Below are 57,671 nucleotides of genomic sequence, written 5' to 3'. Positions count from 1 at the left end.
TGGCCCTCATCAGTTTGGAAGAATTCAAGTGAAACCTTGAGCGGGTACGAAGGTTTTGGCTCGAACAGCACAGGGTTGAGCTGAAGCAGCATAGCAGGCAGGTTGGTCTTGTGCTTCATTTCAAACTGGTCCTTCAGGTATTTCACCTGCTTGATCTTCTCAATCGTGCGGCTGTGGTATTTTACCTGGTTCAGGTACTCAATAACCTGCTTTTGCGTCTCGATCAGGTTGTGTCGTCCTTCCGTTAGCTGGCGACGAAGCTGGGAAACCAGCTGTTTCAACTCATCATCAAGGGCTGTGGTAAAAAATGTTTTTTCCTCATCCGTTACCAGGTAATCCGTTTGTTCTATCAACCCATAGATCAGGCGGCGCTTTTCGTCAAACGACTCCAACTTGGCTATTTTAATAGCATAATTAGGCTCCGTCTTGAAGGCATTCTCAATGTTCCGGTTCAGGTCAATGATATTGCGAAGCGTGATCCGGCCGATCTTTCGCAGGGCAGACTTCACCATCTTCATGTAGGCATACTTGCGGTTCTCGTTGTTCTCCTGCAGGTAAAAGTTGATGTGCTGCTTTATGTGCTGGATATTCTCGTTGATGTACGATGTATTGATATCCTCGTTTACCTCCAGCACCTGTTCAAAAAACTGCTGGAACTGGTCGTCCATCTCCAGGTAGGCGCCGTTCTGCCGTACAATTCCTTTGTTGATAAGTGTTTCTATTCTGTCTTCTTCCAGCAACTCCAGCGCATGGTCGTATTTGTATATGAACGACTTGCGCTTTTCAAACATCTCTACCAGCAGCTCTTTGCTCCATGATAGCGTGTTGATGAGTTCTTTTATGTTGTTGAAACCAGACATGAGGGCCGCAAAGATGCAAAATTGGAGGAAATGGAGAGATGAAAGTATTTCACAGGAAAGGTGGAGAAAAAACCAGTTTTGAAAGAGGTTGAAAACCAACAGCAGAGGGACATGGAAAAGATTTTCTAATGCTTTATACATTAGGTATTGAAGCATTGATAGGGATTGGGCTACACCCAATGAGCTTTCTCTAGTAGGCTTCTTTACAACCAGGATTGGGCTTCGCCCAATGAACATTACATCATAAACAGCCAAACTTCTCTCATCAACCATTCACTACTGACTATTCACCACTCACTACTGACAATGCCTTCCCTACACCTCCCTCTCCAACCTGCTGATGGTTTCAATAGCTGTCAGCCTGTGCTGCATCGCTTCATCTATGGTATAAACAGGTGTATACATACCTAGCGTACAGTTATTTCTCAGCTCTGCCAGTTTTTGTACTGCGTCCCTGTTTCCGTTGTAGTTGTACAAGTGTGCCTGCACCTCATTAGGATTGATCTTGAGTGCTTTCTCAAAAAACTCATTGATGCAACCATAAAGCTGCTTATAAAACAGCGCTGTATCCTGTTCAGGGCACAATTCCCTTATTCGCATCAAGATAGCTGACGCGGATGCTGGTGCAGCCTCGGGAACAGGTAAATCAACAGGCGCCGGTGGCGCAACAGCTGGTTGAGTTGTTTTCCTGTTCCTGTCTTTGAACCAGATCAAACCTATGATAATAGCAAGGAGTGCAGCACCTGAAAGTATGATAAGCCGGTTCTGAAAATCTTCATCGGCAGTAGCATGTGTGGAGGTAATTTTATTTCCCCCGGCACCTTTACTTACCAGTAATGTTACAGGATTGGTTTGCTTGGTAATATAGCGGTTGGCAGACGCATCAAAATAGGTGAACGAAATAGCAGGCAACACATACTGCCCCGGGTTATTTACAACAAAGGGATATGCATACGTGCGGCGGGATCGGATAGGAAAATAAGCCTTGTCCTCCTGTGTTTTTACAGCTGGTTCAAAAGCTTCTATGCCGTTGGGCCAGTTGATCGTTGGTGGGCGCATTTGCTGGATATTTCCTTCACCCTGCACTATCACCACCAGTTCGTTGGTGGAATTTGTTTCCAGTGTGGTGCGTGCAAGCGATATGGAAATATCATATGAACCTACAGCTCCACTAAACACAGCCGGACCTACAGCCGACATTGGCGGCATGGGTTGAATTTGCAGCTCCAGCGGTTTGCTTTTAGTTGTCACCGTAACTTCTTCGGCGGGAAGTGTAGGCATGTTATAGTACAGGTCGCGGTAGCTGATACCACCCGTGCTGTAAAAAGGAACCGTATTTTCTACAGCGGCTTCAGGTATTCGCAAAGGCCCTTCCTGTAGCGGAATAAGCTGTACCCTACGCACCACGTATACATTGTACATTCTACCATTAATGTTCTCACGTGTAGGCAGAGGATTTTCAGTGGTCATCTCTATTACTGTGGCACCTGTAAAAGAAGGCTGGCTTACCACTTTAGATTGGGACCTGAGGCGGGTAGCTAGTTTGTAAGTAACAAGAATAGGTTCTCCAACCACAGCAGTCCGTTTATTCACATCCACTTTCACCATTATGTTCTGGTTGATCTTGTCGCGTGCACTTTCGCCGGGACGTAGAAACTGGTCGTTTCCAAATTCAGCCCGCTGCTGTGGCGATGGCTGCGGGTCGTATAAAGAACCTGAAGGTTGCTGTGAACGGGCTGAGCCGGTAACATGCGGAACATTCTTAACCTCAACATACATAGGAGTAGTGCGTACGGGTTTTCCATTGAGTATGGCAAACGCAGATGGCACTGCAAGTTTTCCTGGCGTTCTAGGAACCAGCGTTACCCCGTAGATCATTTCTTGAGTAACCTCTCCATTCACAACGGTTTTGCTGCTGGTGATGTTGGGTCCGGCTATCACCATCCACCCCGGGAAGTCGGGCATCCGGAACTGCGTAAGATCACCGTCAGAGCCTACATACTGTACCTGCAAACGGTCGTTTTTACCAATCACTTTTGCAGATACACGAGCTGTAAATGATTGTGCTGACAATACCTGCCCAACAATTAGGAAAATGAATAAAAAATATGCGTAGAATGCCTTCATATTATCTGTACAAAAGTAGTGTATCGGTTAACAACACCTGTTGAAGCCCCTGCAACCGGGTGTTAAAAACTTCACTGGTGTGGATTAACAATGTCCATTGCATACATTATTCCCACAGCTGCAGGCAGTTTGTTAAATAGTGTATGTTTGTTTCAAAAGGCTTACTGATGGCGCATTTGCACACTCTTGAAGATTTTCTTTCCCCGATAAACCTGCACGAATTATCTGACGATGAGGGGTATAGAGATACGCAGTTGGGGAAACATGTGGCGGTAAATGAAGGGGAGATACCAGACATTGAATTTGCTGACATTGTACTGGTAGGCTGCGGCGATCATCGTGGAGCAGCGTTACCTGCTGATATTAATGCAGGACCTAATGCCATTCGTAAACAGTTTTACAGTCTGTACCACTGGCACAGCGAAGTATCAGTAGCAGATATCGGAAATATAATTGGCGGTGCTTCCATCAATGATACTTATGCTGCACTGCGTACCGTAGTCAACGAGCTGATCCTTCACAACAAGAGGGTGGTGATATTAGGTGGCAGCCACGATCTTACGCTGGCGCAATACGGCGCATATGTGGCGAATGAACAGATAATAGAAGCTACTTGTGTAGATGCTAAGCTGGACCTGAACATGGACAGCCATCTGGTAGCAGATAACTTCTTAATGGAAATGCTGGTGGGCGAACCGAACTTCATCAGGCATTACAACCATATTGGCTTCCAGAGCTATTTTGTTCACCCGAGCATGCTGGAAACCATAGACAAGCTACGGTTTGATTGTTATCGTGTTGGTCGGGTAAAGCAGAAAATGGAAGAGATGGAGCCGGTGATCCGCAATTCGCATCTTTTTTCTTTCGATATCTCAGCTATTCAAAATTGTCATGCGCCGGCAAACCGCATCACTCCCAATGGTTTTTCGGGCGAAGAAGCATGCATGCTGATGCAGTACGCCGGCATGAGCACCAATGTAAACACGATTGGCCTGTACGGCTACCTGCCAAACTACGACGTACACGATCTTACTGCTAAACAGCTTTCGCATATGCTTTGGTACCTGATGGACGGAATTTATAAAGGCAAACTAGAAGCGCCACTGGAAGAACGCGATGACTTCTATGAATTCAGGATGGCATTTGCGGAGATTGAAACTACCTTTTTACAAAGCAAAAAAACCGGCCGCTGGTGGATGGAAGTACCAGATGGAAAGATGATCGCCTGCAGCCACGAAGATTATCTTGTAGCCTCAAGCAACGATATACCTGAAAGGTGGATGAGAGCAGCGGAGAGGCTTTGAGAGAGAAATTGAGTTTAAGGTTTGATGTTTAAGGTTTAAGGTTCGTTGATTTCTTTCTTACTCCATCTATAGGTGTGTTCTGCAGGTAACGGATGAACTTTTGAAGTAGAGCTGACACCTGTATACAAAGGTCCAATAACTCATTGAAGTCTTCTTGATTTATATAGTTCCTGTCGAGTGACCGGTAAAGCTGGGATCTCAGTTCACCACACGAACCTTTAGCATAGCCGAGAAATGTTATAAATTCTCTTCTTGTCCCTCTTTCAAAACCTTCAGCGATGTTATCCATTATTGAGCCTGATGATTTCTCCATCTGGTTTACCAGCGCATAATTGTTTTTGAATTTTCCTGCATCTATCAATGCGCCTATTCGCATACATAATTTCCTGGAAAGCTTCCAAGACTCTATCTCTTCAAAGGATTGAATAGTAGACATATTCAGAACGTTATGTCTCCTCAAGAAAAACATTTTTGGGTTAGATAGCAAGCGAGGGAGGAATAATAAATCTTAATCTACTCGGTGATCTAAACTTCACCAACAGCTATGGCGATAGAACCTTAAACATCAAACCTTAAACCTTAAACATTCACCCCTACTTCCCAAACATCCTCTCCAGATAGTCCTGTTTGAATTCCATATAGGTAGGGTTGCCGCCGGGGGTAATATTTGGTGTGTTGCAGGCAAAGAGTTCTTCTACCAGCGTTAGCATTTCCCGCTGTGATAGGCTTCTGCCTGTTTTGATGGCTTGCTGGCGGGCAATGCAGCGTACCAGTCTTTCGCGGCGGCTAAACTTTACATCGCTGCTGAAATGCTTGTACTGCTCCAGAAGCAGTTCAATGGCCATTTTCTCATTACCATCTAATATATCAGCCGGCGTTCCTTGAACAACAAAGGTGTTGTTACCAAATGGTTCAATGGCATAACCCAGCACCTTCAGGTCGGGCAGCAGCTCGTGCATCAGTTCCGTATCGCCAGCGCCCAGTTGTATGGTAGAAGGAAACAAGCTCTGCTGCGTAGGCATTTGCTTGCCATGCACGGCCTGGCTATACTTTTCGTACAGCACCCTCTCGTGCGCCTGCTGCTGGTGTACCAGCAAAAAACCAACGGCTGTAGGTGTTACTATATATGTATTATGCAGCTGCGAAAGCACTACATCAGGCAATAGCTTGAACTTTGGCTCTGGCTTCAACAGCGAGTAACCTGAATAATCCAAACCTTCTGAAGCAGGCTGCTGCGAAGTAGTATGAAGATCTGTTGGCAGCGGTTGAGTGGCAGGTTCGTAAAAATCCTTCCAGTGCGACAGCTCGCTTTTGTTGCTGCCCTCTATCTTGTGCGCCTGGTTCTTCTGAGTAAATGTTTTAAAAAGATTGGACGAAGTGATAGCATCCATAGCGTCGCCCGAAGTCGGCTTCGACACTGCGTCCAGCTGCTGGATATCTGCATTCAGCGTGAAATCGAGTGAAGGAGCAATGCTGAACTGGGCCAATGCATGCTTTACTGCTGCCTGCACAAAAGCATACACGATCTTCTCGTCCTCAAACTTTATCTCCTGCTTTGTCGGGTGAACGTTAATATCCACCACCGATGGATCAAGATCTATGAACAGCACATACATCGGGAAGCTGTCCTTGGCTATCATCTCGTCGTAGGCGCTCATGACAGCGTGGTTCAGGTATGCACTCTTTATAAAACGGTTGTTTACAAAGAAGTACTGGTCGCCGCGGGTTTTCTTGGTGGTCTCTGGTTTACCCACAAAGCCCGTGATGTTCATATAATCCGTTTCCTCCGATACGTGCACCAGTTTGGTACTGTATGATGTGCCAAGCACCTGGATGATACGCTGCTTCAGGCTGCCTGCCTCCAGGTGAAACACCTGCTGCCCGTTGCTGGTAAGCGAAAAGAAAATATTTGGAAAAGCCATCGCCACACGAATGAATTCATCCACTATATGGCGCATCTCGGCTGCATTACTCTTTAGGAAGTTTCGGCGTGCCGGCACATTGAAGAAGAGATTCTTCATGCAAATATTGGTGCCTACTGGTGTTGCGCAAGGCTCCTGCCGCTTTACCACACTATTCTCCACTTCTATACAAGTACCTATTTCTACATCGGCTTTGCGTGTCTTCAGTTCTACCTGCGAAACTGCAGCAATAGATGCCAGTGCCTCGCCCCTGAAGCCCATGGTGCGGATCTTAAAAAGATCTTCTATGTTGGAAATTTTGGAAGTGGCATGCCTTTCAAAAGACATACGGGCATCTGTTTCACTCATGCCCTTACCATTATCTATTACCTGCAGCAGTGCTTTACCGGCATCATTCACCAATAGTTTTATTTCGGTAGCACCTGCATCTACAGCATTTTCCAACAGCTCCTTTACGGCACTTGCCGGCCGCTGGATCACTTCTCCCGCCGCTATCTGGTTGGCTAAATTATCTGGTAGTAATTGAATAATATCCGGCACTTTTCTTCGTTTTGACTATAGAATTTAATGCTTCTTAACCGGCATTTAATCTGGTGAAACCTGCACTGGCACTTACTTTGACAAGCAGGGTGCGAAAGTCAACAAGTTTAACCCCAAATCCAAATATTACTATGAAAAAAATAGTGGCCCTATGTACTGTGGCAGTTGTTCTTTTTTCTTCGTGCGCAAAACAAATAGAATCTATTGGCGCAAAAGCTACAAGCAATCTTAATGAATTTGTAAAGTATACCATTGCTTCGGGGCAGCATAATTCTGATAAAAATGGTTATGCCCAGGTGCACTACGATGAGCAAAAGTTCGTGGTGAAATTTGATAGCTCCGCCATTTACACCACCGTATCTTCTCTTAATCAAAAAGATGTAAATAAGCTTTTTGGCTTTAGTGACAACAATGGCTCGCACCACCAGTTTAGTGCACGCTTTGGCTGGCGCTGGAGCAACAATGCGCTTCGTTTGTTTGCTTATGTATATAATAATGGAGCACTGAGCATACACGAAATGGGAACGGTAGCCATTGGTGCAGAGGTGAATTGCAGTATCAGGGTTACGAGCAAAGAATACATTTTTACCATGGGCGATAAAGTGCAGACAATGCCTCGAAACAGTACAACGCCAAAAGGTTCGGGCTACAAGTTGTACCCTTATTTTGGCGGCGATGAAACAGCACCGCACACCATCTCCATCTGGATAAAAGAAATAGCGTAATGCATTTCTAAAATGAATATTTTTAAAAGGCTGGAGCTCAACTTCCAGCCTTTAATGATTCCGTACAAAACCATCTGCATTTTTATTTTATGTACAGGCTTGTTTGCCTGCCAGAAAAGTATTGAACCCTTGGAAGAAATAAAGGCATTGCCGGAATTTGTAGAATATCTAATACCTGCAGGTCAGCAGTACGCCACCACCAATCCTTTTACCCAAGTAGAATACACAGAAATGAAGTTCATTGTAAGGTTTGATAGCAGTGCCATCTATCAAACAGCAGATACATCCAACCAATGGGATGTGAACAAGCTGTATGGTTTTGCCGACAACAACGGGCATCACTCCAACTTCAGTGCGCGGTTTGGCTGGCGCTGGAAAGACAATGAGCTACATCTTTTTTCTTATATATATAACAATGGCGTTAGAAGCGATAACGATATTGGCCGAATCGAAATAGGCAAAGAACACCACTGCTCTATCAGGGTGGCAAGTGGTCAATATATCTTCACGCTGAATGGTAATTCTTCCTCCTGGCCTCGTGCCAGCACCACACCTACTGCCCAGGGTTACAAGCTATACCCTTTTTTTGGTGGCGATGAAGTAGCCCCGCACGATATCCGCATCTGGATCAAAGAGCTTTAGCACCGCAAAACATTAGCACTCTTTTCTGCTGGCACACCAATGGTACAAAATGGATTTACTTTACCTTGTACCGCATTATCTATGACTATGAAGAAAGTTTTGACCGGGTTTGTGTTTACTTTATTAGCCTTTGTTTCCTCCGCACAATACAAAAGTTCTTTAGCTGCCAACGAATGGGTTGACAGTGTTTTTCGATCACTTACCAAAGAGCAAAAGATCGCGCAGCTGATGATCATCAGGGCGCATAGCAACCTTGGTCCTAAACACATAGCAGAAGTTACTGATCTCATCAACAAGTATAATATTGGTGGTCTTTGCTTCTTCCAGGGCGGACCCATCCGGCAAGCTAATCTTACCAACTTCTACCAGTCTATTGCTAAAACGCCTCTTATGATAACCATTGATGGCGAATGGGGCGTAGGCATGCGCCTGGACAGTGTCATCAATCTGCCAAGGCAGCTAATGCTGGGTGCAGTAAACGATCCGCAGCTGGTGTATCAATATGGTCGTGTGGTAGGCGAACAGTGCAAGCGGCTGGGTATTCATGTAAATTTTGCACCTGTAGTAGATGTAAACAACAACCCAAAGAACCCGGTAATCAATGACCGCAGCTTCGGCGAAGACAAATACAAAGTAGCCAATTATGGCATTCAATATATGAAGGGAATGCAGGATGTGGGCGTAATGGCTTGCGCCAAACATTTCCCTGGTCATGGTGATGTAGAGGTGGATTCGCACTACGATCTGCCGGTAATAAATAAGACACGCGAACAACTGGATTCACTTGAGCTTTATCCTTTTCGCCAGATACTAAATGCTGGTGTAGGCAGCGTGATGGTGGCCCATTTGTACATTCCATCTATTGACAAAACAGCCAACCAGGCTACATCACTTAGCTACAAGAACATCACCGGTATTTTACGAAATGAGTTAGGCTATAAAGGAATTGTTTTTACCGATGCACTGGATATGAAAGGCATTACCAAGTTCTTTCCTGAAGGAGAGGCATCTGTGCGTTCGCTCCTGGCAGGAAATGATATGCTTTGTCTGCCCGGCGATGTACCAGGAAGCATTGAGAAGACATTGAAAGCCATCAAGAAAGGAAAACTTACTTGGACGGACCTGGATGCGCGTGTAAAAAAGGTACTGCTGGCAAAATATAATCTCGGCCTCAACCAACATAAGCATGTAGATACTACTAATATAGTGGCAGATCTCAATAAAGGGACCCTGGCACTTAACAGGAAGATTGCTTCAGCCGCTATCACTTCACTTAAGCAAGACAGCACCAACTCTCTTTTCCCGCTTAAGAATAAAAAAGTGGCTTACCTGGCTGTAGGTGTTGATCAAACCAATCATCTTGGACGCCAGCTAAAGGCTGAGCTGAAGGCGGATGTTTTCAATTTTACCTATAAGCGCGATGCGGGTAGCATCAACATGCTGACTACTTTACTTAAAGAGAAATACGATGTTGTGATCATTGGTATGCACAACTATAGCAGGCGTCCTGCTAATAATTATGGTCTTAGTGCACCTTGTGTAAACCTGGTGAAAACCGTGCAGGCGCAAATGCCTACTGTCACACTGGTGTTTGGAAATCCTTACGCTATGAAGGAAATTGCACCTGGCGCTGACAACCTTCTGGCTTGTTACGAAGATGACGAGATAACACAGCAAGCCGCATTTGATGTGCTCACCGGGAAGGTGATACCAAAGGGCACACTTCCCGTCACAGTGAGTGACCAACTTCAATACGGAACTGGAATGACCAGTCATTTTTTTTTTCCAGTAACCGCCCCTGAAGCAGTTGGGCTACAAAGTGCGTCGCTTTCTTATATTGATTCAATAGCCAATGACGCTATTGTTAAAAAAGCTACACCTGGCTGTGTAGTACTGGTGGCAAAAAATGGAAGTGTTGCTTTTCAAAAAGCTTATGGCTATACCACCTACGACAGCACAAGACCTGTTACCGTTAACATGGTGTATGATCTTGCTTCCATCACTAAAACGGCAGCTACTACGCTAGCTGTGATGAAGCTGTACGAACAAGGTTTACTGCAATTGCACGAAACAGTAGGTGAACATCTTACCTGGATGGCTGGTTCTGGTAAAGAAGGAATAAGCCTGCGCAATATGCTGCTGCACCAGGGTGGCCTTGCATCGTGGATACCTTTTTTCCGCGAAACACTGGATGCTTCAGGTACTCCACTGCCTACCATCTACCAGCCTGATCCTATTGAAGGTTATACTGTGAAAGTTGCTGACAATCTTTATATGCGTTCTGATTGGGTGGATACAATATATCAACGGATCATCACCAGCAGGGGCGGCAGGGAAAACAACTACGTTTATAGTGACCTTGATTTTATTTTACTGGGTAAAATAGTAGAAGCCGTTGCTGGTGTGCCACTTGATCAATATGTAACGGATATGTTCTACCGGCCATTGGGATTGTCTACACTTACTTTTAATCCACTTGATAAAATAGATACTACTCAAATAGCTCCTACAGAAAATGAACCGCACTTCAGGAAGCAATTGGTACATGGCTATGTTCACGATCCCGGGGCAGCCATGCTTGGCGGAGTAGCTGGCCATGCCGGATTATTTGGCAATGCGTATGAACTGGCGGTTTTGTACCAGATGCTATTGAATGGCGGCGAGATCAACGGCATCCGCTTCTTTGAACCTGAAACAGTTGAATTATTTACCAGCTACAATAGCGACATAAGCCGAAGAGGTTTGGGTTTTGACAAACCGGAAAAGAACAATGCTTCACGAAGCAAACCTTATCCTACGGCTAGTGCATCACATGCTACTTTTGGTCATACCGGCTTTACAGGCACCAGCGTATGGGCCGATCCAATAGAAAATCTTGTTTACGTTTTCCTCTCCAATAGGGTGATGCCCAACAGCGAGCCAAACAAACTTCAGCAAATGGATGTAAGAGGCAAGATCCATGAAGTGATATACCGCGCCATAGTGCCAATGATGGTACAAGTGGCGAGGGAATAGGGAGGCTTTAGACGATAGTTTTTAGGCCTTAGCAGATGCTTGATGATAGATGCTGGATGGATGCGGAGGTTGGATACTGGATGCTGCATGTTAAATTCTTGATGCTTAATCTAGAAGCTTAAAACAAGAAACCAGGAACAAGAAACCACACAAACAACAAACCACAAACCACAAACAAAGAACCAGGAACAAGAACCATAAACTGTTCACTTCTTCTCCGTTCTAAAACCTTCCTCTATGGTTTTGCCTCGCAATCTTACTTGTGTAGGGGAAAGGCCCGGAAAGTGGCGCGGGTAGCACGGCAGTGGCGCATTGATACAATTATGGTCCACATCATCCAGGTACAGCACAACACCATCGCCCAATATCAAAGTCTTAAATGTTGAAATATCATTGCGCCTGAAGTAGTCTTCCTGCTTTAGCGGCTTCACCACGTAAGAAGAAAAATCATAAGCCGACAGCATATAAACCGTTTTGCCTGTGTAGAACAAACAGATGCTCACAACCACAACAGCCATTAGCTTTTTATGAGACTTTGAGATCTGCTTATTATACAGGAAAGGCAGCAGGCTCACTGCTATCACACTGATCATGTAAGGAAAGCCAAACCGGTAATCAGGCGAATTGAACAACCAGAACATTAGCCCGCTAAAAACCATGAGGGCAACCAGTAAAGATGCTTGCTTCCGCTGCCTCGCCATGATTATTATTCCTGCAATACCAACTGCCACTGAAACAAATACTCCTGCAAGACTTACCAATGACCCAGGTGTATAATGTGCCATCACCCACTGCGGCATCCATTCCCAGAAAGGAAGTTTGTCCACCGCTTCCCAATCCTCGGAAATAAGCTTCGGGCCATTATTGATAAGCAGCTTATCAAAACGCAGCATTTCTTCCGGCACCTGCCAATCGGGCTGCAGAAACCCGGTGAAAGCAACCGGGTAGGCAAAGTAACCTGAGATAATAAAGTTGCGCATCAACCAGGGCACCACTACAGCAGCTACAGCAATGGCCAAACCAGAGATTTGCTTCGCATTCTTATACAAACCTTGTTTTACGAAAAGATAAACTGCAGGCAAAATAAGCGGTGCAGTATTCAGCTTGACTGTAAGCGAAAATGCAGCGGCAATGATCAGCAACACCGCTTCTTGTTTAGAAAGCTGCACCAGGCCTACTGCATATTCAGCCACCACGATAAAAACCCACACAACAATGATAGAAGCAATGGCATCGGGCGTGGGTGAATTCGTTCCCACCAGCAATGCCCTGAAGAGGTACAATGCAGCAACCAAGTAAACAAGCTGGTGCCAGCTACCGAATGCACGATTGCCCTTGCTGATCAGCCAGCCATAAAACATCGCTATAAAAACAAAATTCACTACATACAAAGATTGTCCTGCCCAAGCGGTAAAAGAGAAAGCAGCCGTAGGGGTAAAAAAAGAAGAATTGAATCCATACCTGCCGTGCAGGTTGACCAGCCCCGGGATGATCTTATATTTCTCTATCCACAACGCTGTATGGAAATGATAGCCCTGACTATCTACGTGCTGCGGCGGAAGAAGCAGGTTGCTAAACAATACAGCCGCAAAAGCTACCGAGAGAAGCAGGTACAACCGGTTCATGCTATGGGTTGCCTGCCGCCATTGATCAAAAACAGAAAATGCACTTTTATAAAAAAGAACCGACACCCCCACCAGCCCAAGGGCTACATATTGATCAACCGGAATAACAAATGACAACAGATTACAAACGGTAGTAACAGCAACAAAGCCGGCAACAAACTGCATGAACAAGCCCGGCGTGTACTGCAAAATGTTTTTGCAAACAACATTTCCAATAACTGAAACGACCAGCCAAAACAGTAAAGCAGAACCTAGCAGTAGTATCATGCGCTTGTAAACAGGTGAGCGGTAAAAATAAGGCAACGGCGCTGTAGGTCTATATTTAGGTGCAGGAGAAGAATGAGTAAAAGGTTTTATTTCCAACACATAGTGCCATAGAAACAGTAGCGCACAATGTGACAATGAATGCTTTAACCAGGTCCACTTAACACACCCTGTCCTCCCCATACTCAATTCACCACACCACCAGTTCATGCAAAGTCACTCCCTTTTTATAAGTTTAGCCAAACATTTTTAAAGAAACTGCACTAGCCGCTTTTACTATTGAAATAACTTACACGCATGAACAAGAAAATACTACAGCTGATCATTTGCTGCTCATTTATATTATCATCCTTTGCACAGGATACCATTTCTCGTGCTGACATAAATGCTGCCACACGACTGATAGGATTAGAATTGACACCTGCGGAAATAGATTCTTTATATCCCTCCGTTAAAGGTCATCGCGCAGATATGGAAAACATGCGCAAACAATCGCTGCCAAATCATGTTTCACCTGCCTTCGCGCATTCTGCCATACTGCCGGAAATGAATTTGAATAAAAAGCAACTGCCGGTGAAGTGGAATATACCTGCCAATGTATCGTTGCCAAAGAACCGTAACGAGCTGGCGTTTTACAACATCTTGCAACTGGCATCGCTGGTAAAAAACAAAAAGATCAGCTCTGTAGAACTGACCCGCTTTTACATCGACCGGCTAAAGAAATACAGCGACACACTAGAATGTGTGATCTCTTTTACCGAAGACCTAGCCATGCAGCAGGCAAGACAGGCCGATAAAGAAATAGCCGCAGGAAAGTACCGCGGACCACTGCACGGTATACCTTATGGTTTAAAAGATCTTTTTGCCGTAAAGGGCACCAAGACCACCTGGGGCGCTGAACCATATAAGGAACAGGTGATAGAAGAGGATGCTTATGCTTACACCCAGCTAAAAGAAGCAGGTGCTGTGCTGGTGGCGAAATTCACCCTTGGCGCACTGGCTATGGGTGATTATTGGTACGGTGGCCGCACACGCAATCCCTGGAACCTGGAGAGAGGCTCCAGCGGATCATCGGCAGGATCGGCGAGTGCTACAGCTGCTGGTCTTGTACCTTTTGCCATTGGTACGGAAACATGGGGTTCAATAATCACCCCTTCTACCCTTTGCGGCGCTACCGGCTTCAGGCCAACTTTCGGATCTATCAGCCGCAGTGGTGCAATGGCATTAAGTTGGAGTTTGGATAAGATCGGCCCCATCTGCAGGTCGGCAGAAGACGCAGCCATTGTTTTCTACTACATGAAAGGAACAGATGGTCTTGATGCCAGCGCGGTGGACATGCCTTTTAATTATGCCGGCAAAGCTGATGTAAAAAAACTGCGGATTGGATATGCCGCCAACTATTTCAGGAGAGTAGATACTGCGGCCAACGAATGGAAGGTGGTGCAGGCTTTTAGAAAAATGGGAGCCAACGTACAGCCGGTTAACTTTCCCGACAGCGGCGTGTATCACTTCAATATGATGAGCCTTATCATTAGTGCAGAAAGTGCTGCTGCGTTTGATGAATTTACACGATCAGCACTGGATGATATGATGACGCGCCAAACTCGTAATGACTGGCCAAACTTCTTCCGGGGCTCGAGGTTTGTTCCTGCGGTTGAATACATCAATGCAAACCGTCACCGTACGCTGCTTATGCAAACCATGCATAAGTTCTTCAGTAACTACGATGTCATCATTACACCCGGCTTTGGCAGCGGTAACCAATCAGCCATTACCAATCTTACCGGTCATCCAGCTATCTGTCTGCCTACAGGATTTAATAGGCAAAACATGCCGACCAGCATCACGCTTCTTGCTGGCACTCACCAGGATGCTACGCTACTTGCCGTAGCCAAAGCACTGCAGGACGCTACCGAGTGGGAAGAGACGCATCCGCCGATGTTTAGATAAGTCAAAATAAAAGTCAAAAATAAAAATTAGCAGCGCTGCCGGCCAAGTACGCATCAATTATACCAACAAGCGATTGAGAGTTTTAGCCGACTAAGGAACTTATCAAGGCCCCACTGCTTTTAATCACAGTAGTACCACTGCTACATCGCGGACCCGCCGCGCATGGCGGTAATCATGCGCGGCTGTCTTTTTTGGTTCTTTTTTGGACAAGCAAAAAAGAACATAGAATTGAAGTGGCTTGCTGTTCACTTAAGGCATTGGCTCCGAACTGCTATCCAATTGGTCAGGGGATCAACAAAAGCACAGCATAAAACAAGCAAGCAATTTTAAATACTGGCAGCAGTAAGTTGTGAATTTCTTTTGCTCAGGCCGCATGGCGCTCGTTATTGCGCCAGGACTCCACCCGCTTCTTTCAATCAAAGCTGCGCAATGATTGAATGTCTCACTGCGCTCGCCACCGAACCGGCTGATGTCCTTCTGCAATAACTGGTGGTAAAATCAGTACTAATGAGCTTGCTACCAGTCAAGGCATCAAGGCCCCGAAGCTCTTTATCACTTTGTACAAAAGTCCAATAGAAAGACTCCGGGAATGGGCTGTACATCATTCCCGGTCGCCTTTTTGGTTACTTTTTGGCGAAGCAAAAAGTAACATAACAAGTAATTAACTAAAAGAATGGATGATTGAGGGATGAACCATTTTCCTACATCTGTCACTTTCTTTGTCTTGAAACAAAGAAAGTTCAAGAAAGGAACGATTACACCCCGTTCCTTTCCCTGTTCCTTGATTAAGCAATTGTACTACTGTGACCTCAACATTTGTTTTTCATGCATAGTAGTTTTTGGAACTTCATTTTGAGAGTTGAAGAATTTGCAAACCAGTCAAGGCATCAGCGCCCCTCTGCTCTTCACCACTTTGTACAAAAGCCTAATCGCGGATCTCCGGGAATGGGCTGTACATCATTCCCGGTGCCCTTTTTTTGGTTACTTTTTTTGGGCACGCAAAAAAAGTGACATATAAGAGAATGATTAGAAATCAATCTAACCGTTGTTGCAATCAAAGCTGCGCAAGGATTGAATGTCTCGCTGCGCTCGCCACCGAACCGGCTGATGTCCTTCTGCAATAACTGGTGGTAAAATCAGTACTAATATGCTTGCAAAACTGTTAAGGCATCAAAGCTCCGCTGCTCTTCATTACAGTAGTACAAAAGCCCAATAGGAAGACTCCGGGAATGGGCTGTACATCATTCCCGGTCGCCTTTTTGGTCACTTTTTGGCGGAGCAAAAAGTGACATAAAGAAAGGAATTGCTATTGCTTCGGTTAATTCAGAAGTAAAAAATAATCACAGCTGATCTAGCATTAACCTGCAGTCGTTTGATATTGCAACACTAATTCAGAGTTTCTTTTGCTCGGGCCGCATGGCGCTCGTTATTGCGCCAGGACTCCACCCGCTTCTTTCAATCAAAGCTGCGCAATGATTGAATGTCTCGCTGCGCTCGCCACCGAACCGGCTGATGTCCTTCTGCAATAACTGGTGGAGAAATTGCTACTAATGCACTTGCAAACCAGTCAAGGCATCAAGGCCCCGCTGCTCTTCATCACTTTGTACAAAAGCTCAACAGTAAGACTCCGGGAATGGGCTGTACATCATTCCCGGTCGCCTTTTTGGTCACTTTTTGGCGAAGCAAAAAGTAACATAGAATTGAAACGGCCTGATAACTATTTTAAGGCATCAAAGCCCCGCTGTCCTTCACCACTTTGTACAAAAGCTCAATAGTAAGACTCCTGGAATGGGCCGAACATCATTCCCGGTCGCCTTTCCTGCCTACCGGCAGGCAGGTTGTTTACTTTTTGGCGAAGCAAAAAGTGACATAATAAAATATTCAGAGCCCGCTGCTCCAGCGTTTTCACATTTTCATCATCTCCACCACCTGCACATTGCGTAATTTGCAGTATGCCATTTTCTTTAGTCTCTCCTTACCAGCCTGCAGGCGATCAGCCTTCGGCCATTCAACAACTTACCGAAGGCATCCTGCAGGGCGAGCAGTACCAGACGCTTCTTGGGGTGACTGGTAGCGGTAAGACTTTTACCATAGCCAATGTTATCCAGAATGTTCAGCGGCCAACACTGGTGCTTACCCACAACAAAACACTGGTGGCGCAGCTGTATGGTGAGTTCAAGCAGTTTTTCCCAGAAAATGCTGTGGGATATTTTGTTAGCTACTACGATTACTACCAGCCGGAAGCATACATGCCGGTAAGTGATACTTATATTGAGAAAGACCTGAGCATCAACGAAGAGCTGGACAAGCTACGCCTGCAGGCAACCTCGCAGTTGCTAAGCGGCCGCCGCGATATTATTGTCGTTGCTTCAGTGAGCTGTATATATGGTATGGGAAACCCTACAGAATTCGCCAACGGTATTGTTCGAATCCAGCAGGGACAAACTATATCCAGGCAAGGTTTCCTGCACTCGCTGGTAAACAGTCTCTACAGCCGCAGCCAAGGAGAGTTTGGTCGCGGGTCTTTTAGAGTGAAAGGAGATACTGTTGACATCAACCTGCCTTACGTGGATTTTGGCTACCGCATCACCTTCTTTGGAGACGAGATAGAAGAGATAGAAACACTTGATCTGCCATCCGGTAAACGTTTAAGCAAACTAGATCATGCTGCTATTTTCCCTGCTAATCTTTACCTGGCGCCCAAGGACATGATGCACCAGGTGCTCTTCGAGATACAGGATGAGATGGCGGCGCAGGTGGAATATTTTAAAAACACCGGCAAGTTTATAGAAGCTCAGCGACTGAGCGAAAGGGTGAATTACGACATTGAAATGATCAGGGAATTGGGCTATTGCAACGGCGTAGAGAACTACTCCCGTTTCTTTGACAGGCGCAAACCCGGCACCCGCCCTTTCTGCCTGCTTGACTATTTCCCTGACGACTTTCTTTGTGTGATAGACGAGAGCCACCAGACCGTGCCGCAGATAGCTGGTATGTACGGTGGTGACCGCAGCCGTAAACTGGTGCTCGTTGATTATGGTTTTCGCCTGCCAAGTGCACTTGACAACCGCCCACTGAACTTCCACGAGTTTGAGAGCATGGTGAACCAGGTGGTATTCGTAAGTGCCACTCCCGGTGATTACGAGCTGGAGAAAACAGGTGGCGTAGTGGTAGAACAGGTGGTTCGTCCAACCGGGCTGTTGGATCCGCCGATAGAGATACGCCCTAGCGTGAACCAGATTGACGACCTGCTGGATGAAATTGACAAACGCGTTACCAAAGGTGACCGCGTGTTGGTAACCACGCTTACCAAGCGGATGGCGGAGGAAATGGATAAATACCTGGGACGCATCAACATAAAGAGCAAGTACATACACAGCGAAGTAGATACACTGGAGCGGGTGGAGATATTGCGCCAGCTACGACTGGGTGAGATAGATGTACTGGTGGGTGTGAACCTGCTGCGTGAAGGTTTGGACCTTCCGGAGGTGTCGCTGGTGGCGATACTGGATGCAGATAAAGAAGGTTTCCTGCGTAATGAAAAGAGCCTGACGCAGACAGCAGGACGTGCAGCCCGCAACGTGGATGGACTGGTGATCTTCTATGCCGATACCATCACTGAAAGTATGCAGCGCACAATTGATGAGACCACGCGGCGCCGCGAAAAACAGATCGCTTACAACCTGCAACATGGCATCACACCAATGACCATTAAGAAGTCGATAGAGCAGATCATGAAGCAGACCTCGGTACTGGACATAAAGGGTGAGCCAGTGAACCAATATGCTATAGACGACGACGGAACATTGATAACACGTGCCGCCGAAGCCGATAGTGAATACACAACTATCCCACAAATGGAAAAGCGAATCACACAGGTACGCAAGCAAATGGAAAAAGCCGCCAAAGACCTTGACTTCATGGAAGCTGCACGCCTCCGCGATGAAATGCTCAAGATGCAGAAAGAGCTGGAGGGAATGAAAGGCTGAGTCGGTTTTTAAGAACGCAGATTTTACTAGGTGAGGAACGCAGATTTTTATGATGGTGATGATTTTTTGATGAAAATTTTCAGTTGTTAGGAAGAACCCTGGTAAAATTTCATTAAGAAACAAAGATTCGCGTGCATCATAAAAATCTTAATAATCAGCGTTCAAAAACAATAATCAGCATTCTAATTAATAAAGATGAACAACCTCATATACATATTGCTCGCCTGCATCACGAGTTGCGCAACAGCGAAAACCGTAAAAGAACCTGCCATTGCCGCTATACCTCCGTGCCTGCAACAAAAGATCGACAGCATTAAAGCGCAACCACAGTGGAACCCACCAGCCACTGTTGAAGAATATACCTACCACGGCAAACGCGTATTCCTTCTCTCCGCCCCCTGCTGCGATTTCTTCAGTACAGTAGTCGATGAAGATTGCAACTACATCTGCGCCCCCTCTGGCGGCTTTACCGGCAAAGGCGACGGCAAGTGCCCGAACTTTGCTGCAGAAGCAGAATTTGTAAAGGTTGTTTGGAAGGATGAGAGGTGAACCAGTCGATAGGTTGATTAGTTGCAAGGTCAGGAACGCAGATGGCGCTGGTAGTTATGATAGTTTATGAGTACTTGGTGCTCCTTTCTTTTTGTATCCATTCATTCTTGATTTAGAACGCAGATGGTGCTGGTTCTTATGATTGTTCATGAATACTTTGTGCTTCTTCGTGCTCTTGGTGCCTTAGTGGTTCAAAAAAAACTTGAAGCCAGGTAGCACAGAATGTTAGATGTATTGCTACTCTGATATTGATCATCCTTTGATTACTTGCTTTCATTAGGGCCTCTACAGCCCCTAGTTGGTGAATATTTTCCAAACTGGTTATACAAGGAGAAGCAAAATAATTTTGATCGTTAAACATTGATCCCAATGATCAAAGGCATAGTCTTTTCCTCCTTATTCTCATGGAAAGGACAAAAGAAGCATTTGCAGAGGTTGAAGACAAACCATCCATTATTGCAGATTATAAGCATTACCTGGAAAATAAAGCATTCCCTTGTGTAGCGGCGAAGGCAGCCCTGGCACATCAGCAAATTCACTGTATGGTAGCCGGTCACATGGCATGCCCAAAAGATGATTTCGAGATCCTGCAATTCATTTATTCGTTCATTGATACTTACCGTAAGTCAGGTGAACTATATCACAGTGCAGCAATCATCTTTCAACAGCCCACTATATTATCTGAAGAAACATTTGACCAATTGCTTTGGGAAAGATTGCAATCTTTATCAGACCTTGATGCCAATAAATATGGCTATGACAAAAGAGTTGCTATGGATCCACAATCACCAGATTTCAGTTTTAGCTTAAAAGAGGAAGCGTTCTTTATTATAGGCTTGCACCCTGGTAGCAACAGGGTTGCCCGGCAATTCAAATACCCGACTTTGGTATTTAACCCGCACAAACAGTTTGAACAATTACGTGCAACGGATAAATATCAATACCTGCAAAAAGCAGTGCGTAAAAAAGATGTGGCCATATCAGGATCTGTTAATCCCATGCTGGATGATTATGGCGAATCATCTGAGGTTTACCAGTACAGTGGCAGGAAATATGATTCACAATGGCAATGTCCGCTAAAAATAAAACATGATCAATCTACAGGTAATACCGCCGCGTAGTGGCGCAGCATTCACAGTTCGCAAAGGGCAGCGGATAAAGATTGTAGATATAGAAGGCGAACAGGTTTCGGACTTTATCTGTTACAACCTGCATGATAAAGCAGAATATTTATCCAGTGGTCGCACCATCGACTATGCCGAGACCATCTACCTCACCAAAGGGAACTTGTTTTACTCCAACCGCAGCAATGTAATGTTTGAAATGGTTGAAGACACCGTGGGCAGGCACGACTTCTTACTTACCCCCTGCAGTGCCGAAATGTTTCGCATTACCTACGGCCATACAGAACCACATAAAGGATGCTTTGGCAACCTACGCGATGCACTAAAAGAATATGGAATTGAACCTGATCATATTCCTACCTGCTTCAATGTTTTCATGAATGTGCCGGTAGATGGAACAACAGGTAAGGTGTCGGTTCTTCCACCACTTAGCAAACCAGGTGACTACGTGATCCTGGAAACGAAGATGGATCTTATTGTAGGAATGACATCATGCTCAGCCGGCTTATCAAACAACTTTTCCTACAAGCCAATTGGATACGAAGTATTGGATGTTGGTTGATAAGACTAACCGCAGATGCAGCTCTAACAACTATTCAACCTTTCAACTTACAGCACCAGCTTGCCTTGGTAGTAGTCAAGGATCTTTGTCCTGAACAGGTAATCGTACTTCGCAAGAATAAGATTAATGCGCGCCTGGTCCACGTTGTTCTTTGCTACCAGGTATTCCACTTGTGTTATCACTCCTGCATTGAAACGAACCTCTGCCGTTCTAAATGATTCGGAAAAATCAGCTACCTGCCTTTCAACTGTGCGGAGGCGATTGCTGGACGCGCTTAACTGGTAGTGCCCCTGTGCCACCTGCTGGTTAAGTTGATTTATGGCAGCCTGCTGGTTTACTTCGGCTGTTCGTATGTCGATGTTGGCTAAAGCTATTCGGTTACGTGCACGGAAGCCATTAAGTATCGGGACGCGAATATTCAAGAAGAACGCTGTATTGAAGTTGTTGCTTAGCTGGTTCACATATGTGATCTTCTGCGTTTCGAAGTTGTTGCGCTGCGTGATCACCGGCACCTTGTTTCCATTCACCACCACAAAATTGTTTGATGGTACTTCTACAGTATTCAGAAACACATCGCGCTGTGCAGCGTTTGAGTAGTTTGTGTTTATACTTCCGAAGAGGGAAACGGTAGGATAGAATCCTCCACGCGCTACCGCCCTGGCTTTCTCAGCGCTTTGCTTGCGCATGTTGGCAGCTTTTACCAGTGGCAGTTGTTGCAGTGCCTGCTGGTAGATATCAGCTGCTGGTGATAAAGTAGAAGTTTGCGATGCATCTGCACTTAACCGTTCTACCTGCAGGTTGATGTCGTAAGGAACATTCATCAATTGGGCGAGTGTGAGGTTTGCTTCGTTCAGCGCGTTCTGGTTATTGATGATCGCCAGTTCATCGTTTGCCAGCTGCCCCTTCAGGTCATACAGCTGGTGAGGTGGCACGGCGCCTGCTTTATCTAATGTCTCCAGTCTTTCTACCTGCTTACGTGTTACCTCCAGTTGGTTGCGTGATTGCTGCAGCAGGTCCTCGTTGTTGAGCACCTGCAGGTAAGCGAGTATGACGTTGAGCATGATGTTGTCCTTTGTTTGCTGCGCTTCCAGTTTGTTCGCCTCGTACAGCAGGTTGTTCTGCCTGATAAGGTTCCTGTTTTGCGAGCCATTGTACAGCAGCACCTGCGAGCTCACGCTGTAGTTGCCAAACAGCAGCGACCGGTTGACGAATGCATTGGTGAACGGATCGATACTACGGCCTTGGTTGATGCCATGCCCGAGGTTCGCAAACAGGTCAGGAAAGGCGTTTTGCTTTGCTTGTCTCAGGTTCACTTGTGCAGCGTCGGCTGTAAGTGTTGCCTGCTGTACCTGCTGGTTATTGGCAAGTGCTGTTTCTACGCATTGTTTTAGCGTGAGCTTTCCTGGTGTTTGTGCCTGCACGAGTTGCAGCAAGCAGAGTGCCGTTAACAACGTCCACAACTTCATGATCTTTTTCTTCATGTTCTACTATTAAACTGGTACCGCGGTTTTTTCTATTCGTCCATCCAGCAGGTTGATGATGCGTGATCCATATTCTGCGTTCTTCTCAGAATGCGTTACTTGAATGATGGTCACACCTTCTTTATTAATCTGTGTGAACAGCTCCATGATCTCTTCGCCTTGTTTTGAATTGAGGTTGCCTGTGGGCTCATCTGCAAGCAGCAGTTTGGGCTTAGCAATGAGTGCACGTGCTATACCAACCAGCTGTTGCTGCCCGCCCGATAGCTGCGAAGGAAACAGGTCCTTCTTGCCAACGATGTTGAACTTGTCGAGCATGTCGGCAACCATCGCTTTACGCTCCGTTCCCTTCACGTCCTGGTAGAGCAGCGGCGTCTCTATGTTTTCGTAAACAGTAAGTTCATCAATGAGGTGGTAAGCCTGGAACACGAAGCCTATGTGCGACTTGTGCAGTTGCGTACGCTGTTTCTCCTTTAGCTTGAATACATCCTGCCCCATGAAGTTGTAGCTGCCTTCATTGGGCTGATCGATCATGCCGATGATGTGCAGCAACGTAGACTTACCTGAACCTGACGGTCCCATAATAGACACGAATTCTCCTTCGCCTATGCTGAGGTTGATGTCTTTTAAAATGAAGTTGGGTCTGCCGCCCTGGTTGAACCATTTGGATATGTGTTGGAGTTGGATCATTTGTTTGAAGTTTGAGGTTTCGGGTATGGGGTATGAGGATTGAGGATTGAGCGTTCAAGGTTTAAATTTTCAGTTCTTGATTATATATGCTTTGGGAATTGCATGAGGTTGGAATATTAGTTGTCAATCTAGAAGTCATAGGCTACTCACAACTCACCATTCACAATTGACAATTCACCATTCACTACTCACCATTCACCACCCACTAGCCACCAATCACTTCTTCGGGTGCTCTTGCCAAAGCACATTTATGATCGTCCACTTGCCATTGTCTTTGTACAGGTGGAAGTAGTCGATGCCCCAGTGTGCAACGAGTTTGACTGATGCGATCTTGTCAAGCACATCAAACACTACTACCTGCTTTGGCATCTTGTCGATGTCTTTCTGGTTGCTGCTCCATCGCTTTGTTAGTCGCACAAGTTGATCGTAGCTCATGGTCGCATCACGCACGGTATCGTTGCGGGTGTAGTAACCGCGCTTCGCTAAATGTTTAGCCACGCTGGCTTCTATCATACTTGTATCTGCAGTGTAAACACCTTCTACATAATTGAGCACTGCACGTTCTATAGCTTGCTTGTCAGTAGTAGACTGTGCTTTTGTAATGCAGCACATCGACAGAAGGAAGAGGCTACAAAGAATGAATTTCATGGTTATATTTTTTAGCTTTTTAATTGATAGGTCTCTTATTCTTAGCCACTACCTTTCAAAATTCAACATCCTCTCACCTCGCACCTCATACCTTACTCTGTTCTTAAACTCTTAATTGGATTCGAGACACTTGCTTTAATGGCATGGAAGCTGGTGGTGACTGATGCAATAAGGAATGCAATAACGCCTGCTGATAAGAAGATCCACCAGCTGATGGTAGTGCGGTAAGCAAAGCCTTCTAACCACTGGTACATGAAGTACCATGCGATGGGTGCCGCTACTAAAAATGCAATTGCAACCAACAGCAGGAACTCTTTCGACAGCAGGTGCACAATGTTTGGGATGCTTGCGCCCATCACTTTTCTTATTCCTATTTCTTTTGTTCTCTGAATGGTGCTGTAAGCGGCAAGTCCTAATAAGCCGAGGCAAGAGATGAAGATGGCCAGCACTGCGAAGTACAGGAACAGGGTACCAAATCTTTCTTCACCTCTATACTGGCGGTCAAAAAATTCATCTAGGAAATAATAGCTGAATGGCCTGTGCGGCATGATCGTCTTCCATGTGTTTTCTAAAGCAGCAATTGTAGCAGGCAGCTGTGCCGATGACACTTTTATTGAAAGCAAATCGCTGCGGCTTGGCTCAATGCGCATAGATAGCGGCGCAATGTTCTCCTGCAAAGAGCGGTAATGAAAGTTCTTAACTACACCAATGATGGTACCTTCCCTGCCCCACTGGCTGAAGCGTTTACCAACAGCATCCTTGGCGGATGTATAACCAAAGAATTTTACTGCAGCTTCGTTGATCACCATAGCTTGTGTGGTATCAGTACCGAAGTCACGGGAGAAGGTGCGTCCTGCGATAGTCTTCATTTTGAACTGCTCGATGTATTCGAAGTCGACAAAGTACAGGTCGACATTCGCTATCTGCATTTCGCCTTTAGCATTTTCTATTTCAGAATATGCTTTTGAATTACTACCACCCGGTATACTGGAAGATAGCGCTGCAGATGTAACCTGCGGTAACTTTTGTAGCTCCTCTTTTAAGGCAAACTTGTTGGCATTACCATGCGTATCCAGCACGATCACCTGGTCTTTGCTAAAGCCAAGATCCTGGTTGCGCATGTACTTCATTTGATGATACACTACTATGGTTCCAATGATTAGAGCGATGGAGATGGAGAACTGAGCAACCACCAGTCCTTTTCTTAACATGATGCCTCTTGTGCCGGTAGTGAATTTTCCTTTAAGAACGATAATCGGCTTGAATGCAGACAGCACCAATGCAGGATAAACACCAGCCAACAAACCAATAGCTATTGAGGCAGCCAGCAACAACAGCACGTGGTTTATATTCGAGAAGATACCGGTGCTCACTGTCTTCCCCGCAAGCTCGTTGAACAGAGGAAGGAGAAGTGCAGCAATACCGATTGCTATAACAAATGCCAGCAGCGACATCACCAGCGACTCACCAAGGAACTGGTTTACCAGCTGGTTCTTCTCAGCACCAACTACCTTTCTTATGCCTACTTCTTTTGCACGTTCTGCAGAGCGGGCAGTAGTAAGGTTTACGAAGTTGATGCAGGCGATGAAAAGGATGAATACTGCAATGATGGAGAAGATGAGCACATTGTTCCTGTTGCCGTTCTCGAAGGCATCGTCACGTTCTGCGTTCATGTAAACATCTTTCAGTGGCTCGAGGAACAGCGTGTAGAACATCTGGTTTTCTTTCATCAGCTTGCCTGCGCGTTGCTCAAGGAAAGCAGGAAACTTCTTCTCCAGTTGTCCTGGGTCTGTGCCGGGTTTGAGTAGCAAGTAGGAAACAGCGTCGAAGTTGCTCCATTGCTCATCCAGCCCCGGTGAAAATTTTTCTGTCAGCGTAGCCATCGACACCAGCACATCCGCCTTCAGGTGCGAGTTCTCAGGAAGATCTTCCATCACACCGGTAACAATAGCATTGAACTCGCTGCCGGTTACCACCACCGTTTGCCCGATGGGATCTGCATTTCCAAAATATTTCTTTGCAGTGGTTTCAGATAACACCAGCGATAGTTGCTCTTTCAGTGCAGTCTCTGCGTTGCCTTTTACTAGTTTAAAATCGAATACCCTGAAGAAAGAAGAGTCCGCATACAGCACACGATCTTCCTGGAACTTGCGATTGTCTTTCTTGATCAACATGCTGGTGGCATTAACGCGGACGAACGCTTCTACTTCAGGGAAATCTGTTTTAATATTTGGTGCAAATGGCCATGCTGTTATGCCTGCATGTATTGTTTCACTTGGCGTGATCACGTCAGTAAGAACGCGGTATATCCTTGACGACTTAGAGTGAAAAGTATCATAGCTCTTCTCAAAGGTGACGTACATGAAGATGAGAAAGCATGCAGCCATTCCCACTGCCAGTCCGGCAATGTTGATGAAAGAAAATGCTTTGTTCCTCCACAAGTTCCGCAATGCGATCTTCAGATAGTTCTTAATCATGTTGGTTATTTAAATGTTTTTGCCTGGCCTATTCTGAACGTAGACTTTTAACTGGATTAGTAAAAGAAGACTTGATAGCCTGGTAACTAACAGTGATCAACGTAATAGCAATAGCACATACACCTGCTGCTATAAACATCCACCACTCGAGGTTGATGCGGTAAGTAAACTCGTGCAGCCACTCATTTGACAAGTACCACGATACCGGAACAGCAATGACGAAAGCAATAGCTACCAGCTTCAGGAAATCTTTCGTGAGCAAGCGAACAAGATCGGAGATAGAAGCACCAAGTACTTTGCGAATACCTATTTCCTTGGTTCGTTTTACCAGCTCGAATGCACTTAGTGCAAACAAACCAAGACATGCTAGCAGGATGGCCAATGTAGAGAACGTGGTGAAGACAATGCCTGTTTGCTGCTCAGCCTTGTACATTTCCTGGAACTCTTCATCAAGGAAATGATACTCGAAAGGACGGTGGCTGATGCGCGACTTCCATGTTGTTTGCAGGTGGTCAATTGTTGCTTTTAAATTTTCACTTGAAACTTTTACCAGCATTACCTGCGCCATCCTGTGATCAAGAAAGATGAGTAGTGGATTGATTGTCTCGTGAAACGACCTGAAGTGAAAGTCTTTAATCACTCCACGCACTTTGCCTTCACGATTTTTAGCTACTATCTTACCTACTGCCTCTTCTGGGGTCCAGCCTAAGGCTTTAGCTGCAGCTTCGTTTAGGATGTAACTGTACTTGCTGTTGGGTCCGCCAGTGGTATCAAAAGAAAGTACATCAGCCTGCGTGAAGTCGGAGCCGGCAATTACCTGCATGCCCATCGTTTTTACAAAGTCTTCGTCAACAGGAATGGCATTAATGGTGATCGATTTATCCTCGCCTTGCTTCCGAAGCGCATCGCCCCAGCCGATATGCGTAGGCGCTTCATATGCAGCTGCTACTGATACTACATTAGGATGTGCAGTAAGTGCTGGCTTTAGGTTCTGCATCATCTTTTTCACCTCTTCGTCTACCGGCAAAACGATCACCTGCTCTTTATCATAGCCGAGATCTTTTGTCTGGATATAATCCAGCTGCTTTAGTATAACAATGGTTGACGTGATGAGGAAAATGGAGATAACGAACTGTAGGATGATCAATGACTTTCTTAATCCTGCACCACCTGAAGTAAAAGAGAAGCCACTCTTCAAGATCTTGATGACTTTGCTGCTTGATAACACCAAGGCAGGATATGCACCTGCTGCAAAGGCAACCAACATGCTTAACACAACAAGCCCTCCAACTACTACGGGATTTAAAATATCAGCAGCCTGCAGTTGTTTGCCTGCTACATCGTTGAAGAAGGGTAGTAGCAGGTAGGCAGCAGCAAAGGCGATAACAAGTGCGATAGCAGTAAGCACAATTGACTCCGCAATAAACTGGTTGAACAGTTGCTGCTTTCGTGCGCCTAATACTTTGCGGATACCTATTTCTGCAGTACGACTTGCTGACTGAGCTGTGCTCAGGTTTGTATAGTTAACGCAGGCAATCAGCATGATGAGCAATGCCACTACAGCTAGTATATAGATGTAGATGATATTGTTGTTTGGTTCGAAGCCATCGAGCTTAGAGTGCAGGTGAACAACCGTAAGCGGCTCCAGCTTAAACGTCATGAACTGGTCACCTTCTACTTTAAATTCTTCTTTTGCTACCCTCTTCGCGAATGCATCAATCTTGTTCTGAAGAGCCGCAAGGTTGTCGGCTGAGTTCAATAACAAGTAAGTGATGTAATTCGCTTCATTATAATTTTCTGTTTTAGCTGCAGACAGTGTAGTAAATGAAGCAATGAAATCAAATTGCAACTGCGAGTTAGCGGGCGCATCAGCAGCAACACCAGTCACTTCAAGTTGCTTCATACCCACCTTCAGAACTTTACCAACAGGATCTTCGTTGCCAAAATATTTGCGTGCAGTTGTTTCGGTCAGCACCACTTTATCTGGTGCATTCAATGCTGTTCTTGTATTGCCCTTCAGCAGAGGAAAAGAGAACATAGAGAAGAATGCTGAGTCTGCATACACGAAACTTTTTTCTTCAAACAACTTGTCTGCATAACCAACCACTCGACCATACTTCAGCGTTCTTACATAGCCTTCTACTTCAGGAAAAGTGCGCTGAAGCTGAGGGCCTACTTTTGTACCTGTTGTAGCCGTTTTAGTATCAGCGTCACCAAAATTGTACTCCCACGTTACCCGTGCTATGCGATCTGCATTCGCATGAAACCTGTCGTAGCTCACTTCGTGCCAGATGTACATACCAATCAGCAAGCAGCAGGCAATGCCAATGCTAAGGCCTGCAATATTTACGAAGGCATACAGCTTGTTCTTGCGCAGGATACGTATCGCAATGGTCAAATAGTTTTTAAGCATGTTCTTCGTTTTTTAGTATCCATCTTGATATTCTTTCTCGTAAACTCCCCTCATTGCTTTTCTAAACCTCACACCTCATACCCCATACCTCACACCCCATACCCCATACCCACACCTCATTCCGTTCTTAAGCTCTTCACCGGGTTACTTACAGCAGCTTTTATCGTTTGAAAACTCACTGTTATTAATGCTACCACAACTGCAGCAATGCCTGCAACAGCAAATACCCACCAGCTGATGCTTATACGGTACGGAAAGTTCTCAAGCCACTTGTTCATTGCATACCATGCTATAGGAAATGCAATGATGGACGAGACAAGTACGAGCACTACAAATTGCTTTGAAAGCAAGCCCATGATGTTGAGCACACTTGCTCCCAGTACCTTTCTTATTCCTATTTCTTTGGTGCGCTGCTCCGCACTAAATGCAGCGAGTGCGAACAAACCCATAGAGCCTACTATGATGGCCATCAAAGTAAATATCCACAGCAGGCTGCTGAGCTTCTGCTCGCTCTCATACATCTTGCCATAGGTCTCGTCCATAAACTTATAGTCCAAAGGAAAGCCGGGTGAAAATCTATTCCACGTATTGTTGATGTGATCAATGGTACTCTTGATATTGCTGGTGCTGAGCTTAGCAGCTACTTTAAGTGCAACAGGAGGATAGATCTGGATGACAGACGCTGTTACTTTCTCATGCAGGCTCTTGTAATGAAAATCCTGTACTACGCCGATCACCTTTCCCTTCTTTACAGGGTCGCCAGGATTGGCTCCCCACTTGGGCCAGTAGATCGGTTGCCCCAATGCTTTTTCAGGTGTATCAAAACCAAAGTCCTTTACTGCTGTTTCATTTATAATAAATGCCTCATCTACATCGGTCGTCATTTCTTTAGAAAAATCTCTCCCTGCAATGATTTTGAAGCCAAGCGTTTTGATGTAATCATGATCGCCGATGAAGAGCTTGCTCGAAATGCTTTTCTCACCGTCCTTACCAGGGATCTTCACGCCATCACCTGCGAATTGATCACCTGGTAAACCATAACCAGCGGTAACAGAAAGTACATTCGGGTTGCTCTTCAACTCGCTCTTGAAGGCTTCTAATTTATCAGCTACTTCACCTCTCATCTGGAAGTAAATAACTTGTTCGTTGTTGAAGCCGATATCCTTGGTGTTGAGGTAGCTCATCTGCTTGTAAACAATGATAGCTGAAACAATGAGCAACGCAGACAAAGCAAATTGCACCACCACAAGTCCCTGCCTTATCCAATTCGTACCGCCGGAGGGCGACGTTGGCTTCATGCTTTTAAGCACCTTGATCGGTTGGAAGCCAGACAACACCATCGCAGGATAGATACCTGCCAGCACACCAATCACAACTGCTGATGCAAGTATCGTAAGCAATAGAAGCGGGTTTGTGAAAAGGTTGAACTCGATATTCTTGCCGGTAAAATCATTCAGCAGCGGAACAACAAAATAAGTAACTGTAGCAGCAAGTATAACAGAGATAACAGACAGCAAAATTGTTTCGCCTATAAACTGAACGATCAGTTGTTTCCTATCTGCACCAATAACTTTCCTTACACCAATTTCCTTCGCTCTTCTAAATGATCGTGCCGTAGCGAGGTTGATAAAATTGAAGCATGCAATAATCAAGACAAAGATGGCAATGATGCTTAGACCTTTTACATACGAGGCATTTCCCCGAACAGCATTGTCATACACAAAGTCAGCTGAGTTGAGGTGTATATCGTGCAGGTGTTGGAAGTAAGGCAGGAACGTTGTATTGTCGCTCTCCAATGTTGGCCGCACCTTTTCTACTACATGCGCCTGGAACTTCTCCTGTAGTTTATTCACATCTGTGCCCGGCTTCAGTTTTACGTAACTGTAGAACTGGCTCCATGTCCACTTTTCCATCCTTTCTGCAGGAAGCGTAATTGAAGGCAAAGACATGACGTATCGGAAGTCGAGGTGGAAGTGTGATGGCATTTCAGCTAAAACACCTTTTACCGTAAAGTCTTCATTGTCGATTTTTATTGTCTTACCAATTGGATTGTTGTTGCCGAAGTATTGCTTCGCCAGTTGTTGATTGAGTACAATGGTTGAAGGTGCTAACAATGCAGTTGCTGCATCACCAGCCGCGAACTTCAGAGGGAAAACGGAGAAGAATGATGAGTCAACGAAGATGCCCTTTTCTTCATAAGCTTTGTTATCTCCAACTTCTAAAAGGTACTTATCATTTATCATCATGATTCGAGCAGTAGCCTCTACCTCAGGAAAAGTGCGTTGCAGGAACGTCGCGTAAACAGGAGCACCAACTGCCATGTACGATGTGTTGCCACTCTCTTGTCTTTCGGTGTACACGCGGTACACATTCTCCCCACCGGGAATAGATTTATCAAACTGTTTTTCATCCCAAACAAATAGCCCTATAACGAAACAGCCAATGAGGCCGATGGTGAGGCTGAGGATATTGATGGCTGAAAAGCCCTTGTACCGCATCAGGTTGCGGATCGCTGTCTTGAAATAATTCTGGAGCATATAAAATTTCGTTTTTGATCGTTGTCGACTACAGCAGCATTGCCTATAATTTTACCTACTTATGTTTTTCATTTAACTCTTGCGTAGCTGCATTCACTTTATTCGGTTCTTAAGTTTTTGGTTGGATTAGCAAGTGCTGCTTTCACTGATTGGAAGCTGATGGTAATAAAAGCAATGGCTACAGCAAGTACAGTAGTCAGCGCAAATACATGCCAGGTGATAGTGGTGCGGAAGGCAAAATTCTGAAGCCATTTTTCCATTGCCCACCAGGCGAGTGGTGATGCTATAACTACCGCTATAAAAACCAGCTTCAAGAAATCAACTGACAATAAACCAACAACACTGCTTACGCTTGCACCCAGTACTTTTCTTATACCTATTTCTTTTGTTCGTTGCTCTGCGCTAAATGCAGCAAGTGCAAACAACCCAAGACACGAAATGAGTATAGCGATCACTGTGAAGTAGTTGATCAGGGTCGCTTGTCTTGCATCCTTCTCATAGTTCTTCTGGAAGTCAAGATCAAGAAAACTATATTCAAAAGGCTCATTTGGATTTAGCTTTTTCCATGTGCTTTCAAGTGATGCAAGTGACTGATCTATGTGAGCACTTTTTGCATGCGCTATCATGTAATTGAAACCAGCAGTAGGATACATACGAAAAGCAAATGGTTGAACTGCTTCATGCAGGTCCTTGAAGTGAAAGTTCTTAACAACACCCACAATGGTGAATTGCATTTGCTGTCCATCCCAATCGGAAGCAAGCCACTTACCTATTGCATCTTCGGGTGAAGCAAAACCAAACTCTTTAATGGCTTCTTCATTTACTACAAAACGTGTGAGCGTATCAGCAGTAAATTCAGGTGAGAACAAACGACCAGCAACAGGCTGTACTCCCAGCGTTTTTAAAAAGCTATCATCTACCAAATTGATGAACACTGTCTTCGAATCTTCTGCTGTTTTACCTTGCCTGTACATTAGCCAATCTTGTACATTGTCGATTCCAGGATAATACATAGAAGAGCCGATGGAGCTAATATGAGTACTACCTGCTAACTCAGATTTAAAAGATTGACGGGCTGCTTTAGCAGTAGCTGTTCTTAGTGGAATAATGATCTGTTGGTCTTTCTGAAAGCCTAGATCTTTAGAACGCATGTACTTCATTTGCGAAGCAATAACAACCGATGCAACAATTAGCGCAATAGAAATAACAAATTGAAAAACCACCATGCCTTTGCGTAAACTAACTGCAGCAAGCGAATTGGTAAACTTCCCTTTCAACACCTTTATCGGCTTAAAAGAGGATAAGTAAAATGCAGGATAAAGACCAGCCAGTAATCCTGTTATGACTGCAAGAGCAAAAAAGCCAACGAACAAAAGCGCATGCTGTTGGAAATTTATCATCAGTGATTTTCCGGAAATGTTTTCAAACAAAGGCTTGAGCAATTGCGCCAGGAGAAAAGCAATGACCATTGCTACCAGCGACATCAGCACAGCCTCACCGAGGTATTGATTTACTAGTGATCTTTTCTCTGCGCCCAGCACCTTTCGTACTCCTACTTCTGCAGCACGTTTAGAAGATTGAGATGTAGCAAGATTCATGAAGTTGATGGATGCGATGAGAAGTGTAAGCAGTGCTATAGTTCCAAGTATAAAGAGGCTTCTCTTACTTCCACCGGGCGTTACATTTTCTTCAATGCCTGCATGTAAATACACATCAGCAATAGGCGTAAGTAAATAGTTGCGTTGCCTTCCCATTCCTTTCAACTCTTCGCCCATGTGCGTATTGATGAAAGCTGGAAATTTAGCAGCTAACTTCCCTGCATCAGTTCCAGGCTTTAGCAACATGTAGGTATAAAACATGTTGTTGTTTACAAGGCTTGGGTTGTTGTTCGCCATGTTGTCCATGTTGCCACCCCTGAATGTGAGAACAAATCGTGCATCAATATGAGTAGGGTTAACTGGCTGTTTATATACGCCTGTCACCCTGTAATCATGATCCCCGTTTGTGCTGCTGCTAACGCGGATTACTTTATTTAAAGCAGGTTGGTTGCCCCAGATTTTAGAAGCTATTTCTTCGGATAAAACAATGGAAGATGGCTCCATCAAAGCTGTTTGCGGATTACCTTCTTTGAAATCATAGGTAAGGATTTGAAAGAAACCTGAGTCTGCTAAATATCCTTTTGTTTCATAAAATGATTTGATGGCACTACCAGCTTCTGTTACTTGTAATAGTGTTTTATCATCCCTGTACAGGCGCATCAGTCGCGCAGTTTTATCTATTTCGGAAAACTCCTGCTGCATCAGTTTACCCACACCACCTGATGTATTACCAGCAATTTTGCTTTCACCTTCCTGCATGAAGTCTGTGTTCAATTGAAAGATCCTGTCTTTGTTTACATGGTACTGGTCGTAACTCAGCTCATGCATGATGTAAACCGAAATCAACATGCAAGAGGTAAGACCAATAGCCAAACCAAAGATGTTGATGAAAGAAAGCGTCTTGTTCTTCACCAGGTTTCGGTATGCAAGCTTCAGGTAGTTTCTAAACATAATCTTCGTATTGTCAGGGGTATGTTCTTTGTGTTGCCAGGCGGCACGCAAGCTCATATGCTAACATGTAGTGCATATAGTAAAACGGATACATTCACTAGTAGCTACTCCACATTTGCTTGTGGTAAAAATGATTTTCTGTGTGTGATTATAAGGAAGGTTAGGTGGCAAGAATTTACTTGCAAATCCCTTGTTCGTCAGCTTTGAATCAATTTCCTACACCATGATATTTTCGAGCACCGTTTGTCCATCCAGCATACGAATGATGCGATGGCTATAACGTGCATCATGCTCTGAGTGTGTTACCATAACTATGGTTGTTCCTTGTTCGTTCAGATCGGTTAGCAGTTGCATTACTTCATTACCGTTTGATGAATCAAGATTACCGGTTGGTTCATCCGCGAGAATAAGTTTAGGATTATTTACCACTGCTCTTGCTACAGCTACACGCTGTTGTTGTCCGCCTGAAAGCTGTTGTGGATAATGATTTCGACGATGCATGATCTGCATTTTGTCAAGTACGTCTTCTACACGCTTCTTCCTGTCTGGCGCCTTTACACCCAGGTAGATCAGAGGAAGTTCTACGTTTTCAAATACTGTTAGCTCATCAATCAAATTGAAACTTTGAAATACAAAACCAATGTTGCGTTTGCGCAAATCAGCGCGCTTCCTTTCGTTGAAATGTGCCACTTCCTGGCCGTTGAACTTAAAGCTTCCGCTATCTGGGTCATCAAGTAAACCAACGATGTTAAGCAGTGTAGACTTACCACATCCAGAAGGTCCCATTACAGCTACAAATTCACCTTCGTTCACTTCGAAGTTTAGCTTATTAAGAGCGATGGTTTCTACATCTTCAGTACGGTAGACTTTTTCGAGTTGAGAGATAGATATCATTGAGTTTAAAATTTTGGTTGTCAGCTATCAGCTATCAGCCTTCAGCTACTAAGGAGATCATTTAATGTCGTTGAATAAATAAAAGGGATGAATATCTAAATCGTGCGTTTTTATTTCTGGTAGTTGTATTGACTGCTTATTCTGATAATTTGTTCCTTGTACGGTACATGCCATCACAACAGGAACAATAGCATTAATTAATACCATTGTTAATGATACTTGTAATAGCTTTTTCATAATGCTGCATTTATTGTTGATATAGTAATCACAGAAATCTATTTTGTATTTCTAAAAGATTTATAATGAGAAATTTTCAACAGCTTGAATTTTGGAAAAGAAGTCATCTATTAACCCTCAAAATCTACCGCCTCACCCAAAACTTTCCCAAAGAAGAAACTTATGGTCTTACCTCCCAGATGCGCCGCTCATCAGCATCCATTTCTACTAACATTGCTGAAGGCTGCGGCAGGCATAGCAATGGAGACTTCAAAAGATTTCTAATCATTTCCACTGGCTCATGTTCCGAACTTCACTACCAGGTCTTGCTAAGTCATGACCTAGGCTACATTGATGAAATCACCTACAAAGAACTTGATGAAGAAATCATTCAGCTTAGGAAAATGATCTATAGCTACGCTGACAAACTCGACTGAAATAACAAGTTGATTTTACACCGCGTACAAGCTCATTTCTTAACCTTCCTTCTGAAAGCTGATAGCTGACAGCTGATCGCTAACACCTACTTCTCCCTCCTCAACACCAGCTCCTGCATATTCCCATAGTTCTCGTAGCTCGATGTAACAATCTTATCTCCCGGCTGAAGGCCTTGCAGCACTTCGTAGTACTCTGGGTTCTGTCTGCCTAGCTGTACGTCTACTTTATAAGCCATGCTGCCACTTTCATTTACCTTAAAAACCCAGTTGCCGCCAGTCTGTTGGTAGAAGCCACCTTTTGCTAATAACACGGCTTGTGTCTCATCGCTTAGTGCAAGGCGTATCTGCAGTGTTTGCCCGCGACGAATGCCATCAGGTATACCATCAACAAACTCCATATCTACCTGGAAGCGGCCGTTGTTTACCTGCGTATATACCTTTCTGATTTTAAGCTTATAATTTTTTCCTGCCAACGAGAACTCACCCATCAGGCCTGTGTAGATCCTCGAGATGTAATGTTCGTCTATATCAGCACGAACTTTAAAACCGCTCATCACATCTATCTGTCCAAGTCTTTCGCCACGGTTCTTTGATTGCCCAATCTCTGCATCCAGCGAAGTGATCTGTCCATCAACCGGTGCACGAACAACAAGGTCATTCACCTTGCGGCGCATCAGGTGCAGCGCGTTTTGCATACGGCTGTAGCTCTCTCTCATTTGTCCTACCTGCTGGCGACCACTTGCAGAGTCGTTCTTCAATGTTTCTTCTGTTAGCTTCTTGCGGCGCACCTGGTACTTGTAATTATTTTCAGCACTCAGTAAATCCTGCCGGGCCAGTGCCTTCTCATCATACAGGTACTTATTCAGTTTATAAATTCTTTCAGCTTCCACAAGAGCGTTGTCAACTTCAGCCATTTGGTTCAATTGGCGAATGGTATTCTGCTCTGCATTGTTGCGGGTATTTTGCATTTGCGTCAGCACTTCAAACACTGCAGTCTCCTGGTTGCTTAAACTAAGTTCCAGGTCCGTATTCGCCAGCTTCATGATTGCCTGGCCTTTCTTAAGAAAAGCACCATCTTCTACAAACACCTCATCTACTCTTCCTCCTTCCGCAGCATCAAGGTAAATGGTGGTAAGCGGCATCACGATGCCATTCACGGGAATGAACTCCTGGAAAGCAGCCTTTTTTACCTCAGAAATAGTAATGCGTTCAGTATCAACATTCAACCTGCTTTTACCGGAAGTAAAGTAGAAGCTGCCGGCTATTAGCAGAACGATCATCGTGATGGTTCCAATGGTTAGTAACCTTTTACGTGACCACCTATTCTTTTTAATTATTCTATCCACTGTTCTCTTTTAAAAGGGTTTTACAAACACCCGGCTTTTTATTTCCGGGTGTTGTTCGCACAGGAGAAATCTAAACAACCTGTACACTCGCATAAACATGCCAATTCACAAGCCATTGATTCACAAGATAATGAAGTTCTTAGTATCTACGAAGATGTTCGTTAGTGATACACTCAGTGTCCGCTTTTGATACACTTTCTAACACTTTGCCTTTTATAAAATATTAATAGCCACTGCCTTGCATTTATGGTATTATTGTAGTTGCACATTGCCTGCTAAACCCTGACTGCATGCTCCTAAAGAATTCTTCAGTATTGATTGTAGATGATGACCCGGATGTTTTAACCGCTGTACGTTTGTTATTAAAAACAGAGGCGAAGGAAGTACTGACGGAACGAAACCCGGAAAACCTCCGCGACATCCTTTCGCGCAAAAGCTTTGATCTTGTGTTGCTCGATATGAACTTCAACAGCTCCATCAACACCGGCAACGAAGGGATCTTTTGGCTGAAGAAAATAAAAGAATTTAAGAGTGAAGCAGCGGTAATTATGATCACTGCGTATGGTGATATAGATCTTGCCGTACGCTCATTAAAAGAAGGCGCGGCTGATTTTGTTGTGAAACCATGGCACAACGAAAAACTGATCAGCATTTTAAAAGATGCCCTGGATAAAAAAGCAAGGGGAGAAAAAGGCAAGCCGAAAATATCTACCGTTAGCGGCACACATTGGCAAAATGAAGTGCTGGGCGAGTCCGATGTGATGCAGGATATTTTTTACAAGATTGAAAAAATAGCACCTACTGATGCCAACATTCTTATTCTAGGAGAAAATGGAACCGGTAAAGACCTGGTGGCTAAAGCCATTCACCAGCAAAGCCTGCGGGCGCAAAAGCCTTATGTAAAAGTAGATGTGGGTTCACTTACCGAAAGCCTGTTTGAGAGCGAGTTGTTTGGCTACCGCAAAGGCGCTTTCACTGATGCACGTGAAGACCGTGCGGGCAGGTTTGAAGCAGCGCAGGGTGGAACTTTATTCCTGGATGAGATAGGCAATATTTCTTTACATCAACAGGCGAAGCTGCTAAGCGTACTACAAAACCGGCAAGTGCTAAGACTTGGGGATCATGAGCCAAGGCATATTGACATAAGGCTGGTATGCGCTACTAATGTGCCCCTGCACGAACTGGCGAATGAAAACCGTTTCAGGAAGGACCTTGTCTACCGAATAAATACAGTTGAGATAATGATGCCGCCACTGCGGAAGCGTGGTGATGATATCATTTTGCTGGCAAATCATTTCTGCCAATTGTACAGCAATAAATATTTGAAACCTGTACTAAAGCTGGATGCCTCTGCCGTAGATAAACTTTTGAATTATCATTTTCCCGGAAATGTGCGTGAATTGCAATATTCAATAGAGCGTGCCGTCATTATGGCGGAAGGAGATGTGCTTACAGCTACCGATCTTCTTTTCTCACCATTAGAAACTAAAAAAAGAATAGAGGAAGAGCCGGTGGAGCTAAATTTAAGTTCAGTAGAAAAGAACACGATACTGAAGGTGATAGAAAAGAACAATGGCAATATTTCAAAAGCAGCTAAAGAACTTGGCCTTACAAGAACTGCATTGTACAGGAGGTTGAGTAAGTATGATATTTAGGGTGCAGCTGTCAGAAGTCAACCTTAAGCCTTCAGCCAAAAAATTTGATAACAACATTAAAATCCTAATCAGCTATTAGTTGTTCATTTAAAGCTTCAGCTCAAAGCTGATAGTTGAAAACTGATAGCTGAAAACCTCCCCATGCCTCTCTTTAAAAACTTCGAATGGCGGATTGGTTTCCGTGTAGTGCTGCTGCTGGTTACACTAACAGCTGCGGCATTCTTCGTAGTGCAGTTGTACTGGATATACTTCATCATGCTGCTGCCTTTGATCGTTTACCTCGTAATAGAGTTTTATCGCTTTCATCACAAAAGTTACGAGGAGCTAAGCCAATTTGTAGAGTCTATCCATTACCGCGACTTCAGCCGCAACTTCGATGTAAAGCATGCTCCTACTGAACTGAAACCTTTACGCAAAGGTTTCAACGAGATCAACACCACGTTCAAGATCATTAGTAAAGAAAAGGAAACCCAATACCAATACCTGCAGAAGATACTGGAGCTGGTTGACACGGGCATTCTTTCGTATAAAGAAGAGGATGGAGCGGTAGTATGGATGAACGAAACGCTGAAGCGTATGCTGCAGCTGCCGTACCTCAAAACCATTCATTCACTGGCAAAGCGTGATGAGACATTGTACCAGCAAATACTGGCACTGCGGCCGGGTGATGCAAAAATTGCAACCGCCCATCTTGAAAGATCTTCTTTTAAGGTGCTGCTGTCATCAACAGCATTTCAAACAGAAGGTGAAAAGTTTAAGCTGATTGCTTTCCAAAATATTGATGAAGCGCTTGATGAAACAGAATCACGTGCGTGGCAAAAGCTGCTGAGCGTAATGACACACGAGATCATGAATTCTATTGCGCCAATCTCGTCACTGGCTGATACACTTAAAAACCGGCTGCACTTGTCACTCAATAAACTAAACAATGAAAGTGGCAGTGTAGACGATCTTGAACTAGGCATTGAAACCATCAAACGCCGCAGCGAAGGCTTGCTGAAGTTTGCTGAAACTTATCGCAATCTTAATAAGATCACCACGCTTAACGTGCAAAAAATATACGTGCGTGATCTTTTTGAGAACCTGTACCAACTGATGCAGCCAACGCTCGATCAGAAGCAGGTAGAGATGGAAATTGTACTAAAGGACCCCGGGCTGCAACTGGAAGCTGATACCAACCTGGTAGAACAAGTACTGATCAACCTGGTGGTGAACAGCCTGGATGCGGTAAAAGAGAGCGAGCAGCCGCGCATCACGCTCTCTGGATTTATTGCACCAGGAGGAAAAGTGATTATCAGGGTTTCAGATAATGGTGCAGGCATGTCAGAAGAAGTGATGGAAAAGATCTTTATCCCGTTCTTTAGCACTAAGAAAACGGGTAGTGGCATTGGGCTGAGCTTGTGCAAGCAGATAATGATGCTGCACAAAGGCAGTATCCAAATTCAATCAGTAGAAGGAAAGGGAACAACTTTCTCCCTTCACTTTTGAAAACTCAAATACGGCAGCCTCACTTATCAACTTCTCAACCATACAACTTATCAACCTCCCCACCTTAACATTCTCCCTCACCCTGCTTGCGCAAAAATCTGCACCTTTGCACCGCCTGTACTAAGGGCGCTATTTTGACCTATGCAATTATATTGTGAATCGCTTACTGAATATAAACGTCTGGCTACCCGAGAGGTCGCTATAGGCAACCTGAAGCTGGGAAACTTTCACCCGATCCGCCTGCAGACCATGACCACCACCGACACCATGGATACCATGGCTACCGTGGAGCAAACCATCCGCTGTATAGAGGCAGGTGCTGAGCTGGTGCGTATTACGGCGCCCAGCAAAAAAGAGGCTGAAAACCTGCTGAACATTAAGAATGAATTGCATCGCAGGGGCTATACCACACCGCTGGTTGCCGATATACATTTTACACCAAATGCCGCAGAAATAGCAGCACGCATAGTAGAAAAGGTGCGGGTGAACCCAGGCAATTACGTAGACAAAAAGAAGTTTGAACTGCTGGAATATACGGATGCCGAATATTTAGAAGAGATAGACCGCATCCGCGAAAGGTTCACGCCGTTGATATCTATTTGTAAAGAATACGGTACTGCAATGCGAATAGGTACCAACCACGGCAGTCTTAGCGATCGCATCATGAGCCGCTATGGCGATACGCCGATGGGCATGGTTGAAAGTGCTATGGAGTTCCTCCGTATTGCGCGTGCAGAAAATTACCACAACATCCTGCTGAGCATGAAGAGCAGCAACCCGCAGGTGATGGTGCAGGCATACAGGCTGCTGATAGCGCAGATGATGCAAGAGTTTAACGAATGCTACCCACTGCACCTTGGGGTAACAGAAGCCGGCGATGGCGAAGATGGTCGTGTGAAGAGTGCGGCAGGTATAGGTACTTTGCTGGAAGATGGCATCGGCGACACCGTTCGTGTTAGCCTTACAGAAGATCCTGAATTTGAGATACCTGTGTGCCGCGACCTGGTGAAACGTTACAACGACCGCAGCCAGCATGTAAAAGGTATTGCGCCAATAGAAACAGAGGCAGCCTTATCGTATTCTCCTTTTGAATACCGCCGCCGCACTTCTTTTGCCATAGATAATATTGGTGATAAGCATGTACCGGTGGTAGTGGCGGATCTTAGTAAAATAGAGAATATCACTCCCGCACATTTAGAAGGTGTGGGTTATAAATATGATGCAGCTTCTGACAAATGGACCATCAATGACTCGGCGGCTGATTATATTTTTACTGGGAACCAGGTGCTGCCCTTTGCTTTACCGGGCACACTTAAGGTGATCGTTTATCCTGCCACATGGCAACAGGTAGTAGCAGATGCTTCCATTACACCAGATGGTGTCACCAAGTACTTTCCTATTTACCAGGATGCAGGATTTGTAAAAGCCAAAGAGCGTAGTGGCATCATGAACTTCGTGATGTTTGACTGCTTTAGCGACGACACCCCGCTTAACGATTTCACGCACTTGGATGATGTTGCCAACGATCCAACAGTTGTTATCTGCCTGAGCAGCGAGAATAAGCATGCTATGCCTGCTGTTCGCCGGATGTTCATGGAGCTGCAGGAGCGCAAGATCAATAATCCTGTGGTCATCATCTGCGACAGCAATTGGAGCAGCGCCGATGAACACCTGGTGCATTATGCTACAGAATGTGGTGCGCTACTGCTGGATGGTTTTGGCGATGGCATCTGCCTCGGCATGACTTCCAAAGCATACGAGAGTGCTTCTGCTACCAATGCATCGGGAAGGAACTACCTGAACAACCAGACGACGGAGCAGTTCATCAACAGTACAGCATTTACCATATTGCAAGCTACACGTACAAGAATTTCTAAAACCGAATATATCAGCTGCCCCAGCTGCGGCCGCACCTTATTTGACCTACAGGAGACGACCGCTAAAATTCGTGCAGTTACCAATCACCTGAAGGGCGTAAAGATCGCCATCATGGGTTGTATAGTGAATGGACCCGGTGAAATGGCCGATGCGGATTTTGGCTATGTAGGTAGCGGACCGGGCAAGATCACATTGTACAAAGGAAAAGAAGTAGTGAAGCGGAATGTGCCAAGTGATATAGCTGTTTCAGAGCTTATTCTGCTACTGAAGGAAAACGACGCATGGGTAGAGCCGGTTGTTTAGGTGATTAGAGATTGGTGATTGGTTGGTTAGCTTCGTCATTGCGAACTTGCGCAGCTTGTGAAGCAATCCTTTACATTAAGTAATTGCTGTTTGCCTGGCCAGTAAAGACGTTCATTCTTCACAATGCTGCATTAACACTTAGCGAGTGTACATGGCGGGTAATTTGTTTTAACTTTAGATAAAGCATGTTTTATGAAAGCAGGTGAAAAGGAGAAGAAGGAGAAGAAGGTAGGAAAGTTCATTTATTACAATATGGATAAGATGCCAACCCCTCCGGATCGTTCTAAATTTTTTGGGATCTTAAAATCTAAAGTAGATCCAGTTAAAGCACAACGAAAGCTTCGCGATGAGTGGGAATAGTTACTTTCTTGATACCAACATCATATCTTATTACATAGAAGGTAATGAAGAAGCACGTGCTTTTTTAGAAGAAAGTTTTATCTATATTTCATTCATTACAGAACTTGAGCTTTTATCAATTCCTACACTTCCTGCAAATAAACTTGATCAGGTACATGAGCTTTTACAAACATTTAAAATCTTCCAATTCAGCCCTGCAATCAAGGAACTTACTATTTCGTACAAAAGAGATTTCAAATTGAAGATACCAGACGCAATCATTGCTGCAACTGCATCAGTTTTACAAATGCCGCTTGTTACAGCAGATAGTGCTTTTAAAAAAGCTCCACTACCAATTATCTATTTCCAACCATGATAACTGATTTCCTTGTTATAGGCAGCGGAATAGCCGGCCTTACATATGCCGTTAAAGTTGCCGAAGCACGTCCTGAAAAAAAGGTAACCATCATCACCAAAGCTTATTCTGATGAAACCAATACCAAATATGCACAAGGCGGTATAGCCGGCGTATGGGATGAGGCGGATAGTTTTCAAAAACATATAGAAGATACATTGGTGGCTGGCGATGGCCTTTGCAATGAAGCCATTGTAGAGATTGTAGTGAAGGAAGGGCCGCAGCGCATCCGTGAGATCATTGAATGGGGAGCGCAATTCGATAAAGATCCCGATGGTGATTATTCTCTTGGCAAAGAGGGCGGGCATAGCATGAACCGCATCCTGCACCACAAAGATGTAACAGGTAAGGAAATGGAACGTGCGCTGCTAAAGAAGATCGAGAGCCTTCCCAACGTTGATCTTATAACGCACTGCTTCGTGGTCGATATCATTACACAGCACCACCTCGGTTACCTTGTTACCAAAGCTACTACCGACATAGAATGTTATGGTGTATACCTGCTAAACCTGGAGACGAACCAGATAGAAAAGGTCTTATCCACCGTTACCATTCTGGCAACCGGAGGAAATGGACAAGCCTATCGCACCACTACTAATCCAACTATTGCTACAGGCGACGGCGTGGCTATGGTATACCGTGCAAAAGGCAGGATTGAAAACATGGAGTTCATCCAGTTTCACCCTACTGCGCTTTTTGAACCCGGCGTCTCTCCTTCTTTTTTGATAACAGAAGCCGTACGCGGCGATGGCGGCATTTTGCGCAATAAAGCTGGCGAGGCTTTCATGGAGAAATATGATTCACGAAAAGACCTTGCACCACGTGATATAGTAGCACGTGCCATAGATAATGAAATGAAAAAAGGTGGTACGGAGCATGTATACCTGGACTGCCGCCACATGGATAAGTATAAGTTCATTCACCATTTTCCAAACATCTACGAGAAGTGTATGAGCATTGGCATAGACATAGCCGATGACATGATTCCTGTAGCGCCTGCGGCGCATTATAGCTGTGGTGGAATAAGGACCGATGAATGGGCACGCACATCTATCAAAAATCTGTATGCCTGCGGCGAATGTGCCAGTACAGGCTTGCATGGTGCCAACCGCCTTGCCAGCAATAGCTTGTTAGAGGCTATGGTTTTCGGACATCGTGCATACCTGGATAGTATACAGCGTGAACCGCTGGCAAAGAACAACAAAAGGCGAAATACTGTACCTGATTGGGATGCAAAAGGAACACGTGAACCAGATGAAATGATCCTGATAACACAGAGCCTGAAAGAGCTGCAGCAGATCATGAGTGACTATGTAGGTATTGTGCGAACCATTGTGCGTTTGGCGCGTGCTATGAAGCGACTGGACCTGCTTTACGAAGAGACAGAACAACTATACCAGACTACCTATGTTTCGCCGCAACTGTGCGAACTGCGCAACCTGATCTCTGTTGGTTACCTGATTGTAAAAGGAGCACAGTTTAGAAAAGAAAGCCGCGGCTTGCATTTCAATACAGACTACCCTGAGAAGTCAGAGATAATGGAGAACGTTATCTTGTAGAATACCAGATAAATTATTACCGTCGTAAAAAAACAAGGCTGCCTCATTGATTGAGACAGCCTTTTATTGTTGCTATTACTACCAGCTGCTAATAGCCAGGATTTTGAACAAGTTTGGGATTAACGTCAATCTGGTTTTGTGGTATAGGATAAAGGAGATCATTCACTGTCCTTCCTTTAGATTCCACGTATACCTGCGCCATAGATTTAGATGTAGTTGTCGGATCAGGCGTACGTTTCAGATCCGTCCACCGCAAGTTTTCAAAAGCTAGTTCTATACGGCGCTCCCTGATGATGGTATACAGGTCAGCAGAGGTAACTGCGGTTAATCCACGCTTGGTTCTTACTTCATTCAGCCTGTTTAGCATTTGTGCATTGGTGGTATTCATATTAGAAATGAAATATTCCGCCTCGGCTGAAATGAGATACATTTCTGCAAGCCGCACCACGTAAATTGGGTGTGCTGCAGCACCTGCCGGATCCCTATACTTTTTTACATACCAACCAGGATTTGAAGCAGGTGCTACAATTTCTTGCACAATGGAAGCGCGACGAATATCATTCGGTTCAAACGCAGCTATAAAAGAATTATCTACTGGAAGTTCTGCCCTTCCGCTACCTGGCATAGTAGGGTGTTGCAGGAAAAAGTACAATGAGTTCTCGCCTTCAGTCGGAGTGAACTGCCGGGCGAATATGACTTCCGGATTTCCTATGGGACTATTCAACATTGCCTCGTAGTTGGTAGTAAGTGCGAACTTCCCGCTGTTGATCACTTCCTCTGCGTACTTCTTCGCATTCTGGTAATCCTTCCTTATCAGGTATACCCTTGCAAGAAGTGCTTTGGCCGCTTCTGAGGATATGTAGGCATTGCTGGTAACTGAGGGAGCATTATCTATCGCCTTCAATAAATCAACAATTATCTGGTTATATGTTTCTGCTTCAGTGTTTCTTGGCACTTGCTCTATTGACCTTGTAAGAAGTATAGGTACACCGCCAAACAGCGTTACCAACCTATAGTAGCCAAAAGCCCTTGCAAAATAAGCCACACCCAAAGCATTCTTCTTAGTGGCCTCTGGTAAACTTGAAGCTTCTGCAATCTCAATTACATCGTTGCTTCTTTGTATCATATTGTAAGGCCCGATGAAATAGCGTTCAGTCAATACATTGTTGGAAAGAATAGCATTGTTATCTACTTCTCCATGTTGAAAGAATGTTGCCCTGTAGCGCAGGTTATCAGCAGACAAATCTTCTGTAACATCGCTTAGATAGTAGAAGGTAGTACCACCGTTTTGCAAGGCATCATAAATACCATTCAAGAGTTTGCCAATATCGTTTGCCGTTACTGTTTCAGGGGCAAGCGAAGCTGTTGGATTAAGATCCAGTTTCTTTTTACAGGATGGCATGGCAACAATGCCTAAAGCCATTAATATTATAAATACACTTCTCATTGTCGTGGTTTTAAAAGTTTACATTAAGTCCTACTGTCACTGTCTTCATTTGTGGAATAGCGCCCTGGTCTACACCAGCATTGTTGACGGTAAAGTCGGTTGATACTTCAGGATCGAAGCCGCTGTACTTGGTCCAGGTAAGCAGGTTCTGACCAGATACATACAGCCTCAGATTTGACATGCCCATTCTTCTTAAAACAGTTGAAGGCAGGTTGTAACCCAGCGTAATGTTCTTCAATCGTGCATAGCTTCCATCTTCTAAAAACCGTGAAGAGCGTTGTGTATTAAATGCACCTTGTGGACCACCAACAGCTCTTGGATATTTAGCGTCTGTTTTACCGCTTACCCACCTGTTTTGATAGATCTCCCTGAAGACATTGGTAGGTGCTCCTGTTGCCGAAACATTAGCTCCTAAACTTCCATAACCACCTGTGCCCTCTGCCGCATTGTTGTAGATCATATTACCAACAGAGAACTGAACAAAGGCAGAAAGATCAAAACCTTTATATGAAAAGTTGTTTGTCAATCCACCGTAGAAGTCAGGTATAGGACTGCCGAGGAACTGCCTGTCTTCTCCACCTATGGTAGCAGGTGCATTTACATTCTCGTATAACATGTCGCCCGTTGCAGGGTCTACACCCAAAGCTTTTATAAGGAAGAATGCACCTAATGGTTGACCAACTGCAATCTGCGTTGCAAATGTTCCCGGTATAGGCTGGTTGTTATACAGTGCAGTAACCTTGTTGTTGTATGTATTGAAGTTTAAAGTAGAGCTCCACTTCAGACCTTGGTTCAGTATCTGCCCGGTTACCAAGAAGTCCCATCCAGATGCTTCAAGCGATCCAATGTTTTCAGTGATAGCCGCAAAGCCTGATGTGCGTGGTACTGGGCGGTTGATCAACAGGTCTTTGGTGTTCTTCCTGTAATAATCCGCAGTTATTCTCAACCTGTCGTTGAATAAACCAACATCCAAACCTATATCGTATTGAGTAGTTGTCTCCCATCTTAAATTAGGATTACCATAAGCAGCCAATGCAAAACCCGGTTGATCATTGTAATTGAACCCGGTTCCAAATAACCTGCGTGAAGCAAAGTTTGCTATACCTTCCTGGTTACCTGTTTCACCATAACTGGCTCTTAGCTTTAAGAAGGAAACAGGCCTCACATTATCCATGAAAGTTTCTTCAGTAATATTCCATGCTGCTGATAATGCAGGGAACACACCATAGCGACCTTCTCTAGGAAACTTAGAAGAGCCGTCTCTCCTGATAGAAGCGCCAAACAAGTATTTGTTTCTCCAACCCAGGTTCACACGACCAAGTACAGATGCCAAAGCATTGTCTGTAGCTGTAGAAGAACCGGTAGTTATTTGCGCTGCTGAAACTATATAAGGCGTAACATCAGACGCAAAGTTCTGCGCATCTACTCTCAGGTCTTCACGCTTATTATACTGGTACTCGTACACTGCGGTCGCATCAAGCGATAGCCTGTTGTCAAGCAGCATCTTGTTATAATTAAGGTTCTGGGTAAGGATATAGTTTTGTGTTGTTACCGCACCTTGCGTAGCAGTACCTTGAGAACCTTGTCCAACTAAAGAAGTTGTTGGATTGTAGATCCTTTGATCTAACACTGTATAATCAACACCCAAAGAAGACCTGAAACGTAAGCCAGGTATGATGTTATACTCGCCGTAGGTTAAATTCTGCAGGGTAAGAAGATTTACAAAATTGTCTGTAAGAAACATCTGTACAGGATTATTGAAATCATTCACCGCAAACTTTCCATCTGGATTATATATAGGCTGATCTGGACGCGCAATCAACGATCGTGGGAAAGGCGAGAAGATACTGTTATCTACAGGTGTCTCACTACGTCTTGTCCTGGCTATACCACTGCTGTTACCAATCTTCAATCTATCAGTAACAGAATGATCCAAATTGAAGCGTCCACTGTACCTGCTAAAGTCGCCCTTGATCAATGGACCATCTTGTTTTAAATAACCTAATGAAGCGTAAATCTGTGTTTTTCTATCTCCACCTGAAGAAACAGCAACCTGTGTATTTACAATTGCAGAGTTCTTATTCAGGATTTCATCCAGCCAGTTCACATTAGCTGGCGGGTTGTCAATTTCTGATTGCGTGAATAAAGGAGTAAGACCTGTATTTACACGCGCCTCATTGTAAAGCTGGCGGTACTCACTTGCATTCAATACATCACGCCTGGTAGTAAGCGATTGGAAACCATAGAAGCTGGTAAGGCTTACCTGCGACCTGTTGCTTCTGCTACCTCTTTTAGTTGTTATTAATACTACTCCATTCGAACCGCGTGATCCATAGATAGCCGCTGCTGCAGCATCTTTTAAAACCTCTATGGATTCAATATCATCAGGGTTGATGTTTGCCAATGGTGAAATACCGGCACCAGCCTGTGCTTGTGATGCAACGGTACCCAACGATGGCGTAAAGTTGTTGTTGCTCGCCAGGATCAATCCATCAATAACATAAAGAGGGTTGTTACCTGCCTGTATAGAGGATCTACCTCTTACATTCACTGCTATTGGTGCACCCGGCCTGCCTGAACCTGCAGAGATCTGGACACCTGCAACACGTCCTTGTATGGCTTGTGATAATTCAGCTACAGGCAGGTTACGTATCTCATCACCTTTAATGGTAGCAATAGATGTAGTAACCCTTCGGGCTGCCTGTTGACCATAACCAACCACCACTACTTCATCCAATCTTTCTGCGGTAGATTGAAGCGCAGCATTGTACTCGTTGGTAGTGGCAGAAAGTGTTAATTCCTGCGAACCATATCCAACTGAGGATATAACAAGTACCCGCGCATTGGATGGAACTGCAATAGAAAATCGTCCGTTCACATCAGTGTTTACCCCAGTGGTAGTACCGCGTACCAGAACCGAAGCATTAGCTAATGGAACACCTTTTTCGTCAGTTACTATTCCGGTAACTGTCCTGGTTTGAGCAAGTGCAATACCTGCAAGTGCGATGCAGAAGATAAAAAGTAATAGTCTTCTCATAATTACGCATTTTGTTTTTGAGAAAGTGAAAAGATGGAATGAATTGACTGCCAAGGATGGCGAGCCTCCGGCTTATGAAGCCGGCGTTTCCTCATGTGTACGTACCCGGGAGTTCTTGTTAGGCAACAGCAATTTGTAAAGGGCTGCAATAAAAATTCAGAAGTTGATAAACAGGTGATACAAAGGATGAATGGCTACAAGATGAATATGTATAAGACGCTTTTTTACCGGGTGTTTTTCCTGGTTTTATTTCTAGTGAAACCAGGAATTCATAATTGTCTCCTTCTATAAAAGAGCCCATTTCAATCTTAGTGAGACAGTCTTTAATCAAAGTCGGTTGTTGTAATGGGAAGTCATTTAAAAGCTTTATAAGCAATATGCTTTTATGCAAATTCATCGGTAAATCCTGTACCAGTTATTTCAGACCAATAATATTTTATACTAAACGCGTTGAAATTAAGGATGCTGATGTTACTTAGAATTTGAATAGATAATGTTCCTGGAGTAGCTAATGATTATTCCAATTAAACAGCTTTGATTAATAATTTAATGGCATTTACACGCGGCATCTTTTTCGTCTTGCATTTGTTGAAAATGATGAAAATGATCGGCTGTAAATTGTTTTAAATGCTTGCAAAAATGACTGTAGTCCCAATAATTAAATTTAGCATAATCAAACTCCTGCGGATTTTTTACATACTCCGATACTGCCATTCTTATACGTAGAAGTTGCAATGCCTGTTTGCTGCTGAAGCCAGTGGTCGTTTCAAAATATCTTCCCAGCGTTCGGGGGCTAATGTTATATTGTTCCGCTATCTGCCCTATTGCCAGGTTGAAATTGTTTTCCTCTATATACCTTTTCAATATTTCCGTAACAGTGGTAACATATTGTAGGGAGCCTGAATGCATTTTAATTAGCCCATTGTAATGCGTAAAAACAATATTTGCTCTTTCCTGGAAATCTTGCGCTGATTTAATTTTTTCTATGATCTTTTTATCTATTAGATAAGCAAGCGGATATATGTATTGCTTATAGTCTGAGAAGTCTACATCTTTTTCAAAAACAATTGGACACACTTTAAACTTTATACCGAATATTTTATTTCCCACTGAATGATGAGCACTAATCGGAACTTGTCTCGGAAGGAAGCAACCAGTTTTGACACAAAATATTTGGTTAGCTAATTTAATGCTATAAGGTGTGCCCAAGTTTATCATGTAGGTGTAGCCAATATTGGGTAGAATGACATCAGAAAAACCTCCAGGATTTTCTTCTAATAAATTTTCAAACCTGCTCTCCCAGCAGTATTCGATATACATTGATATCTCTTTCTCAGCATACATATGAGAATATCGATGTTCAAAATGTCCTTTATCTATAAGCTCTATATGCTGCCTCTCTTTTAATACTTCCATAGCATCGAACAACTTTTTGAAATGTTTTATCGCGGTACATTAACAGTGTTGTTACTACTTCTGTCTTTCCTGCTTTTTTAGCCCCACGATTTTAAAGTATTCAAACGGCCCTTACTCAGGACAATAGGCAAGGCCAAAATACTGCACGGAAAAAACTGCCTATGATAAAACTTGATTACATGATGTTGAACGGTAAAACATTTGAAACAGCCGAGCAGTTTTTTACATACGGTTTAAATCCCCAACTTGAACAAGCTGATCAAACTAATAGCCATTCCAAATTAACCTGTTGCTACATCAACGTCTAAGAGTAGTAGCACTAGTAAGCCAGAGCTTACTGCACAGCGTCGTCATTATTTACGCCTTTCTTCTTCGACACATTTTCCTTCAGCTTACCGAAACTGTAGTTGAGCGCCAGCCCGAAGTTTCTGAAAAGTATATGGTTCGTGTTGGTAGTGGTGAAATTTGCAGTTTCAGTTACAAAAAAGAGCTTCCGCTCTTCCTCCAGAAAATTGTTGATGTTAGCTGTCATTGTCAGTTTCCCCTTCAGCACTTTGTAGATAAAACTGAAGCCATAAAAGTAGTTGTCGGGAAAGGTACTGTTTGGCATACGCAGCGGAACTCCATAGCCGCTATTAGATGCAATGGTAAAAACTGGCGATGCTTTGTAAGTTATGTTCGCGTTCATATTACCAGCGGTAGTAGTAAAGAAAGAAGTTTGCAAGCTGTTGCGGATACGCGCCAAACGGCCCGTTGCATTGACTGCGAAGTTCCACTTACCAACAGGAAGATTGGAAACAAATCCAAGGCTGAATTCCCTGATCTGTCCGGCGTTTGCACCGGTAACCGAAGTAACACCTGTGCTCGGATCATACGTTGGGTTTTGAATGATCAGGTTGTTTGCAAAATTGAAACCTGTTTGGATAGAAATAAACTTAGGGCCTTTGAAGAACCGGTTTTGCAGCGCGAAGCTGTGTACGTATTGAGGCCCGAGATTAGGATTACCAAAGCTGATATTAAGCGAGTCGTTGTTGTTTACAAACGGGTTCAGGCTCTGTATAAAAGGTCTTCCAAGCCGCATGTTGTAGGTGAAATTGGAGTTCATGGTTTTGCTGAACTGCCGCGATAGCATCACGTTGGGAATGAGGTTGGTATACTCTTGCCTAACTGTGGTAGACGTGCTGGTAAAATCACCAAACACGCTTGTGTGCTCAATGCGTAAACCGAGGCGGGCTGTAACTACTTTGGTAACCTTATTTACAGACACATATCCCCCATACACATTCTGGTCGTACCCAAACCTGTCGGTGTTAGCGGGGTTAGTGCGGTAAGGTTCTGCTTTATTGAATTTGATCAGGCTTTCAAAATCAGAGTATGCTTTTCTCAAAATAGTTTTAACGCCTGTTTCTAGCCGGGTAGACTTATTGATTGGCTCAATAAGATCTGCCTGCACCGTGTACTCGCTATTGAATGCCTCGCTGTTGTTAAGGAGAAACCGATCCGTAGGTCCAATATCCTGCTGGCTGTTGGAAAAAGAACGGTTGGTGTTGTAAAGCGCATTGAAACGGATGTTGAACTCCTTTTGCGGCTTTCCTTTAAACTTGCGGATATAGTCAGAACCAAAGCCGTATGTCGGCATTTCGAACCTGGTGTCGAGGAGATAAGGGCTTATATCCGAATTCCCGTTTGCAAACAACGTATTGATCGTGTAATCATTTTCAGCCCGGTTTCTATGCTTGCCCATATTGCCATAAAAGACTAACGTATTGGTGCTATCGATGTCATAACTAAGTTCCAAATTTCCCTGGTGAAAGAACAGGTCGGTTACGCGACCTCCACCCACTTGCCTGCTTGCAAAAGCAATAGGGTTTACAGGCGTTGTAATACCCATCTGGCGGCTGCGAAGTCCATCGTTGTTCATAACGCTATATGTTCCACTTATACCCACCTTGCCAACCTTCAGGTTAATGTTCAATCCAGCATTCGTATTGCCGAGGCTGTTAATACCTGAGTTGATCGTTCCGTTATAACCGGCAACTTTCTTCTTGGTGATGATATTGATGATGCCGCCCACACCTTCCGCATCGTATTTAGCCGAAGGCGACGTAATAATTTCTATGCGCGCAATGGTAGCGCCCGGAAAAGCTTTCAGTGCTTCCTTTACATTCTGAGAAAACAAAGCAGTCTCTCTCCCATCCAGTAACACTCTAAAATTTGATTGCCCATTTACCTGGATAGCGCCATCTCCATCCACGTTTACATAAGGTGTCCTCCGCAGTATGTCACTGGCCGATTCCGATCTTGCCACGGGATCATCCTCTACATTATAGATCAGCTTGTCACCCTGCTGCTCTACCATTGGCCTGGCAGCAGTGACCGTTACATCGCCCAGCATTTTCATCCCGGGTACAAGTTGTACGTTGCCTATGTCTATCGGTTCCGCTTCCACCTTCAGTGGCATCAGCCTTCTCCTGAAACTGCTATGGGTTATCATCACCCTGTATCTGCCTGGTACTAAATTGGTTTGGAATGCGCCGCTTTTATCTGAAAGAATTGTCTTCGAGATCTTCTTCTCTACCTCCTGGAAATTGATGGTAGCGTCAGCAATTTGCTTTGTCGAAGCACTATCCACGAGCCTGCCTTTTACACTCACTTCTTGTGCATTGCCAATTGTAAATAGCGCCAAACACATTGCCAGTAGCAAGCCTATCTTATGTTGCATTCCGTTCTTCATGTTGTTGTCGTTTTTGTGTTAACAAGATTCTTTGGGAAACAACAAAACAAATGGGCGGGCGCCTAAAGAATGGCCAACTCAGCTTAATTAAGATAAATGAAAATAAATGTCTGATGGAAGGCAAACTATTTACGATAATGATAGCTTGTGCAAGGACAGGCGGTGCCAGATTTTGCTACTTCCCGTGCTATCTTCCACTTCTCAACCACAATTTGATGAAACCTTCTGCACGGCTTGCTTCTATACTTATCCTTCTCTTCTTCATTTGCTTTAATGCACTCCAGGTTTTCCTCATCCTGGAACGCATTTCGGAAACCAAGACCAAGTTCGATGCTGCCTGTTCCGCTGCACTGATTTCTACAATCGGTGAATACGATAAGCTAAAAGCAATGGACAGTGCGTCAACGCCGGACCATGGATGGATAGCGTTTGCCCAAGAGAAGATAGAGATGAGCCGCCTTGATACGCATAAAGTGACATTGAACGCCCCGCTTTCTTACATGGCTATAGACACTGTACAACCGGGTCTAATAAGGGCCTTCCTGAATAACCAGGCCTTCCGTTCAATAGACCTTGCAGCTTTTGATCGTCTTTATAAGAAAGCGCTTCTTTCTAAAAATATACACGCTATTTACCGACTCGATACAATCACCTTTGAACCCCGGCAATCTGTGCGGCCAATGATACAGGAGATGTGGACCCGCAAAAGAACAAGGGGTTATCCATACGCTACCCGGCCGTTGCGTCTTCCATATAATTCTAACATATCTGTGTTCGCCGAGGTAAAAACGGATGATGCTTTTGTAAGGAACGACCTTCTTTGGCCGTTATTAGCTTTTGCTGCCATCTTGCTCATAGGCAACACTGCGCTTGTGTTTGTATACCAGACCATCAAGAAACAAACGAGGATCAATGAACTGAAGACGGACTTCATCAATAACATCACGCACGAAATGAAGACGCCAATCACCATTGCCTCGGCAGGATTGGATGCGTTGGAACACCATGTACCGCCAAATGAGCGCACAAACTTTTACCTGCATACCAGCAAAAGACAACTGCACCTGCTCAACGAATTCGTAGAAAGGATTGTAGATGCGGCCGTACAGGATTTGTCAGATTTTACCCTGAAGAAAGAAGAGATAGACCTGCATGCGCTGTTTGGGGAACTGGTACGTAGCTATTCTATTCTACAGGAAAAGCCGGTGAACTTCCAGCTAAACGGTGAAGGGCCTGTGCTCATTCATGGTGACCGGCTTCACCTTGAAACTGCCTTTCGTAACGTTATAGACAACGCCATCAAATACTCTAACGGATCTGTGAACATTGATATCGATCTTGTAGAAAACAGCCGCGACTGCACCATTAAGATCCGTGACAACGGGATGGGCATTCCGCCGCAATACCTAAAGAGTGTATTTGAAAAGTTCTTTCGTGTGCCGCAGGGTGATGCGCAGTCGGTAAAAGGTTTTGGACTTGGACTATACTATGTTAGCAGCATCATCAAAAAACATTCAGGCAATATTACGGTGCAGTCGAAAGGGCAAACAGGAACACAATTCAATATCACGCTACCCAAAGAACTATGATACCAATTCTACTGATAGAAGACCAGGTTGAGCTTTGCCAGATTTTAAAAGACACGCTTGGCCTCTATGGCTTCGATGTAACGTATGCGCATAATGGTGATGATGGTTACAATCTATTCACTACCCTTGATCCTAAACTCGTGATCATAGATATTATGATGCCGGGAAGCGATGGATTTGCTGCGGTAAAGCAGGTAAGGGCGGTTAACAAAGACGTACCTATTATCATGCTGACCGCAAAGCCGCTTACGGAAGACCTGGTAAAAGCTTTCGATCTTGGCTGCAATGACTTCATACGAAAACCTTTTGTGATGGAAGAACTCATTGCGCGGATCAGGTCGTTAGCGAGGGTATCGGGTAATGTGTCGCACACCGCGCAAAACGTGTACAAGCTGGGCAGCTTCACCTTCAATACTTCTACGCATGAGCTGGTAAACCATTCCAACCGTTTCCAGCTTTCGTACAAAGAAGTAGAACTGCTGAAAAGGCTTTGCGAGGCGAAGTCAACGGTTGTGGACCGGCAGTTACTCCTGGCAGAACTCTGGGGCAGCGACAATGTGTTCAACAGCAAAACCATGAATGTTTATATAAACAGGTTGCGCAACTACCTGGATGCTGATAAGTGCGTGGAGATCCTGACGATCAGAGGTTTTGGGTATAAGTTGATAGAGAGGAGTAGTTAGGGAGGTGGATTTTTGGAGCCGGCGGTGGGGGTGCTATTGAGCATCGTTGTGTCACTCACTTGTACGGTTGTGGGAGTGGCGGCGGGCTTGGCTAATGTGCGTGGACGAACCAGATTGATAAAAACATTTACTTCAGTAATTCTGTTGCCGGACGCAGTCTGCTACCATGTAAGGTCGAAATCATCCTTCTGAAATTCGACAAACAGGGGAAGTTATGTACTTCTTAAATTACTTATACCTGTGATGCAGTTGAAGGAAAAACTAGCAAAGGCGGGGCTGGGGGAATTCCATTAATGAGGAAAAAGAACTAGTACACAGCTAACTTGGTCTACGCTGCTGATCGCCCATTATAACATGAACTGCAGGAAAATATGTAACTTAAGTACATGAAAAGGAAACGGATCTATTATGTCCCAGGCCTAATTAGCCTCATCGGTTTACCTATCATGTTCTTCTTGTGTCCAATTGAAGACCCGGTACAGCCCAATGCATTAAGAATACTTCTGCCCCGGGATGAAGTGCCAAAAAATTCAGAACCCGTATTTTCCAGGGATTTTGTATTAGAAAATCTTAAAAGCAAAAAAATAACGCGTGTGTACTTGGAAAGCTTCAATGGATATTACCCAGAAGAAAGGGGACGAAATCTTGCAATACATCAGCGCGCCTTCATTGAGTCCGAGATAAAGCGTTTGCAGTTTAGCCGTGACACAACTACAGCTTTGCAGGTGGTTTTGGATGAAGAGGCGAGTTACAATGATTTCGTGGCGCTTGTTAATTTGACAGCTGTATATGATATAAAGAGATGGGCATACCTCGATGACAACTTTATCTTCTGGGCCAATGATCCTCCGCCACCACCTATTGTATATGAACAATTAGATCCGATAACCATAGATGATTATGAACAATTTAAGGTAGTGATGCCGAGTCAATGGGAGCTTTTTAAATGGGAAGTTCAGGCGGTGTGGGAGGAAATTGCATTTTATAGTAAGCGGAACAAATTGCTCATAGCTGGTTTTATCCTTCTAGTTATTATTCCTTCAGTAAGATGGACAAAGCGAAATAGTGTGTTGAGATCCTAACTGATGGCAATTTGAACACTAACGCTACAGCCGCCGCCGTTGTTGGTCGCTTGGCCAACAACAATAGCATCGGGGCTTGACACTGCCGCTATCGCCGTCTTTACAGGCAGCTGCTACCTGATTAGCAATACACTTCCCTGTGCACTTTCTTTGTTTCCTTCAATATCTGTATAGCTTACCTGCCATACATAATTACCTTGCGGTTGTTCCAGGCTTAGAAACTTACCATTCCAACCCCTGTAGGGGTCGGTTGAATGATAAACCATTTGGCCCCAGCGGTTGTAGATCTTCATCTCGAAGACTTTAATGAACTCGGGATACTTCACCCTGAAAAGATCGTTAAGGCCATCGTTGTTGGGCGTGAACGCGGTAGGCAGAAATAGTTTGCACAGGCTCCGTGTTACGATGATCTCATCCGTTTTACTACCACAATTATTGGAAGCTGTGAGGCTGTATGTACCAGGTTCTGTAACCAATAAAGATGAGCCGGTGGTGCCGTTCTGCCAGAGATACTGCACGTTGGTAAGCCGTGGATTTAGCAGCAGGTGTTGCCCCGCACATAGCAGCGTGTCTGCTCCAAGTGAAAAAACCGGCTTGTATCTATATGCTACCTGTATTGTGTCAGCAGCTTTGCAATTGTTTAAGTTCGCCGTAACGAAGTAAGTACCGGGTGCAGAAACGAGCAACGCTGGCTGGTTGCTTTGGTTATTCCACAGGTAAGTTGCGTTGTTGTTATAAGCGTTCAGCGTGAGGTTGTTCCCTTCGCACAAGGTGGTGTCGTTGCCTAATGACACTAGCGGCAACGGTTTAACCTCCACTTGCAAGGAGTCTCTTTTCTTACACCCGTTTACCGCTACATCCAGCCAATACCACCCTGCATGCTCCACTGTAGCCTGGTTGCTGGTGTTGCCATTATTCCAGGTATAGCTTGCATTGGGCACGTTGATGCTTACAGTGAATTTTTGGCCTTGGCATAAGGATGTATCGCTTCCGAGCGAGAAGACCGGCAAAGGGTTAGTGGTGACCTGGATAGTGTCGGCATTTGTACAGCCATTGGTACCTACTACCGATACGGAGTAAGTACCGGCGCTGGCTGCCACCATTGTTGGTTGTGTAGAGTTGTCGTGCCATAGGAAAGACTGTATAGAGGGGTGGGCTGCATT

General features: G+C 44.6%; 38 protein-coding genes (2 of these 38 cut by a window edge). 19 read left to right on the top strand and 19 right to left on the bottom strand.

The features are described 5' to 3' along the window. Window positions 1-860 carry the 5' portion of a hypothetical protein gene (locus J4N22_RS00425; RefSeq protein WP_207491547.1) on the bottom strand. It extends 328 nt beyond the left edge of the window, so only the first 860 of its 1,188 coding nucleotides appear in the window; its start codon is at window positions 858-860; the stop codon falls past the left edge of the window. A 315-nt stretch (window positions 861-1,175) separates the two neighbouring features. Further along, on the bottom strand, window positions 1,176-2,987 hold the full coding sequence (locus J4N22_RS00420) for a BatD family protein (protein ID WP_207491545.1): 1,812 nt from the start codon (window positions 2,985-2,987) through the stop codon (window positions 1,176-1,178). Window positions 2,988-3,154: 167 nt separating this feature from the next. Between J4N22_RS00420 and J4N22_RS00415 the strand changes: the two genes are divergently transcribed. Next, window positions 3,155-4,291, top strand: coding sequence for a formimidoylglutamase (locus J4N22_RS00415; protein WP_207491543.1), 1,137 nt, complete (start codon window positions 3,155-3,157; stop codon window positions 4,289-4,291). Window positions 4,292-4,319: 28 nt separating this feature from the next. Here J4N22_RS00415 and J4N22_RS00410 read toward each other — a convergent pair whose 3' ends face one another. Beyond that, window positions 4,320-4,727, bottom strand: a complete 408-nt coding sequence (locus J4N22_RS00410; RefSeq protein WP_207491542.1) for a four helix bundle protein — start codon at window positions 4,725-4,727, stop codon at window positions 4,320-4,322. Window positions 4,728-4,884: 157 nt separating this feature from the next. Beyond that, window positions 4,885-6,753 (bottom strand): DNA mismatch repair endonuclease MutL, encoded by a 1,869-nt coding sequence (gene mutL, locus J4N22_RS00405; protein ID WP_207491540.1) that lies wholly within the window; start codon window positions 6,751-6,753, stop codon window positions 4,885-4,887. A gap of 131 nt (window positions 6,754-6,884) precedes the next feature. On the opposite strand from mutL, the gene J4N22_RS00400 reads away from it, so the two are divergent. From J4N22_RS00400 to J4N22_RS00390, 3 genes are all read left to right on the top strand, one after another. After that, window positions 6,885-7,478 (top strand): hypothetical protein, encoded by a 594-nt coding sequence (locus tag J4N22_RS00400; RefSeq protein ID WP_207491538.1) that lies wholly within the window; start codon window positions 6,885-6,887, stop codon window positions 7,476-7,478. A gap of 54 nt (window positions 7,479-7,532) precedes the next feature. Then, window positions 7,533-8,120, top strand: coding sequence for a hypothetical protein (locus J4N22_RS00395; RefSeq protein ID WP_207491536.1), 588 nt, complete (start codon window positions 7,533-7,535; stop codon window positions 8,118-8,120). A gap of 87 nt (window positions 8,121-8,207) precedes the next feature. Beyond that, on the top strand, window positions 8,208-11,135 hold the full coding sequence (locus J4N22_RS00390) for a serine hydrolase domain-containing protein (protein WP_242692007.1): 2,928 nt from the start codon (window positions 8,208-8,210) through the stop codon (window positions 11,133-11,135). A gap of 206 nt (window positions 11,136-11,341) precedes the next feature. Here J4N22_RS00390 and J4N22_RS00385 read toward each other — a convergent pair whose 3' ends face one another. Further along, window positions 11,342-13,027: an LIC_10190 family membrane protein gene (locus J4N22_RS00385; protein WP_207491532.1), complete on the bottom strand. Its 1,686-nt coding sequence runs from the start codon at window positions 13,025-13,027 to the stop codon at window positions 11,342-11,344. Window positions 13,028-13,321: 294 nt separating this feature from the next. On the opposite strand from J4N22_RS00385, the gene J4N22_RS00380 reads away from it, so the two are divergent. The 5 genes from J4N22_RS00380 (at window position 13,322) to J4N22_RS00360 (ending at window position 21,198) form a co-directional block, all read left to right on the top strand. Further along, on the top strand, window positions 13,322-14,974 hold the full coding sequence (locus tag J4N22_RS00380) for an amidase (RefSeq protein ID WP_207491530.1): 1,653 nt from the start codon (window positions 13,322-13,324) through the stop codon (window positions 14,972-14,974). Window positions 14,975-16,926: 1,952 nt separating this feature from the next. Continuing rightward, window positions 16,927-18,963: an excinuclease ABC subunit UvrB gene (gene uvrB / locus J4N22_RS00375; protein ID WP_207491528.1), complete on the top strand. Its 2,037-nt coding sequence runs from the start codon at window positions 16,927-16,929 to the stop codon at window positions 18,961-18,963. Window positions 18,964-19,158: 195 nt separating this feature from the next. After that, complete coding sequence (locus J4N22_RS00370) at window positions 19,159-19,512, top strand: DUF6970 domain-containing protein (RefSeq protein ID WP_242692006.1); 354 nt, start codon at window positions 19,159-19,161, stop codon at window positions 19,510-19,512. Between the two features lie 404 nt (window positions 19,513-19,916). Further along, window positions 19,917-20,633, top strand: coding sequence for a guanitoxin biosynthesis heme-dependent pre-guanitoxin N-hydroxylase GntA (gene gntA / locus J4N22_RS00365; RefSeq protein WP_207491526.1), 717 nt, complete (start codon window positions 19,917-19,919; stop codon window positions 20,631-20,633). Beyond that, complete coding sequence (locus J4N22_RS00360; protein WP_207491524.1) at window positions 20,602-21,198, top strand: DUF1989 domain-containing protein; 597 nt, start codon at window positions 20,602-20,604, stop codon at window positions 21,196-21,198. Before gntA ends, J4N22_RS00360 begins: the two co-directional genes overlap by 32 nt. A gap of 47 nt (window positions 21,199-21,245) precedes the next feature. On the opposite strand, the gene J4N22_RS00355 is transcribed toward J4N22_RS00360, so the two are convergent. The 8 genes from J4N22_RS00355 to J4N22_RS00320 form a co-directional block, all read right to left on the bottom strand. Next, window positions 21,246-22,679 carry a TolC family protein gene (locus tag J4N22_RS00355; RefSeq protein WP_207491522.1) on the bottom strand — a complete coding sequence of 478 codons (1,434 nt, stop codon included), beginning with the start codon at window positions 22,677-22,679 and terminating at the stop codon, window positions 21,246-21,248. A 9-nt stretch (window positions 22,680-22,688) separates the two neighbouring features. Next, on the bottom strand, window positions 22,689-23,366 hold the full coding sequence (locus tag J4N22_RS00350) for an ABC transporter ATP-binding protein (RefSeq protein ID WP_207491520.1): 678 nt from the start codon (window positions 23,364-23,366) through the stop codon (window positions 22,689-22,691). Window positions 23,367-23,582: 216 nt separating this feature from the next. After that, the gene (locus J4N22_RS00345) at window positions 23,583-24,014 is read right to left on the bottom strand and encodes a nuclear transport factor 2 family protein (protein ID WP_207491518.1); all 432 of its coding nucleotides are present in this window, start codon (window positions 24,012-24,014) and stop codon (window positions 23,583-23,585) included. Between the two features lie 92 nt (window positions 24,015-24,106). Continuing rightward, window positions 24,107-26,491 carry an ABC transporter permease gene (locus J4N22_RS00340; RefSeq protein WP_207491516.1) on the bottom strand — a complete coding sequence of 795 codons (2,385 nt, stop codon included), beginning with the start codon at window positions 26,489-26,491 and terminating at the stop codon, window positions 24,107-24,109. Window positions 26,492-26,519: 28 nt separating this feature from the next. After that, on the bottom strand, window positions 26,520-28,904 hold the full coding sequence (locus tag J4N22_RS00335; protein WP_207491514.1) for an ABC transporter permease: 2,385 nt from the start codon (window positions 28,902-28,904) through the stop codon (window positions 26,520-26,522). A gap of 116 nt (window positions 28,905-29,020) precedes the next feature. Beyond that, entirely contained in the window at window positions 29,021-31,441 is a 2,421-nt protein-coding gene (locus J4N22_RS00330; RefSeq protein ID WP_207491512.1) for an ABC transporter permease, read from the bottom strand. A 98-nt stretch (window positions 31,442-31,539) separates the two neighbouring features. After that, window positions 31,540-33,990 carry an ABC transporter permease gene (locus J4N22_RS00325; RefSeq protein WP_207491510.1) on the bottom strand — a complete coding sequence of 817 codons (2,451 nt, stop codon included), beginning with the start codon at window positions 33,988-33,990 and terminating at the stop codon, window positions 31,540-31,542. A 216-nt stretch (window positions 33,991-34,206) separates the two neighbouring features. Then, complete coding sequence (locus J4N22_RS00320; RefSeq protein WP_207491508.1) at window positions 34,207-34,884, bottom strand: ABC transporter ATP-binding protein; 678 nt, start codon at window positions 34,882-34,884, stop codon at window positions 34,207-34,209. A gap of 302 nt (window positions 34,885-35,186) precedes the next feature. On the opposite strand from J4N22_RS00320, the gene J4N22_RS00315 reads away from it, so the two are divergent. After that, the gene (locus J4N22_RS00315) at window positions 35,187-35,537 is read left to right on the top strand and encodes a four helix bundle protein (RefSeq protein WP_207491506.1); all 351 of its coding nucleotides are present in this window, start codon (window positions 35,187-35,189) and stop codon (window positions 35,535-35,537) included. Window positions 35,538-35,623: 86 nt separating this feature from the next. Here J4N22_RS00315 and J4N22_RS20175 read toward each other — a convergent pair whose 3' ends face one another. After that, entirely contained in the window at window positions 35,624-36,883 is a 1,260-nt protein-coding gene (locus tag J4N22_RS20175) for an efflux RND transporter periplasmic adaptor subunit (RefSeq protein WP_207491504.1), read from the bottom strand. Between the two features lie 290 nt (window positions 36,884-37,173). Between J4N22_RS20175 and J4N22_RS00305 the strand changes: the two genes are divergently transcribed. The 6 genes from J4N22_RS00305 to nadB all read left to right on the top strand — a co-directional run bounded on the left by J4N22_RS00305 (window position 37,174) and on the right by nadB (window position 44,520). After that, entirely contained in the window at window positions 37,174-38,538 is a 1,365-nt protein-coding gene (locus J4N22_RS00305) for a sigma-54-dependent transcriptional regulator (protein WP_207491502.1), read from the top strand. A 141-nt stretch (window positions 38,539-38,679) separates the two neighbouring features. After that, a complete protein-coding gene (locus J4N22_RS00300) occupies window positions 38,680-40,026 on the top strand; it encodes a sensor histidine kinase (protein ID WP_242692005.1) in 1,347 nt (448 codons plus the stop codon). 141 nt (window positions 40,027-40,167) lie between these two features. Beyond that, window positions 40,168-42,207 carry a (E)-4-hydroxy-3-methylbut-2-enyl-diphosphate synthase gene (gene ispG / locus J4N22_RS00295; RefSeq protein WP_207491500.1) on the top strand — a complete coding sequence of 680 codons (2,040 nt, stop codon included), beginning with the start codon at window positions 40,168-40,170 and terminating at the stop codon, window positions 42,205-42,207. Window positions 42,208-42,399: 192 nt separating this feature from the next. Beyond that, window positions 42,400-42,567, top strand: a complete 168-nt coding sequence (locus tag J4N22_RS00290) for a hypothetical protein (RefSeq protein ID WP_207491498.1) — start codon at window positions 42,400-42,402, stop codon at window positions 42,565-42,567. After that, the gene (locus J4N22_RS00285) at window positions 42,554-42,922 is read left to right on the top strand and encodes a type II toxin-antitoxin system VapC family toxin (protein ID WP_207491496.1); all 369 of its coding nucleotides are present in this window, start codon (window positions 42,554-42,556) and stop codon (window positions 42,920-42,922) included. Before J4N22_RS00290 ends, J4N22_RS00285 begins: the two co-directional genes overlap by 14 nt. Continuing rightward, window positions 42,919-44,520, top strand: a complete 1,602-nt coding sequence (gene nadB / locus J4N22_RS00280; RefSeq protein WP_207491494.1) for an L-aspartate oxidase — start codon at window positions 42,919-42,921, stop codon at window positions 44,518-44,520. Before J4N22_RS00285 ends, nadB begins: the two co-directional genes overlap by 4 nt. A gap of 88 nt (window positions 44,521-44,608) precedes the next feature. On the opposite strand, the gene J4N22_RS00275 is transcribed toward nadB, so the two are convergent. The 4 genes from J4N22_RS00275 to J4N22_RS00260 all read right to left on the bottom strand — a co-directional run bounded on the left by J4N22_RS00275 (window position 44,609) and on the right by J4N22_RS00260 (window position 53,154). Beyond that, on the bottom strand, window positions 44,609-45,967 hold the full coding sequence (locus J4N22_RS00275) for a RagB/SusD family nutrient uptake outer membrane protein (RefSeq protein WP_207491492.1): 1,359 nt from the start codon (window positions 45,965-45,967) through the stop codon (window positions 44,609-44,611). Between the two features lie 10 nt (window positions 45,968-45,977). Then, complete coding sequence (locus J4N22_RS00270; protein WP_207491490.1) at window positions 45,978-49,004, bottom strand: SusC/RagA family TonB-linked outer membrane protein; 3,027 nt, start codon at window positions 49,002-49,004, stop codon at window positions 45,978-45,980. Between the two features lie 546 nt (window positions 49,005-49,550). After that, window positions 49,551-50,420, bottom strand: a complete 870-nt coding sequence (locus J4N22_RS00265; protein WP_207491488.1) for a helix-turn-helix domain-containing protein — start codon at window positions 50,418-50,420, stop codon at window positions 49,551-49,553. A gap of 334 nt (window positions 50,421-50,754) precedes the next feature. Beyond that, entirely contained in the window at window positions 50,755-53,154 is a 2,400-nt protein-coding gene (locus J4N22_RS00260; protein WP_207491486.1) for an outer membrane beta-barrel protein, read from the bottom strand. A 215-nt stretch (window positions 53,155-53,369) separates the two neighbouring features. On the opposite strand from J4N22_RS00260, the gene J4N22_RS00255 reads away from it, so the two are divergent. From J4N22_RS00255 to J4N22_RS00245, 3 genes are all read left to right on the top strand, one after another. After that, a complete protein-coding gene (locus J4N22_RS00255; RefSeq protein WP_207491484.1) occupies window positions 53,370-54,743 on the top strand; it encodes a sensor histidine kinase in 1,374 nt (457 codons plus the stop codon). Beyond that, entirely contained in the window at window positions 54,740-55,426 is a 687-nt protein-coding gene (locus J4N22_RS00250; protein ID WP_207491482.1) for a response regulator transcription factor, read from the top strand. Before J4N22_RS00255 ends, J4N22_RS00250 begins: the two co-directional genes overlap by 4 nt. A 386-nt stretch (window positions 55,427-55,812) precedes the next feature. Further along, entirely contained in the window at window positions 55,813-56,508 is a 696-nt protein-coding gene (locus J4N22_RS00245) for a hypothetical protein (RefSeq protein WP_207491480.1), read from the top strand. A gap of 113 nt (window positions 56,509-56,621) precedes the next feature. Here the strand turns inward: J4N22_RS00245 and J4N22_RS00240 are convergent, their stop codons facing one another. Next, window positions 56,622-57,671, bottom strand: the 3' end of a protein-coding gene (locus J4N22_RS00240; RefSeq protein WP_207491478.1) for a T9SS type B sorting domain-containing protein. Its footprint extends 2,319 nt past the window's final position; 1,050 of the gene's 3,369 nt are visible here — the last part of the coding sequence; its start codon lies beyond the right edge, outside the window — the gene reads right to left on this strand; its stop codon occupies window positions 56,622-56,624.

The organism is Aridibaculum aurantiacum (assembly GCF_017355875.1).
GTDB classification, from domain to species: Bacteria; Bacteroidota; Bacteroidia; order Chitinophagales; family Chitinophagaceae; genus Segetibacter; species Segetibacter aurantiacus.
The sequence above is the reverse complement of the archived record's forward strand: the minus strand, read 5'-3'. Positions and strand labels throughout refer to the sequence as shown.

Bases quoted from the DNA above. Each gene is read 5' to 3' on its own strand.
- J4N22_RS00420 (WP_207491545.1), bottom strand. From the start codon at position 2,987: ATGAAGGCATTCTACGCATATTTTTTATTCATTTTCCTAATTGTTGGG.
- J4N22_RS00415 (WP_207491543.1), top strand. From the start codon at position 3,155: ATGGCGCATTTGCACACTCTTGAAGATTTTCTTTCCCCGATAAACCTG.
- J4N22_RS00410 (WP_207491542.1), bottom strand. From the start codon at position 4,727: ATGTCTACTATTCAATCCTTTGAAGAGATAGAGTCTTGGAAGCTTTCC.
- J4N22_RS00400 (WP_207491538.1), top strand. From the start codon at position 6,885: ATGAAAAAAATAGTGGCCCTATGTACTGTGGCAGTTGTTCTTTTTTCT.
- J4N22_RS00395 (WP_207491536.1), top strand. From the start codon at position 7,533: ATGATTCCGTACAAAACCATCTGCATTTTTATTTTATGTACAGGCTTG.
- J4N22_RS00390 (WP_242692007.1), top strand. From the start codon at position 8,208: ATGAAGAAAGTTTTGACCGGGTTTGTGTTTACTTTATTAGCCTTTGTT.
- J4N22_RS00385 (WP_207491532.1), bottom strand. From the start codon at position 13,027: ATGATACTACTGCTAGGTTCTGCTTTACTGTTTTGGCTGGTCGTTTCA.
- J4N22_RS00380 (WP_207491530.1), top strand. From the start codon at position 13,322: ATGAACAAGAAAATACTACAGCTGATCATTTGCTGCTCATTTATATTA.
- uvrB (WP_207491528.1), top strand. From the start codon at position 16,927: ATGCCATTTTCTTTAGTCTCTCCTTACCAGCCTGCAGGCGATCAGCCT.
- J4N22_RS00370 (WP_242692006.1), top strand. From the start codon at position 19,159: ATGAACAACCTCATATACATATTGCTCGCCTGCATCACGAGTTGCGCA.
- gntA (WP_207491526.1), top strand. From the start codon at position 19,917: ATGGAAAGGACAAAAGAAGCATTTGCAGAGGTTGAAGACAAACCATCC.
- J4N22_RS00360 (WP_207491524.1), top strand. From the start codon at position 20,602: ATGATCAATCTACAGGTAATACCGCCGCGTAGTGGCGCAGCATTCACA.
- J4N22_RS00355 (WP_207491522.1), bottom strand. From the start codon at position 22,679: ATGAAGAAAAAGATCATGAAGTTGTGGACGTTGTTAACGGCACTCTGC.
- J4N22_RS00350 (WP_207491520.1), bottom strand. From the start codon at position 23,366: ATGATCCAACTCCAACACATATCCAAATGGTTCAACCAGGGCGGCAGA.
- J4N22_RS00345 (WP_207491518.1), bottom strand. From the start codon at position 24,014: ATGAAATTCATTCTTTGTAGCCTCTTCCTTCTGTCGATGTGCTGCATT.
- J4N22_RS00340 (WP_207491516.1), bottom strand. From the start codon at position 26,491: ATGATTAAGAACTATCTGAAGATCGCATTGCGGAACTTGTGGAGGAAC.
- J4N22_RS00335 (WP_207491514.1), bottom strand. From the start codon at position 28,904: ATGCTTAAAAACTATTTGACCATTGCGATACGTATCCTGCGCAAGAAC.
- J4N22_RS00330 (WP_207491512.1), bottom strand. From the start codon at position 31,441: ATGCTCCAGAATTATTTCAAGACAGCGATCCGCAACCTGATGCGGTAC.
- J4N22_RS00325 (WP_207491510.1), bottom strand. From the start codon at position 33,990: ATGTTTAGAAACTACCTGAAGCTTGCATACCGAAACCTGGTGAAGAAC.
- J4N22_RS00320 (WP_207491508.1), bottom strand. From the start codon at position 34,884: ATGATATCTATCTCTCAACTCGAAAAAGTCTACCGTACTGAAGATGTA.
- J4N22_RS00315 (WP_207491506.1), top strand. From the start codon at position 35,187: ATGAGAAATTTTCAACAGCTTGAATTTTGGAAAAGAAGTCATCTATTA.
- J4N22_RS00305 (WP_207491502.1), top strand. From the start codon at position 37,174: ATGCTCCTAAAGAATTCTTCAGTATTGATTGTAGATGATGACCCGGAT.
- J4N22_RS00300 (WP_242692005.1), top strand. From the start codon at position 38,680: ATGCCTCTCTTTAAAAACTTCGAATGGCGGATTGGTTTCCGTGTAGTG.
- ispG (WP_207491500.1), top strand. From the start codon at position 40,168: ATGCAATTATATTGTGAATCGCTTACTGAATATAAACGTCTGGCTACC.
- J4N22_RS00290 (WP_207491498.1), top strand. From the start codon at position 42,400: ATGAAAGCAGGTGAAAAGGAGAAGAAGGAGAAGAAGGTAGGAAAGTTC.
- J4N22_RS00285 (WP_207491496.1), top strand. From the start codon at position 42,554: ATGAGTGGGAATAGTTACTTTCTTGATACCAACATCATATCTTATTAC.
- nadB (WP_207491494.1), top strand. From the start codon at position 42,919: ATGATAACTGATTTCCTTGTTATAGGCAGCGGAATAGCCGGCCTTACA.
- J4N22_RS00275 (WP_207491492.1), bottom strand. From the start codon at position 45,967: ATGAGAAGTGTATTTATAATATTAATGGCTTTAGGCATTGTTGCCATG.
- J4N22_RS00270 (WP_207491490.1), bottom strand. From the start codon at position 49,004: ATGAGAAGACTATTACTTTTTATCTTCTGCATCGCACTTGCAGGTATT.
- J4N22_RS00265 (WP_207491488.1), bottom strand. From the start codon at position 50,420: ATGGAAGTATTAAAAGAGAGGCAGCATATAGAGCTTATAGATAAAGGA.
- J4N22_RS00260 (WP_207491486.1), bottom strand. From the start codon at position 53,154: ATGAAGAACGGAATGCAACATAAGATAGGCTTGCTACTGGCAATGTGT.
- J4N22_RS00255 (WP_207491484.1), top strand. From the start codon at position 53,370: ATGAAACCTTCTGCACGGCTTGCTTCTATACTTATCCTTCTCTTCTTC.
- J4N22_RS00250 (WP_207491482.1), top strand. From the start codon at position 54,740: ATGATACCAATTCTACTGATAGAAGACCAGGTTGAGCTTTGCCAGATT.
- J4N22_RS00245 (WP_207491480.1), top strand. From the start codon at position 55,813: ATGAAAAGGAAACGGATCTATTATGTCCCAGGCCTAATTAGCCTCATC.